We start from the raw sequence: 42,672 nt of genomic DNA on the forward strand, positions 1-42,672 counted from the left end.
GCTGCCAGGAGGGCAACCCGGTCCCTTCCAGGCGGAGTTCGACGACACCCTCGGCGGGAGCGGCGGGCCGGCCCGTCGGGGGCGACGGATCCGGTCACGAGGGCTGCGCCGACGCGGAGGGCTCGGAGGCCGGCTCCGGCTCGTTGACCCGCCGCCTGCGCCGCCGCTTCAGCAGCGCCCACGGTCCCCGGGGGCCCGTCGGCATCGCCGCCGTGACCTCCGTACCTCCCTCGGACGCCGCCTCCGCCGCCGCCCGCGCGACCGGCAGGAAGCCCTCGTGCCGCGACACGTCCGGACGTTCCTCGTCCGCCGGCCACAGGCCCAGGACCGCGCACACCGTCGGCAGCACCGCCATCGCCGCCGTCGCGTACCCCTCGGCCGAGGGGTGGTAGTTGTCGGGGCCGAACAGCTCGCGCGGGTTCGCCGCGAACTCGGGGCCCAGCAGGTCGCCGAGGGACACCGTGCGGCCCCCCTGCTCCACCGCCCCGATCGTCTGGGCCGCCGCCAGTTGCCGTGAGGCCCGGCGGGCCAGCCAGCGCAGCGGCTGCTGCACCGGCTCGATGGTGCCCAGGTCGGGACAGGTGCCCACGACGACCTCGGCGCCGGCCGTACGCAGCCGCCGGACCGCCGCCGACAGATGCCGCACCGAGCGGGTCGGCGGCATCCGGTGGGTCACGTCGTTCGCGCCGATCATGATGACGCAGACGTCCGGCACCGGGTCGCCCCCGGACGTCACCTGCGCCACCTGACGGTCCAGGTCGTCCGACTGCGCGCCCGGCAGGGCGACGTTCCGCAACTCCACCGGGCGCTCCGCCACCGCCGCCAGACCGGAGGCGAGCAGCGCGCCCGGCGTCTGACCCGCCCGGTGCACGCCCTGGCCCGCCGCCGTGGAGTCGCCGAGCATGATCAGCCGCAGTGGTGGTTCGCCGGGGACGGCGTAGGCCCGGCCGTACAGCCCCTCCGCCGACGGGACCCGGTCGGCCGTGCCGTTGCCGACATGGCGCTTGGCCAACTGCACCTCGGCCAGCAGCAGACCGACCGCGGCCGCCCCGACCAGCCCGGCCCCGCCGCCCCCGTACGCCGCGCCGGCCGCGATCCGCCGGGCCACCCTCGCTCTCGACATGCTCGTCATACGACGCCGTCACCTCCTCCTTGCCGTTCATCGAGACCTTGCCCCGTACCGCCCGTCGGTCAATCCCAACAGCGAGTGAACGCCCTTCTCGTACGGGCCTGCGGCCTTAGGCTGACGGCACCACGACGACCACTCTTTTTGCAAGCAACCGGAGATAACGGTGCAATTCCACGACTCGATGATCAGCCTCGTCGGCAACACCCCGCTGCTGAGGCTCAACAGCGTGACCAGGGGCCTGAGGGCGACCGTCCTGGCCAAGGTCGAGTACTTCAACCCGGGCGGCAGCGTGAAGGACCGCATCGCCCTGCGCATGATCGAGGCCGCCGAGCAGAGCGGGGAGCTCCAGCCCGGGGGCACGATCGTCGAGCCGACCAGCGGGAACACCGGTGTGGGCCTGGCCATCGTGGCCCAGCAGAAGGGCTACCACTGCATCTTCGTGTGCCCGGACAAGGTGAGCACCGACAAGATCAACGTGCTGCGGGCGTACGGCGCCGAAGTGGTCGTCTGCCCGACCGCCGTGGCACCCGAGCACCCGGACTCGTACTACAACGTCTCCGACCGGCTGGTGCGCGAGACGCCCAAGGCGTGGAAGCCGGACCAGTACTCCAACCCCAACAACCCCCTCTCGCACTATCACTCGACCGGGCCCGAGCTGTGGGAGCAGACCGAGGGCCGGATCACCCACTTCGTGGCGGGCGTCGGCACCGGCGGCACCATCTCCGGCACCGGCCGCTATCTCAAGGACATCAGCGACGGCCGGGTCAAGGTGATCGGCGCCGACCCGGAGGGGTCCGTCTACTCCGGCGGCTCCGGGCGGCCCTACCTGGTCGAGGGCGTCGGTGAGGACTTCTGGCCGACCGCCTACGACCGGACCGTCGCCGACGAGATCGTCGCCGTGTCCGACAAGGACTCCTTCCAGATGACCCGTCGGCTGGCCAAGGAGGAGGGCCTGCTGGTGGGCGGCTCCTGCGGCATGGCGGTGGTGGCCGCGCTGCGGGTCGCCGAGGGGCTCGGCCCCGACGACGTCGTGGTGGTCCTGCTGCCCGACAGCGGGCGCGGCTACCTCAGCAAGATCTTCAACGACGAGTGGATGGCCGACTACGGCTTCCTGGAGGACACCGGTCCCAGCGCCCGCGTCGGCGACGTGCTCAGGGACAAGGTCGGCGGCCACATCCCGTCCCTCGTCCACATGCACCCGGACGAGACCGTCGGGCAGGCCATCGAGGTGCTGCGCGAGTACGGGGTCTCCCAGATGCCGGTGGTGAAGCCGGGCGCCGGGCACCCCGACGTGATGGCCGCCGAGGTGGTGGGCTCGGTGGTGGAGCGGGAACTGCTCGACGCCCTCTTCAGCAACCGGGCCTCGCTGGAGGACCCGCTGGAGAAGCACATGTGCGCCCCGCTGCCCCAGGTCGGTTCGGGTGAGCCGGTCGCCGACCTGATGTCGGTGCTCGAAGCGGCGGACGCGGCGATCGTCCTGGTCGAGGGCAAGCCGACCGGCGTGGTCAGCCGGCAGGACCTGCTGGCCTTCCTCGCCAGGGGCGGAAAGCAGTAGCGAAACTCCGGTGAACGGACCGGGGCGGCGGCGAACTCGCGGTGTCCTGTGCCTTCGGAGCCGTCCCGGAAGGTGTACGAGCGTGTCACGTGCGCGCAGCACCCGCTTAACACGCGTCCGGCACATTGGTGGGTGTCGGCAGGGCGACGGGGGTACCACCTCCCAGGCATTGGGCACTGGGGGAGGCACTCCGCCCCGGCCGGCGCCCGAACGGCGCCCAGGACCTCCGGAGCGGCTCCCGGACCTCCATGGACGCCACGGACGCGCAAGCCCGGCCCTGACCCGGCCCGCGTCCTTCGCGGGGACCGCCGTCGTCCCGCCCCCCGGCAACGGGGGTGCGGCGGTCCCCGCGCGTTACTTTTCCGCCCTGTGTGCGAACGGCCGGGACCCGCCTGCCGCCGTCACTCCTCCCAGTCGCCGCCCCCGGAGCGCGCGCCGTGGCGCAGCCGGCCGAACAGACCCGGCGTGGTGCGGGCCGCCTGGACCACGTTGACGCCGACGATGCCCGCCCAGGCGACGATCAGACCGGGCAGATGGGCGACCCCACCGCCGATCGCCGACAGCGGGACCGCGAGCACCAGCGAGACGATGCCGAAGCCGAACCGCTCCCCCCAGGAGTCGGTCGCCCTCGGGGACCGGGAACCGCGCGCCACCTGCAACTGCTGCTCGGCGAGCTGCCTGCGCACCCGCCGCTCCACCGTGCCGTCGATGCGCTGCTCGACCTTTTCCAGGAAGGAATCGACCAGCGCGGACTCGTAGTCCTCGCCGAGTTCCCTGCGCGCGTGCAGGGTGGCGTCGAGTTCCTTCTTCAGGTCGGTGTCCTGCGCTTCCATTCCGGTCATACCGCCACGGTAGGGATCGGGCGGGCCGGTCGCACTGGGGCTAGCCCCCCTTTTGCCGCCGGGCCGCCCTTCGCCGGGCCGCCCTTCGCCGGGCCGCCCTTCGCCGGGCCGCCCTTCGCCGGGCGGCCCCTGCCGGGATGCCCTCCGGAGTGGCCCTCGCTGGGGTGGCCGGGATGGCCGCGCGGTCGGTGGGCGCGCGGCGGCGTGCGCGGGTGGCGCGTTCCGTGGGGCCGCGGCCCCAGCGCGCGGTCTCAAGGGGCGGTCTCAGGGGGCGGTCTCAAGGGACGGCCTCACGGCAGCAGTGAGACGACCCCGGTGTCGAGGTCGCAGCGGGCCGCCGCGACGTGCGCCGGGTCGAACGCCGGGTCCGCGCGGATGGCGTCCCGCACCCAGGCGGTGTGGGCGCGCATGGTCTGCTCGGCCCAGTCGCCGGGCGCCGACCGGGTCCGGCGGGCCGCGGGGGTGATCTCGTCGACCAGCAGCCGCAGGTGCCCCGGTACCGGTGCGCCCGTCCGCAGGTGCTCCAGGGTGGCGGCGATGGCACCGCAGCGCTCGTGCCCGAGCACCAGGACCAGGGGGATGTGCAGTTCCTCCACGCCGTACTGCACGGAGGCGAGCACCGCCTCGTCGAGCACCTGGCCGGCGGTCCGTGTGCACAGCAGGTCGCCGAGCCCCTGGTCGAAGACCAGCTCGGGCGGTACGCGGGAGTCGATGCAGCCGACGACCACCGCGATGGGGTGCTGCTCGGCCGCCAGCACCCGGCGTCGTCGCCGGCCCTCGCGCGGGTGGCGGGGACGGCCGGTGGCGTACCGCCGGTTGCCCGCGAGCAGTTCGTCCAGGGCGGTCGGCGCGGTCGGCGCGGTGGGCGGGGTGGGCGGGGGAGGAGACAGGGGGCCGGGCGTGGCCGCCGCCGCTGTCGCGGAGGCGGCGGCCAGCGCGCCGACGGCGGTGGCCGTCAGGAAGGCCCTGCGGTTCGGGACCATGACGCTTCCTCAGAGATCGTGCTTGCAGCGCTTGCTCACGGTATGCATGCGTGCAATGACTCTGAGTGGTCGTTTAAGGTTCCTTGGCCGACTCGTCGGTGCATCGTCGCCACCGCGATACCGCCTCTTGACCGGTCACCGGCGCGGACGCCTTCCGCTCCGGCGTACGGGCCGCGCGGCGCCGCGCGGCGGGCCGGGTCGGGGCGCCGGATCGCTTCCGGGCCTCCGCCGGACCGTGCCGCCGCGCCCCCTCCGACATCTTGGGCGAGGAGCCCCTTGCCCGGCTGTATAACATCATGCAGAGTTCTTGATGTCTGAATATGTTGTCGATGCCTCAGCGGCGGTCCGCGGCAACGGACGGCCGAAGGCCGAGATCGACTGTCCTGGTCTGAGGGGAGTCTGAGCGTGATGTCGTCTCGGATCGTCGATGTGCCGGGGGCCGTGCACAGCGGCCTGGTGATCCTCGACGGGGTCGGCCTCGGTGTCGAGGACGTCGTACGCCTCGCCGACGGGACCGCGCGGCCCGTCCCCGGGACCGACGCGATGCGGCGCGCGGAGGAGTCCTGGAACGCGGCCCGGAAGATCGCCGCCACCGGACGCGTCTACGGCCGCTCCACCGGCGTGGGCGCCAACCGCACCGAGGATGTGCCCACCGAGACCGCCGCCGGTCACGGCCTGCGCCTGCTGCGCAGCCACGCGGGCGCCATCGGCGACGAACTCCCGGCCCGGCAGGTACGGGCGATGCTCGCCGTCCGCGCCAACCAACTGCTGGCCGGCGGCGCCGGACTGCGGCCCGGTGTCGTCACCGCGCTGTGCGAGGCGCTGGAGAACGGTGCCCACCCGGTCGTCAACGAGTTCGGTTCGGTCGGCACCGGCGACATAGCCGCACTCGCCCAACTCGGTCTCGCCCTGGCCGGGGAACACCCCTGGCGGGGGCCGGGCGCCCCGGCGCCCCAGCCCCTCGACAACAACGACGCCCTCGCCCTGATCAGCAGCAACGCGCTCACCCTGGGGCAGTCCGCGCTCGCCCTGCACGAACTGCGCGGCCTCATCGCCGCCACCCAGGTCGTCGCCGCGCTCTCCCTGCTCGCGGTCGACGGCTCGCACGAGGCGTACGCCGCCCCCGTGCACGCCGCCCGCCCGCACCGCGGCAGCGTCGAGGTCGCCCGCCGGATGCGGGAGCTGATCGGGGCCGCCGACCGGCCGACACCGCCGCTCGGCCGCATCCAGGACCCGTACGGCTTCCGCTGCCTGCCCCAGATACACGGGCCCGCGCACGACGCGGCGGACTCGCTGGAAGCGGTCCTCGACGTCGAGTTCAACGCCGCCGCCGAGAACCCGCTCATCTCGCCCGCCGACCTGACCGCCTATCACCACGGCGGCTTCTACCAGGCCCAACTCGTCCTCGCCCTGGACCAGTTCAGGCTGGCCCTCACCCAGGTCGCCCGGCTCTCCACCTCCCGGCTGTCCACCCTCAACGAGCCCGCCTACACCCGGCTGCGCCCCTTCCTCGCCGACCCCGAGCCGGCCTCCTCCGGCGTGATGATCCTGGAGTACGCCGCCGGGGCCGCCCTCGGCGATCTGCGGGCCTTCTCCGCACCCGCGTCACTCGGCCACGCTGTACTCTCCCGGGGCGTCGAGGAACAGGCCAGTTTCGCCTCGCTCGCCGCGCGCCAGACACTGCGCGCCTGCCGTGCGTACCGTCTGGTGGTGGGCTGCGAACTCGTCGCCGCCGTACGGGCGTTGCGTCAGCGCGGCCTCAGGCCCGACCCGGACCTGCCGGTGGGCCGGGCGCTGGCGCTCGCCGAACCGGTGCTCGACGAGGACCCGGCCGACCGGCCGCTCACGGACGACGTGACGGCGGCGACCGGCCTGCTCGACCGGTTGACGGACATCTGGAGGGGGAAGGCGTGATGAGCGTGACCGACAGCCCTGCGACCCGTTTGCAGACGCTCTTCGAGGGACACCGGCTCACGCCGACCCAGCGGCGCATCGCGCACAGCATGGTGCGGCGGGCCGCCGACGTGCCGTTCCTGTCCAGCGTGGAACTGGCCGAACTGGCCGGGGTCAGCCAGCCGTCGGTGACCCGCTTCGCCGTCGCCCTCGGCTTCGACGGCTACCCGGCCCTGCGCAGGCACCTGCGGGACGTCGTGCCCGCCGAACCGGCCGTGGACGCGGCGTCGTCCAACGAGTACCAGCAGGCCGTGGAGGCCGAGATCGAGAACCTCCGGCATCTGGCGGAGGTGCTGGCCGACCCGCGGCCGGTGCAGCAGGCGGGCCGGACCCTGGCCGCCTCCCGGCCGCTGCCGGTGCTGGGGCTGCGGGCCGCGGCCTCGCAGGCGTACGGATTCGCGTACTTCGCCGCCAAGGTGCACCCGGACGTACGGCTCCTCAACGAGGGCGGCACCATGATCCACGACCGGATCGACGCGGCCGTCCGGGCGGGGGCGAGCGCGCTGCTGTGCTTCGCGCTGCCGCGGCACCCGCGGGAGGTCGTCGACACCCTGGCGCATGCCAAGGAGGCCGGGCTGACCGTGGTCACCGTCGCCGACTCGGCGTTCGCGCCCGTCGCCCGCCATTCCGACCTGCTGCTGCCCGCCGCCGTCGGCACCGGGCTCGCCTTCGACACCGTGTGCGCGCCGATGCTGCTGGGGCGGGTGCTGCTGGAAGCGATGTGCGACGACCTGCCGGACGCCCAGGCCCGGCTGGAGGAGTTCGACACCAGGGCCGCGGCGCGCGGGCTGTTCGTGGAGTGAGCCGGGGACGGCGGTCGGCGGCTGGGGGCGGTGACCAGGGGGGGACCGGGGATGGCGGCTGGGGACGGTGACCGGGGATGGCGGCTGGGGGCGGTGACCAGGGGCGGTGACGGGCGCCGGTGACCGGGGGCGGGGTGACCGGGCGCGGGGCCGTCGGAGTGGTGCGGCGCGGGGTGACCGGGCGCTCTCAGACTTGTCTCACGTTGCGGCGTTAACGTGCCTGCTCGCAGTCGAAGGAGCCGGGCGACGGGAGGTCGGACGTGGCACGCGGAGGACGCGGAGGACAGGGACTGGCCCGGGTGGCCGTCGTCATGCGGGCCGGAGCGGCGCCGCTGTGGTGGCTCGGGGTGTTCGCGGCGGGCATCGGAGTGTTCCTGCCCGGGATGACGGGACGCAGGATCGGCGTCATGGGCGGGGCCGCGCTGTTCATCGTCGGCGCCGCCGTCGTGGCCTGCACCCGGCGGAGGCGCTACACGGCCCTCGCCGGTGCCGCGGCCCGCGCGGGCAAGCACGATGTGCTCCAGGACCGGGCGGTGACGGTCCGCAACTGGCGTCGCGGCCACCGCTGGTGGCTGCTGCTCGCCTTCGTCGTCGCGCTCGGCAGCTCTCTCGCCGTGCCCGCCGCGGGCGGCATGCTGCTGGCCGGTACCGGCACCGGGCTGCGGCTCAAGGCCGCCTGGCTCGGACGGCGCGAGCGGTCCGGGGACGCGCTGCTGTGGGTGCGCGTCGACTGGCTCGACCGGCGCGCCGGCCGTCCGGCGGGCAAGGCGGTCCGGGCGTACCGCGGCACGGGCATCGCGGCGGGCGACGCGGCCCCGGGCGGATCCCGCCGCCACACCGCGGCACTCGTCTGACCCGGGCGAGGACGGTCGGGCGAGGACGGTCGGGCGGGGCACAGGCCGGGCGAGAGTAGGGCCTGGCGGGGGCGCGACCGAGGGCGTGAGCGGGGGCGCGGGCGAGGACGGTGGCTCGGATGACGGCCCGGCCCGGCGCCGTGCCCGTCCGGTGAGACGGCGGCCGACGCTGCCCGCCCCGGTGGCCGGTCCGGACCGGTTCCCTCGGTCCGGGATGCCGGGATGCCGGGATGCCGGGCGAGCGGCAGCGGTGTGGGCACGGCCTGCGGCTGGGCGGACCGGCCGCGTCACACCCCGGGTCGTGTCACGGGCGCTCGGGCGGCCGGAGGTCGGTGAGCGCGGCGGCGTGCGCCCCGCCGGAGTCGGCCACGACCTCCTCGACCGTCTGCGGCGAACGCACCGTCGCGAAGGCCACCACGTCCGAGCCGTCCGGGCCGTCCGCCACGAAGCCGTACACCCCCGGCCGGGTCAGGGAGTTGTACGAGTAGTGGTGGGCGAAGTAGTACGCCCCCGTGTCCAGCGCCGCCGCGTAGTCCCCCTGGTCGAGCAGGGGCAGCGTGCGGCCCTCGGCCAGCAGGTCGCCGGAGAAGCAGGCCGGTCCCGCCACGTCCTGCACCACCCCGGGCCCGGACTTGGGCCGCCCCTCGGCGTCGTAGGAGGCGATCCTGAGCGGCCACGCCGCCGGCGCGTAGACCGTGCGCGTCGCCACCTGCACGCCCGCGTGCGTCACCGCGACCCGCCGTCCGCCGGCGTTCTTGGCGTACTCCACCCGCGCCACCACGGTGCCGTGCTTGGCCAGCAGGGACCGCCCGAACTCGGTGACCAGCCCGTACCGTCCGTCGAACAGCCCCGGCACGGCCTCCCGCAGCACGCGCGCGTACTGCGCGTACGTCGGTGTCATCGCGTCCGAGTCGAAGTTCACCGGCAGACCGCCGCCGATGTCGACGGTGTCGATCTGCCGCCGCCCGACCCGCGCGTTGATCTCCTCGGCGAGCGCGTACGTCTCCGCCACGCCCCGTGCCAGCAGCGCCAGCGGAATGCCCTGCGAGCCGGTGTGCGCATGCAGCCGGGTCAGCCACGGGCGGTCCAGGAAGGCCCGTATGACCCACTCCCGCGCGCCCTCGTCGCGCAGCGCCACCCCGAACTTCGAGGTCGCCGTCGCCGTCGAGGTGGCCCCGATGGAACCGCCGCCGATCTGCGGATTGACCCGGATGCCCACCGGGGATCCGACCGGGGCCGCGGAGCCCGAGGCGCCGTTCGGGCCGTGCTGGTGCACGAGGGCGTCGATGCGGTCCAGCTCCTGCGGGTTGTCCGCGTTGACCGCGATGCCCAGCGCCAGCGCCTCACGCAACTCGTCCGGTGTCTTGGCGGGCGAGTCGAGCACGATGCGCCGGGGCGGCACCCCGGCCGTCCGCGCCAGCGCCAGCTCCCCCGGGCTGGCCACCTCCGCGCCGATGCCCTCGCCGTCCAGCAGTCGCACCACCGCGACCAGCGGGGTCGCCTTCACGGCGAAGGCGTGCAGCACCGGCGTCCCGGGGGCCACCACCGCGTCGAACGCCGCCCGCAGCGCGGCCGCCGAGTCCCGGATGCCGGTGACGTCCAGCAGCCCGACGACGGGGGCCGCGGGCCCGACCAGCCCTTGCGCCACGGCGGCCCGCACCGCCCGGTCCCGCCGGGCGGCCCGCTCGGCACCGCCCCGCCCGGCACCGTCCATCTGCGGATCCTCCCCGTACCGCCCGTCCCCGTACCGCCCGTCCCCGTGCTCCTCGCCGTACGTGCCCTCGCGGGACCCGCCGGACGCCCCGCCCGTGTGTCTGTCTTCGCCGGTGTCCACGGCGCCCACCGTCCAGTCGTTGCCTGAGCTCATGCATCCAGCCAAACATCCGTGACGCGCCCGTGGCGGCCCGCCCCTGTATTGACTAGCCCTATTCAGCAGGCAAGGATGTGAATAGAGGTGTTAACAGGCGGTAGGAACCCGCCGGGACCAACCCGCTAGGAGGCAGACCATGTCAGGACCTCGCGCCGTACGAGCGCCGCGCGGTACGGAACTGAGCGCCCTGGGATGGCAGCAGGAGGCCGCCCTGCGGATGCTGCAGAACAACCTGGACCCCGAGGTCGCCGAGCACCCCGACAAGCTCGTCGTCTACGGCGGCACCGGCAAGGCCGCCCGCGACTGGCGCTCCTTCGACGCCATGGTCCGCACGCTGAGGACCCTCAAGCAGGACGAGACCATGCTGGTCCAGTCCGGCCGGCCGGTCGGCGTCATGCAGACCCACGAGTGGGCCCCGCGCGTCCTGATCGCCAACTCCAACCTCGTCGGCGACTGGGCCAACTGGGAGGAGTTCCGCCGCCTGGAGGCCCTCGGCCTGACCATGTACGGGCAGATGACCGCCGGTTCCTGGATCTACATCGGCACCCAGGGCATCCTCCAGGGCACCTACGAGACCTTCGCCGCGGTCGCCGCGAAGAAGTTCGGCGGCAGCCTCGCCGGGACGATCACCCTGACCGCGGGGCTCGGCGGCATGGGCGGCGCCCAGCCGCTCGCCGTCACCATGAACGACGGCGTCGCGATCTGCGTCGACTGCGACCCGCGCGCCATCGAACGCCGCATCGAGCACCGCTACCTCGACGTCCGGGCCGACTCCCTCGACCACGCCCTGCGGCTGGCCGTCGAGGCGCGCGACGCCCGCCGCCCGCTGTCCATCGGCGTCCTCGGCAACGCGGCCGAACTGGTCCCGCAACTGCTCGCGATGAACGCCCCCATCGACATCGTCACCGACCAGACCTCGGCCCACGACCCGCTGTCGTACCTGCCGCTCGGCGTCGCCTTCGAGGACATGGCCTCCGCCGCCGCCAAGGACCCGGCCGGTTTCACCACCCTCGCCCGCGAGTCCATGGCCCGGCACGTGGAGGCCATGGTCGGCTTCCAGGACGCGGGCGCCGAGGTCTTCGACTACGGCAACTCGATCCGCGGCGAGGCCCAACTCGCGGGCTACGAGCGGGCGTTCGCCTTCCCCGGCTTCGTCCCCGCCTACATCCGCCCGCTGTTCTGCGAGGGCAGGGGACCCTTCCGCTGGGCGGCCCTGTCGGGCGAGGCGTCCGACATCGCCAAGACCGACAAGGCGATCCTGGAGCTGTTCCCCGAGAACGAGTCCCTGGCCCGCTGGATCAAACTGGCCGGTGAGCGCGTCCACTTCCAGGGCCTGCCCGCCCGGATCTGCTGGCTCGGCTACGGCGAGCGCGACAAGGCCGGCGAACGCTTCAACGACATGGTGGCGTCCGGAGAACTGGCGGCCCCCCTCGCCATCGGCCGCGACCACCTCGACTGCGGCTCCGTCGCCTCCCCGTACCGCGAGACGGAGGCCATGCTCGACGGCTCCGACGCGATCGCCGACTGGCCGCTGCTGAACGCCATGGTCAACGTGGCCTCCGGCGCCTCCTGGGTGTCCATCCACCACGGCGGCGGCGTCGGCATGGGCCGCTCCATCCACGCCGGCCAGGTGACGGTGGCCGACGGCACGAAGCTCGGCGGCGAGAAGATCCGCCGGGTGCTCACCAACGACCCGGGCATGGGCGTCATCCGGCACGTGGACGCGGGCTACGACAGCGCGGAGTCGGTGGCGGGCGAGCGCGGGGTACGGGTGCCGATGCGCGAGGGTGACGACGCGTGAGCGGGGATCCGGGCGGGCACGGCGGCTCTCCCGTGGGGGCCGACGCCTCGGCGTCGACCGCGGGTCCGGCGGCGTCACCGGCCATGGGTCCGGCGCCTTCGCCGTCGGCCAGGGGCTCGGCCGTGCCCACCCTCCCCCGAGAAACTGAGGGTGGCCCGGATTCAGGGGGGACATCCGCCCCGCGCGGGACGGCCCCGCCCTCCTTCCAGGAGATGTGGGCCGAACTGCTACCCATCGGGCGGCACCCCGGCACCGGTGGCTACCGCCGCCACGCCTGGACCGCGGCCGACGCCGAGTGCCGGGCCTGGTTCCGTGCGCAGGCCGAGACCCGCGGGCTCACCCACGAGGTCGACCGCAACGGCAACCAGTGGGCCTGGCTGGGGGACCCGGCCGCGTCGGACGCCGTGGTCACCGGCTCCCACCTCGACTCCGTGCCCGACGGCGGCGCCTTCGACGGACCCCTCGGCGTGGTGTCCGCGTTCGCCGCCCTCGACGAACTGCGCCGCAGGGGAACGCGGTTCACCAGACCGCTCGCCATCGTGAACTTCGGCGACGAGGAGGGCGCCCGGTTCGGGCTCGCCTGTGTCGGCTCGCGGCTGACCGCCGGACAGCTCACCGTCGAGCAGGCACACCGGCTGACCGACGGCGACGGCATCACCCTGCCCCGGGCCATGGCCGCCGCCGGACACGACCCCGACGCCATCGGCCCGGACCACGAACGGCTGGCCCGGATCGGCGCGTTCGTGGAACTCCACGTCGAGCAGGGCCGGGCGCTCGACCTGTCCGGTGACCCGGTCGGCCTCGCCAGTGCCATCTGGCCGCACGGGCGGTGGCGGTTCGACTTCCGCGGCGAGGCCAACCACGCCGGCACCACCCGGCTGGCGGACCGGCGGGACCCGATGCTGCCGTACGCCGAGACCGTGCTCGCCGCCCGCCGCGAGGCACGGCTGGCCGGCGCCGTCGCCACCTTCGGCAAGATCGCCGTCGAACCGAACGGGGTCAACGCCATCCCCTCCCTGGTGCGCGGCTGGCTCGACTCCCGTGCCGCCGACCAGACGGCCCTCGACACGGTCGTCACGGGCGTGGAGCAGGCCGCCCGCGACCACGCCGCCGCCCACGGCGTCGACTTCGACATCGTCCGCGAGTCCTTCACGCCCGTCGTCGAGTTCGACCACGCCCTGCGCGACGAACTCGCCCGCATCCTGGGTACGGAGACGGAGCTGAAGGTGCCCGTCCTCGGCACCGGCGCCGGACACGACGCGGGAATCCTGTCCGGAAGCGTCCCGACCGCCATGCTGTTCGTGCGCAACCCCACCGGTGTCTCGCACTCCCCGGCCGAGTCCGCCACCGAGGACGACTGCACGGCCGGGGTGACCGCGCTCGCCGACGTACTGGAAGGGCTGGTCCGCAGGTGACGCCGACGCAGCAACCGCAGTCCGGGCAGGCCCACCACCCCCGGACCTACTGGCTGGAGCACGCCTGGCTCGACACCCACGTCGAGCCGGGGGTGGCCGTGGACGTGCGGGACGGGCGGATCGCCGCCGTCCGCACCGGCGTCCCCGCCCCGCCGCCCGGCGCCGAGATCCTGCGCGGCCTCACCCTCCCCGGGCTGGCCAACGCCCACAGCCACGCCTTCCACCGCGCCCTGCGCGGCACCGTCCAGGTCGGCTCCGGCACCTTCTGGACCTGGCGCGAGGTCATGTACTCCGTCGCCGACAAGCTGACCCCGGACACCTACCACGCGCTGGCCCGCGCCGTGTACGCGGAGATGGCGCTGGCGGGCGTCACCGCGGTCGGCGAGTTCCACTACGTGCACCACGCGCCCGGCGGCACCCCCTACGCCGACCCGAACGCCATGGGCGAGGCGCTCATCGCCGCCGCCGCCGAAGCCGGGATCCGCATCACCCTCCTCGACACCTGTTATCTCTCCGCCGGCTTCGGCAGCCCGCCCGACACCCACCAGCGCCGCTTCTCCGACGGCACCGCCGAAGCCTGGGCCGCACGCTGTTCAGTTCTCAAGGAGCGGGATCACGCACGGATCGGAGCCGCCGTCCACTCCGTACGGGCCGTGCCCGCGGGGCAGTTGGCGACGGTGGCGCGCTGGGCTCAGGAACGGGGGGCCCCGCTCCATGTGCACCTGTCCGAGCAGACCGCCGAGAACGAGGCCAGCCTCCAGGCGCACGGCTGCACCCCCACCCGGCTCCTCGCCGACCACGGCGTCCTCGGCCCGCGCACCACCGGCGTGCACAACACCCATGTCACCGGCGAGGACATCGCCCTGCTCGGCGGCTTCGGCACCGGCACCTGCATGTGCCCGACGACCGAGCGGGACCTGGCGGACGGCATCGGCCCCGCGGCGGCCCTGCAACGCGCGGGCTCCCCGCTCAGCCTCGGCTCCGACAGCCATGCCGTCGTCGACCTGCTCGAAGAGGCGCGCGCCATGGAGTTGAACGAGCGCCTGCGCACCCGCACCCGGGGCCACTGGACGGCCGCCGCCCTGCTGCGGGCCGCCACCGCCGACGGGCACGCCGCGCTCGGCTGGGACGAGGCGGGCACCATCGAGGCCGGCGCGCTCGCCGACCTCACGACGATCGCGCTCGACTCGGTCAGGACCGCGGGGCCGCTGCCCAGGCTCGGTGCCGAGACCGCCGTATTCGCCGGGAGCGCGGCGGATGTGCGGCACACGGTCGTCGCGGGACGGCACGTCGTGCGCGACGGGGCGCACACGCTCGTCCCCGATGTCCCGCGGGCGCTGGCGGCGGCGGTGGAAGCGCTGCGCGCCTGACGCCCCCGCCCCGCCCGCCCCGTCCGCTCGCCGACCGGACAACTGCCAAGGACGCCGCCGAGGACCTTCTGAAGACCCCCGCCGAGGACCTGCCGCAGGCCGCCCCCGCCGAGGACCTTCTCCAGGACCCCGCCCAGGACCCCACCAAGGACGCCATGAGCAGCACCGTCATCACCGACATCGCCACGCTGGTCACCAACGACCCCTCCCTCGGACGCGGATCCCCCCTCGGTCTGGTCCAGGACGCGGCCGTCGTCATCGACGGCGACCGGATCGTCTGGACCGGTGAATCCAGCAAAGCACCCGCCACTGACAATCGGGTCTCCGCCGACGGCCGGGCGGTGCTGCCGGGCTTCGTCGACTCCCACTCGCACCTGGTCTTCGCGGGCGACCGCACCGCCGAGTTCAACGCCCGCATGTCCGGCCGCCCCTACCAGGCGGGCGGCATCCGCACCACGGTGGCGGCCACCCGCGCCGCCACGGACGGGGAACTGGAGGCGAACCTCACCCGTTACCTGTCCGAGGCGCTGCGGCAGGGCACGACGACGTTCGAGACCAAGTCCGGGTACGGCCTGACGGTCGCCGACGAGGCACGGGCGCTGCGCATCGCCGCCGCCCACACCGACGAGGTCACCTACCTCGGCGCGCACATCGTGCCGCCGGACCACGCCGCCGACCCGGCCGGATACGTCGCGCTGGTCACCGGCGAGATGCTGGACGCCTGCGCGCCGTACGCCCGTTGGATCGACGTCTTCTGCGAGCGGGGCGCCTTCGACGGCGACCAGGCCCGCGCGATCCTCACCGCGGGCCGGGCGAAGGGGCTGCACCCGCGCATCCACGCGAACCAGCTCTCGTACGGCCCCGGCGTCCGGCTGGCCGTCGAGCTGGACGCGGCGAGCGCGGACCACTGCACCCACCTCACGGACGCGGACGTCGACGCCCTCGCGAGCGGCCGTACGGTCGCCACGCTGCTGCCCGGCGCCGAGTTCTCCACGCGCGCCGAGTGGCCCGACGCCCGCCGGCTGCTGGACGCGGGCGTCACGGTGGCGCTGTCCACGGACTGCAACCCCGGTTCGTCCTTCACGTCCTCGGTGCCCTTCTGCGTCGCGCTGGCCGTGCGGGACATGGGCATGACACCGGACGAGGCGGTGTGGTCGGCGACGGCGGGCGGCGCCGCGGCGCTGCGCCGCACCGACATCGGCCGCCTCACCCCCGGCGCCTACGCCGACCTGGTCCTCCTGGACGCCCCGAGCCATGTGCACCTGGCCTACCGGCCGGGCGTACCCCTGGTCACCGGGGTGTGGCGGCGCGGCACCCGAGTCCGCTGAACCGGGACCCGGCCGCGGGCTCCCGGAGCCGTCCGGTGCCCCCACGCGCCAGAAGGCCGGCACGTCCTTGTCGACGTACCGGCCGGCGGGGCGCCCGCAGGGGGCGGGAGGACTGTCGGGAACGGGTGTTGCTTCGGGTGACCCAGGTGGTCCGAGAGGGGTCCGGGCCGTCCGGGCCGTCCGGGCTCCACCGGGAGCCCGTGGCCCGTGGCCCGTGGAGGCTGGGCTCATTCCTCCACTGTCAGGCCGTCGCGCAGCCGGCCGAGCGTCCGTGACAGCAGCCGCGACACGTGCATCTGCGAGATGCCGAGTTCCTCGCCGATCTCCGACTGGGTCAGTCCGGCGACGAAGCGGAGGGAGAGGATCCTGCGGTCCCGCGACGGGAGTTCGGCGATGAGCGGCTTCAGCGACTCGACGTACTCGATGCCTTCGAGACCGTGGTCCTCGTAGCCGATGCGGGCCGCGAGCGCGCCCTCGGCGTCGTCCTCCTCCGGCTGGGCGTCCAGGGAGGAAGCGGTGTACGCGTTCGAGGCCGCCATGCCCTCGACCACCTCGTCACCGGAGATGCCGAGCCGTTCGGCGAGTTCGCCCACCGTCGGTGAGCGGTCCAACTGCTGGGCCAGGTCGTCGCTCGCCCTGGCCAGGTCGAGGCGGAGTTCCTGGAGCCGGCGCGGCACGCGCACGGACCACGAGGTGTCGCGGAAGAAACGCTTGATCTCGCCGATGATGGTCGGCATCGCGAAGGTGGGGAACTCGACGCCGCGGGACAGCTCGAAGCGGTCGATCGCCTTGATCAGGCCGATCGTGCCGACCTGGACGATGTCCTCCATCGGCTCGCTGCGGGAGCGGAAGCGGGAGGCGGCGAACTTGACCAGCGCGAGGTTCAGCTCGACGAGCGTGTTGCGCACGTACGCGTGCTCGTGGGTGCCTTCCTCCAGCGACTCCAGCCGCTCGAAGAGGGTCTTGGACAGGGCCCGCGCGTCGACGGGGCCGATCTCGTCGTACGGGGGGATCTCGGGGAGCCCCGCGATGGGATCCAGCTCTTCCGGTGGGGGTGTCGACGTCGCGGTCGGGGTATGCGATGCGTCGAGCCGGGGTGACATGGTGTCCTCCATCGTTCTCGGCATTGGGCTGCCGAAGCCATGCGTGCACTGCGGTGTGCGGCGCCTCCAAAGCCGGCCGTGTCGTTTGTGTGTCCTCTTAGCCCTACCCGCTTCACCGAGCCCGTGGCAAGTGTCATTTGTTGCTATATGTCCGATTGTGTGGGGTTGTTCGGGTGTCGGAGCGCGTACGGAAGGCGTAGTGTTCGAGGTCACCGTGCGAGCCCCGCAAGCACCTGTGCAGAACGTGAGGGGGCATCGGCGGAGCGTTCAGTCAGCAGCCACGACCTCGGGAGACAGACGGCATGGACCGCGGGACGGTCGGCAGCGCACAGTCGGGCCGGCTTCTGGTGGAGGTGCGGGAAGAGGGCTCCAGCGCGGTGGTGGCCGCGGCAGGTGAGTTGGATCACCACACCGCCGATCTGCTGCGCGAACCGCTCGACGATCTGCATGACAAGGGGTTCTCGCGACTCGTCGTGGACTGCTCTCGGCTGGAGTTCTGCGACTCCACCGGACTCAACGTGCTGCTCGGCGCCCGCCTCAAGGCGGAGGCCGCCGGGGGCGGCGTGCATCTCGCGGCCATGCAGCCGGTGGTCGCCCGAGTGTTCGAGATCACCGGGGCGGAGGCGGTCTTCACCGTGCATGACTCCGTCGAGGCGGCCCTCGCCGACGAGACCGGCTGAGCCCTGCCGCGGGGGTTTCGGGCCGTCCCGGATCGGGGGGTGTTCCACCCGGTCAGCCGGGCAGGAGAGATGCTGGACCGGTCGGCCCCGGGGGTATACGGAACCGATGAACCGCCTGCGTACGACTTTGTATCGACGGGTGCCGACAGGTACCGACCGCTACTGACTGCTGACTGCTCAAACGTGAACTGGTGAATCGGTGAGGTGAAGCGCTGATGAGCACCACCCGGCCTTACCCGCCGGGCGACCGCGGCCCGGAGCCCAGCGGTGCTTCCGGGGCGTCCGAGGGGGGAGCGCCGGGTGACGGCGCGTCCACGGGGGCAGCGGCCGTACCGCCGGAGGGTCCACAGACCCGCCGAATCCGTCTGGACGGAGAGAGCGGTGTCGTGCCGCTCGCCCGTGATTTCACCCGGCAGGCGCTGTACGCGTGGGGTTGGCTGCCCGCCTCCTCCGCCGACCAGCGGGCCGCCGCCGAGGACGTCCTGCTCGTCGTCTCGGAACTGGTCACCAACGCCTGTCTGCACGCCGAGGGCCCCGAGGAACTGTTCCTCGCCCGCGACAACAAGGTGATCCGCATCGAGGTCTCCGACCGCGGCACCGGCCAACCGGCCCCCCGCACCCCGCACCGCGCGGGCCGCCCCGGTGGCCACGGCATGTTCATCGTGCAGCGGCTCTGCCTGGACTGGGGTGTCGTACGGACCCCGGGCCGGTCCGGCAAGAGGGTCTGGGCCGAGCTGGGCGCACCGGCTTGACGGAGGCGGGCGCCGGCGGATCAAGCCGTGCCTCGGTCGTGCCTCGGCCGTGTCGGCAGGGGCGTTCGGCCCCGCACGGGCCCGAGTCCTCGAATGAACCAGGGGCGTCACGGGGGCCGTTGTCGTTCCTGGCAGAGCCGGGCCCGACCTCCTCCGATCACCGGACGGCAAGGTGTCGACGGCAAGGTGTCGACGAGGGGTGCCCGGCACCGACCGGGGCTTCAAGGAGCCCGTGACAGAGGAGGCGACTTGGCCGAGGACGAGGGGTTCGAAACGGCGCGGGAAGCAGAAGCAACGGAGAGGGCGGTCGCAGGGAGGGAGCAGAACGCCCTGGTCACATGGGAATTCGCGCGTGCCCTCGATTACGGCGCGGGCTCGGAACTGGACGGGCCGGCCGAGGACGAGAACGAGACGTGGCGTGCGTACGCACTCCTGAAGAACACGACCGCGGCCCTCGGGAACGAGCTGAGGAACGTGTACGCGGCAGGGTCCCTGGGCGACCAGGCCGCGCAGAACACGGCCGCGGAGGCGTACCGCCAGTCCTTCGACGAGATGGAGGACTGGCGGTACGCCTACATCGCCGCCGCGAACCTTCATGAAGACGTGCGGGGCCAGCGGCTGGACGGCGAACAGACGCGGCAGGAGATCCTCCTGTCGCAGGCTCGGCACCTCGAAGAAGCCGGTCAGCGTGCGGCGGCCGTCTGGCGGCTGCTGCCCCCCGGGACCAGTGGCCGACCCGCAAGGCCGGACAGGAACGCAGCGGCTCGCGCCCCCTGGGGCGGTGGCCGCCGCAACAGCGCCCCCCGCAGGCTCGGCAAGGGCAGGTGAGAGTTCCTCCTCTCCTCCGGGCCACGGGTGCTGGTCAGGACCACGGGTTCGCATCAGGACCAGGAGTCCCCATCACGAACCCGGTCCCTGCCGGCCGCGGCCTTCTGCCTCCGAGGCCCCTGCCTGCCGGCCGCGGCCTCCTGCCTCCAAGGTCCCTGCCTGCCGCGGCCTCCTGCCGTCCGACCCGCCCGAAGCGGCCCCGCCGCCCGACTGACTGTCACTCGCGCCACTCCCTCCACCCGAGCCCTCCCCCGAGCCCTCCCCGAGCCGCCACCCGCGCGTGCCGGATCGTCACAACTCCGGGGCGCACCGTCTCTTCCCTCCTCATCCCCCCGGGCGTACCTTGACGGCCAATCTGATGTGCCGTCAGGAATGGGGTGGACCGTGTCGTACCCGAAGCGAACCGCCACGCTCGCGTCCGCCGCGGCGTTGGCCGGCTCGGTGCTGCTGCTGGCCGCGCCCGCGGCGCGAGCGGATGTCGTCGACGTCAACTACCAGTGCAAGACGCCCATCGGCGACAAGAGCGCGGTGTCGCCCATCGACATCAAGGGCGTCAAGAGCGGCGACGGCTACAAGATCACCATGTCGTGGCAGAAGGGCGTCTCCTCCAGCCCGGTAGAACTGGGCAAGGGCGCCATGAGCCCGAGCGCCACCATCAAGCTCGGCGGTGCCGACAGCGGCACGATGGCGGTGTCCGGCCCGGCCAACGCGGAGGCGATCCCGGCCAACACCCCGATCAAGATCAGCGATCTGAGCGGCACCTACACGCCGAAGAAGTCGGGCAAGGTCACCTTCACGGCGGCCATCCTCACCATCAAGGCGCTCGGTACGACGACGACCTGCACGCCGAGCAACACCCCGAAGCCCTCGCTGACCCTCGACGTCACGGCGGCCGGCGGGTCCTCCGGTGGTTCGTCCGGGGGCTCCTCCTCGGGTTCTTCGGGTTCTTCGGGCTCGTCGGGTTCTTCGGGGTCTTCCCAGGGTGGCGACGCCGGGCAACTCCCGCAGACCGGCCCCGAGGACTCCGCGATCGCCCTCGGCACGCTCGGCGGCACGGTCCTGCTCGCCGGTCTCGGCGGCGTCCTGTGGGTGACGCGGCGGAACCAGACCGTACGCCGCTGACCCCCCGGGCCCGACCCGCTGGAGCCGCCGATGCCGACCGCCGCCCGTGTCCCGCGCTCGTCCCTGCCCACGCGCGCCCGGAGTCTGTCCGTAGTAGTGCGTGTACGGAGCTGGTCCGTGTTCGCTCGTGTCCGTTGTCTGTCCATGTTTGCTCGCGTCCGCTGTGCGTCCGTGTTCGCTCGTGTCCGCTGTCCGTCCGTGCTCGCCCGCGTGCGGAGCCGGTCCGTGGCGGCTCCTGCCCACTGTCGGTCCGTGCGCGCTCCTGCCCGCCGCCTGTCCATGCCCACCCGTGCGCTGTGGCTGGGCCTGCTCGCCCCGTTGTCCCTGTTCGCCGCCACCCCGGGGGCAGCGGCAGCGTCCGGTACCCCGTCCCCGGCGGCCACCGGGTCCGCGGGCTGGGCCCTCGCGCCCGCGGGCAACGGACGGCCGTCGTTCTACGCCGAGGGCGCCCCGGGGACCATCCAGCAGGACACCGTGTCCGTGACCAACCGGAGCGCCGGACCGGTCACGGTACGGCTGCACGGCACCGGCGTCCGGATCACCTTCGCCGAGACCGGCCTCCGGGTTCCGGCCCGCACCCGCGCCGACGTCCCCTTCACGGTGGCCGTGCCGGCCGGGGCCGCGCCCGGTGACAGCTCCGGCACGATCGTCGCCGAGGACGGCGGCGGCCGGACCGCGACCGTGCCGATCCGGCTGCGCGTGGGCGGCCCCGCGCTGTCCGCCCTGACCGTGGAGAAGCCGGCCGTGCACGCGGACCGCATCACGTACGAGCTGGTCAACCGCGGTACGACCGTTCTCGTACCGCGTCTTGCGGTGCGCGCGGACGGCGTCTTCGGCCGGATCCTGGACCGCGCCCCGCGCACCCTGGCCGTCCACCTCGCACCGGGGCAGCGCCTGCGGCTGAGCGAGCCGTGGTCCGACCCGCCCGCGCTGGACGCGGTCGACGTGCGGCTGACCGTGACGGCGGCGGGCGGGGCGCACGCCACCGCGGACACGTCGGTGCGGTTCGTGCCCTGGGGCGCGCTGGGCGGCGCGGTCGCCCTGGTGGCCGGCGCGGCGGTCGCGCTCGCGGTACGCCGTCGCCGCCGTCGTCGCAGGCTTGCCGCACAGGCCGAAATCCGCGGTACGGAGGTCGAGTTGACGGGAGTCATGACGTGAGCGGCAGGCTGCGGATCCCGGTGCTGGCGGCGGTGTTCGCGCTGCTCCTGCTGCCGCTCGCGGGCCCGGCGTCGGCGGCGCCGCGACCCGCCGTCGAACTGTCCGAGGCCCAGGCGGGCACCGGAGGCTCGATCACCGTCAGCGGCAGCGGCTGGCGGCCGGACACCCTGCTGATGCTGCTGATCTGCGGGCAGGCCACGCCCGCGCGGGGCGTGATCGGCGGCACCAACTCCTGCGCCAACGGGGACGGCCGGGCGGTCACCACGGACGCCAAGGGCGGCTTCAGCAAGGAACTGCCGGTCGCCGAGCCGCCGGTGCCCTGCCCGTGCGTGGTGCACGTGGCCACCGTGACCGGCGCGAAGGCCGACGCGGACGCGGAGTTCCAGGTCGCCGGGCACGCCGTCGAACCGCTGCCCGCCGAGTCCGCCGCGGGGCGTCTCGCCGTTCTCACCGACACCCGGCTCGACGGGTCGAGCGGGGTGCTCACCTGGTTCGGCGCGCCCCCCTCCCGCACGCTGGTCTTCACCGTGGGCAACCTCGGGACGACGACCGTCGAGGACCCGGTGTTCCGAGTCGGCACCGCGCACGGCGTCTTCGCCCCGCAGTGGGACGAGCAGCAGTGGCGCGGCACCCTCGGACCCGGCAAGAAGGCGCAGGTCAAGCTGCCCGTCGAACTCACGGCCGGGGCACACGGCGACTACACCGTCTCCCTGGAGTACGGCGGCAAGGTGCTCGCCGAGCAGCCCTGGGGGGTGGGCAGGCCCTGGGGCGTGACGCTGTTCTGGATCCTGCTCTGCCTGGTCGTACCGGCCGGCGTGTTCCGTATCGGGCTGGCCGTGGTGGACCGGGTACGGCCGCGCGGGCCGGGCGGCGTACGCCGGCGCGGGCTGCCCCGGCCCGCGTTCCGCCTGCCGCGGCCCGTGCTGCGCCCGGCCGGGCCGCGCGCGCGTACCGAAGGCACCGCACCGACCCCGACTCCGACCCTGCCGTGGTTCAGCTCGGACTCCGGTCCGGACCCGGCCGGCCGGCTCTCCGCACCGCACGACGACAGCCCGACGAGTCCTACGACTCCCACTCCGAAGGGACCCACGTGAGCATGCGAAGGAGAGTCACACCGGTCACGCCGGTCGGCGGACGCAGAGCGGGCGCGGCGGTGGCCGCGCTGGTCCTCGGCGGGGCGGGAGTCCTGCTGGGGGTGGCCTCGACGCCAGCGCAGGCCGCCCAGGTGTCGTTCGCCACCCACTGCGTACCGCCCGCGGGCATCGACCCGGTGGACGGCACGACCCAGGTCGAGATCACCGCGCCGGCCACCGCGAAGGTCGGCGACACCATCGACGTCGGCTGGAAGTTCGTACAGGCCGCCTCGAAGAACCCCGACATCATCGACCTGCCCGCCGACTCGGTGCAGCCGTCCGGCACCCTCAAGGCGGCCGGTGCGCAGAGCGCGGACATCGCGATGCAGGGGCCACGCGAGAACCCGGCGATCCCCAAGGGCGGCGCCATGGTGCTGTCCGACATGAAGGGCTCGCTGAAGCTGACGGCACCCGGCGAGGTGACGCTGACGCCCGACGCGTACACGGTCAACGCGATGACGACGGACACCAAGTGCACCCCGTCCCAGACCGTGCAGAAGGCGGCGACCATCCAGGTCACGGCGGGGGGCAGCGGTACGCCGACGACGTCACCCACGCCGTCCGACCCGGACTCGCCGCCGCCCACCGGCACGGCCACTCCGACCACCTCGGCGAGCGACGGCACCGGTGGCGGCCGGACCGACTTCACCGGCAAGGAAATCCAGGTGCCCTACGCCTGCAAGACGCCGATCGGGGACAAGAACGCGACCTCGCCGGTGCAGATCGACGCCAAGAAGAACGGCGGGAGCTACGACCTGACCGTGCAGTTCAAGAAGTCGGTCATGGACAGCCCCGCCGACATCCCGAAGGGCTCGGTCAAGCCGTCGATGGAGGTGGTCCTCGGGGGTTCCGACAAGGGCACCGTGCACGTGGAGGGGCCGATGAACTCCGCCGCGATCAAGTCGGGCGACCCGATCGAGATCCCCGACCTGAAGGGCACCTACAAGCCGGGCGCGAGCGGCACCTCCACCCTGTCGCCGGGCGTCCTGACGGTCGAGGCCCTGGGTACGACGACGACCTGCACCCCCACCAGGACGGCGGTCTCGCTCACCCTCGACACCACCGCGCAGCCGGGCGGCGCCGCGGGCGGCTCGTCGTCCTCGGGGTCCGGGGGCGGCTCGGCGGCCGGCGGCAGCGGCACCAGCGGGGGCCTCGCGGCGACGGGCTCCGAGGACCACGGCGCCATCAAGGCGCTGGGCCTGGTGGCGGGCACGGCGATCCTGCTGGGCGCGGCGGTCTTCACCTTCATGCCGCGCCGCAGGACCCCGTGAGCGCCGGGAACGCCGTCTGAAAGGCGAGCCTGCCTGACGGCGGGCCACCGGACGGAGGGCCGCTCGAACGCCCGGAGGGCCGCCGCACCACAGCGTGCGACGGCCCTCCGGTGCGAGGGCGCGGGTGCGCGGGTGCGCGGGCGCGAGGCCGATGTGCCCCGTGCCCGCCGCCCGTCAGCTGTTCACGCCGCCCGCCCGCGAGCGCGCGCCGCCTGCCAGCGCCCGTCACCCGTCAGTGCAAGTCGCCCATCAGCCGTCGTACCTTGCCGCGGTACATCCACACCGCCGTACCGGCGGCCACCGCGAGGACCGCCTCCGCGACCACGATGTCCATCCGGTCCAGGTCGACGCCCGCCACGCCCAGCAGCCCGGTGGTGGCATCGCCGGCGGTGACGGCCAGGAACCAGACCCCCATCATCTGGGAGGCGTACTTCGCGGGCGCCATCTTCGTGGTGACCGACAGGCCGACCGGGGAGAGCAGCAGCTCACCGATGGTCTGCACGAAGTAGATCGCCACCAGCCACAGCGCGGCGGCCTTGTGGCCGCTCCCGGCGATGGCCAGCGGGGCCAGGAAGACGAAGAAGGACGCGCCGACCAGGATCAGGCCCAGGCCGAACTTGGCGGCCGTGCTCGGCTCCCTGCCCCGCCGGGCCAGCACGGTCCACATGACCGCGAAGACCGGCGCCAGCGCCATGATCATGACCGGGTTGACCGACTGGTACCAGGAGACGGGGAAGCTCCAGCCGAAGACGCTGTTCTCGGCCTTGTGGTAGGCGAAGATCGACAGCGTCGAACCGCCCTGGTCGTAGATCATCCAGAACAGGGCCGCGGCGACGAAGAACCAGAGGTAGGCGGACATCCGGGACTGCTCGGCGCGGTCCAGGTCCCGGTCCCGTTTGATCCGGGCGAGCACCACCACCGGGATGACCAGGCCGGCGGCGATGATCGGGACCATCACCCAGTTCAGGGTGAAGGCACCGGAGAGGCCGGCGACGCCGTAGAAGACCACCGCGACCGCCGCCCACGAGCCCGCCCTGCGCAGCGTGGCAGCCTTCTCCCGGGCCGACAGCGGCGTCGGCACCACGTTCGAGCGCGGGCTCAGCCGGTGGCCGCCGAGCAGGAACTGGGCCAGGCCCAGCGCCATGCCGACCGCGGCGAGCGCGAAGCCCAGGTGCCAGTTCACCTTCTGCCCGATGGTGCCGATGACCAGCGGAGCGGCGAAGGCGCCCAGGTTGATGCCGATGTAGAAGATCGTGAAGCCGCCGTCCCGGCGCGGGTCGTCCGGGCGGTCGTAGAGGTGCCCGACCATCGTCGAGATGTTGGCCTTCAGCAGACCGGAGCCGATCGCGACCAGCCCGAGCCCCGTGTAGAAGGTGCCGGCGCTCGGCAGCGCCAGGGTGAGATGGCCGAGCATGATGACCGCACCGGCCACGGCGACCGTTCTGCGCGGGCCGAGGACGCGGTCCGCGACCCAGCCGCCGGGCAGGGCGAGCAGATACACCAGGGACAGGTACACCGAGTAGATCGCGGTCGCGGTGGCCGCGTCGAGGTGCAGCCCCGCCGGGGCCACCAGGTAGAGCGGGAGCAGGGCCCGCATGCCGTAGTAGGAGAAGCGCTCCCACGTCTCGGTCATGAAGAGGGTGGCCAGTCCGCGGGGGTGGCCGAAGAAGGTCTTCCCGGTGCCGGGCGTGTCCGGCTGCACCGGGTCCTTCGTCAGGCTGGACGCCATGGTCGTTCCTCGCTGGTCGGGACGCGCCGTACGGCGTCGCGCGCCCGGTGGGGGGTGCGGCCGGCCCCGGCGGCGGGGCCGTGCGTCCCCATGCCCACGGGGTACCCGCCCCGGACCGCGGGGCGGCGACCGCGTCCACCGGGATCCACGTCCCGCAACAAAAGAGACCCCCAGCGTCGAATACGCGCCAAAGGTTGCCGTCACCGACAGGTATTCTCCGGTCACCATACGACAGGACAGTGTCGGATATGGGATGATTTACGAATTGGATCAGAGGTGTCGGCGGAATCCGGCGCCCCGTTTCGAAGGCCCCGCCCCCGACGGGGCCTTGCGCCCCCGGGTTCGTACCGCTGTGACCCAAGGTAAGAATCCCGGGAGGCGATCACACCCCGGCACGACGGCCGGGCGGACTACCATCACCCCATGACCCGTGTACTGCTCGCCGAGGACGACGCGTCCATCTCGGAGCCGCTGGCCCGCGCCCTGCGCCGGGAAGGTTACGAGGTCGAGGTGCGCGAGGACGGACCCACCGCGCTCGACGCCGGAATGCAGGGCGGCGTCGACCTGGTGGTGCTGGACCTGGGCCTGCCCGGCATGGACGGCCTGGAGGTCGCCCGCCGGTTGCGCGCCGAAGGCCACACCGTTCCCATCCTCATCCTGACCGCGCGCGCCGACGAGGTGGACACCGTCGTCGGCCTGGACGCGGGCGCCGACGACTACGTCACCAAGCCCTTCCGGCTCGCCGAACTCCTCGCCCGCGTCCGTGCCCTGCTGCGCCGCGGCGCCGCCGAACCGCAGCAGCCCCCGGCCACCCACGGTGTGCGGATCGACGTCGAGTCGCACCGCGCCTGGATGGGCGACGAAGAACTACAGCTCACCGCCAAGGAGTTCGACCTGCTGCGGGTCCTGGTCCGGGACGCCGGCCGGGTCGTCACCCGCGACCAGTTGATGCGCGAGGTCTGGGATACGACCTGGTGGTCGTCGACCAAGACGCTCGACATGCACATCTCCTGGCTGCGCAAGAAGCTCGGTGACGACGCGGCGAACCCCCGGTACATCGCGACCGTCCGCGGAGTCGGTTTCCGCTTCGAGAAGAGTTGAGCCCCGGCAGGGGTTCTCCGGGTAAGAGGACATGCGCCGCCGACTGATCCAGTCCACGCTCGCCGTGGTGCTCGTCGTGATCGCCGTGTTCGGCCTGTCCCTCGTCATCGTCGAGACCCGGACGATCAGCAACAGCGCGCAGGAGCGGGTGGACTCCGAGGCGCTTCGCCTGGCCAGCATCGTGGACAGCCGCATCCTCGGCGCGGAGGACGTCACCGCCGACATACTGCGCAACCAGGTCGGCAAGGACCAGTACGCGATCATCCGCATGCCCAACCGGCCGCCGATCACGGTGGGCACCAAGCCGCCGCAGGGCGACGTGATCCAGTCCAGCGCCGACGGCGAGGAGGGCGAGCGGGTCACCGTCCAGGAGCCGCGTTCGGCGGTGACCCGGGAAGTCGGCCGGACGCTGCTGATCATCGGCGCGGTGGCGCTGCTCGCGGTGGTCGCCGCGGTCCTGCTCGCGGTGCGCCAGGCGAACCGTCTCGCCTCCCCGCTGACCGACCTCGCGGAGACCGCGGAACGGCTCGGCTCCGGCGACCCGCGCCCCCGGCACAAGCGGTACGGGGTGCCCGAGCTGGACCGGGTCGCCGATGTGCTGGACTCCTCGGCCGAGCGCATCGCCCGGATGCTCACCGCCGAACGGCGGCTCGCCGCCGACGCCTCCCACCAACTGCGCACGCCCCTGACCGCGCTGTCGATGCGCCTGGAGGAGATCACCCTCACCGACGACCCGGACACGGTGAAGGAAGAGGCGAACGTGGCGCTGACGCAGGTCGAGCGGCTGACGGACGTGGTGGAGCGGCTGCTGACGAACGCCCGCGACCCGCGCACCGGCTCCGCGGTCAGCTTCGACCTCGACGAGGTCATCCAGCAGCAGCTCGCCGAATGGCGTCCCGCCTACCGCAACGTGGGCCGGGCGATCGTCAGCTCCGGCAAACGGCATCTGCGGGCCGTGGGCACACCCGGCGCGGTGGCCCAGGTGCTGGCGGCGCTGATCGAGAACTCGCTGATGCACGGCGGCGGCACGGTCGCGCTGCGTACCCGCGTCACCGGCAACCAGGCCGTGGTCGAGGTCACCGACGAGGGGCCCGGGGTCCCGGCCGACCTCGGCGCGCGGATCTTCGAGCGGGCGATCAGCGGGCGGAACTCGACGGGGATCGGCCTGGCCGTGGCCCGCGACCTCGCGGAGGCGGACGGCGGCCGGCTGGAACTGCTCCAGTCCCAGCCGCCGGTGTTCGGCCTGTTCCTGTCCCGTACGCCGCTGCTGAAGAAACCGGACGGGGAGGACCAGCCGACCGTCCGCTGACGGTTCGCTCCGCTGGGGTGGGCGCGGGGCGGGCGGGACCGTCGGTCCGGGATGTGCGGGTTGGCTGTGCCTGCCGTGCGCGGTTCCTCGCGCCCCTTGGTGGGGTGGGCCTGCGCTGAGGAGGTTCGCTGGGTCGGGATGGGGTGGGTGTGGGGGTGGGACCGTCGGTCCGGGATGTGCGGGTTGGCTGTGCCTGCTGTGCGCGGTTCCTCGCGCCCCTTGGTGGGGTGGGCCTGCATTGAGGAGGTTCGCTGCGCGGTTCCTCGCGCCCCTTGGTGGGGTGATCCCGGGCTCAGGGGATCCGTTGGCGTGGGGAGTCGGTCGCCGGCTCCGTCGCGAGGTAGGACTCCGTGTCGGCGACCGTCTCCCGGGCGGGCAGCGCCCGGAACACCCAGCTGCGGTACGACCAGAAGCGGAACAGGGTCGCGACGGCGATGCCGAGGAACTTGAAGACGTTGCTCTGTAGCGGGCTGTCCCAGCCGAACCCGTACGTCGCCGCGTACAGGACGCCGTTCTCGATCACCAGGCCCACCACGCTGAACAGCAGGAACAGGGTGAGTTCCCGGGTACGGCCGCTCTTGTCGCGGTCCCGGTACGCGAAGTAGCGGAAGCCGATGTAGTTGAAGACGATCGCGACGACGGTGGCGACGATGCTGGCCCGGACGACCGGAAGGTCGGTGACGTGCCGTACCAGATTGAACACGCCGAGATTGACGAGAAGTCCGGCACCGCCCACGGCGCCGAACTTGGCGACCTCGTGCACAAGCCTTCGCAGCCCCGAGGAACCGGGTTCCATGGTCGTGCAGGCTCCTGTCAGTAGGTCTCCGCCAACCCAGCCATGCTAACCAGCACCTCCCCTCCCCGCCTCCGTATCGGCCCATGGGTCGGCAAGAGACGGGGAAAAAGCGGGTGAGACGCGGGCGAAGAGGAGCGGAATCCGGCCGCCGTGGCGTGGCCTATACCCTAAGGGCGTGACGTTTCCGGTAGTCGGCATGGTCGGCGGGGGCCAGCTCGCTCGTATGACACACGAGGCAGGCATCCCGCTGGGCATCAGGTTCAAGCTTCTCAGTGACACCCCCCAGGACTCCGCGGCGCAGGTCGTGAGCGATGTCGTCATCGGCGACTACCGCGACCTGGACACGCTGCGTGCGTTCGCGCGGGGCTGTGACGTGATCACCTTCGATCACGAGCACGTGCCCACCGAGCATCTGCGGGTCCTGGAGGCGGAGGGCATCCCGGTCCGCCCCGGCCCGGACGCGCTGGTGCACGCCCAGGACAAGGGGGTGATGCGGGCCAGGCTCGACGCCATCGGCATCCCCTGCCCGCGGCACCGGATCGTGGCCGACCAGGAGGACGTGGTCCGCTTCGCCGCCGAGGGGAACGGCTTCCCGGTCGTCCTGAAGACCGTGCGCGGCGGCTACGACGGCAAGGGCGTGTGGGTCGTGGAGACCGCCGAGGAGGCCACCGACCCGTTCCGGGCCGGCGTGCCGGTCCTCGCGGAGGAGAAGGTCGACTACGTCCGTGAGCTGGCCGCCAACGTCGTGCGCTCCCCGCACGGCCAGGCCGTCGCCTACCCGGTGGTCGAGTCCCGGCAGGTCGACGGCGTCTGCGACACGGTGATCGCCCCGGCCCCCGGCCTGGACGAGGTGCTCGCGGTGCGGGCCGAGGAACTGGCGCTGCGCATCGCCAAGGAACTCGGCGTCGTGGGCCACCTCGCCGTCGAACTCTTCCAGACCCGCGACGGCCGCATCCTCGTCAACGAGCTGGCGATGCGCCCGCACAACTCCGGCCACTGGAGCCAGGACGGCGCGATCACCTCGCAGTTCGCCAACCACGTCCGCGCGGTCCTCGACCTCCCGCTCGGCGACCCCCGCCCGCGCGCGAAGTGGACCGTCATGGTCAACGTGCTCGGCGGCGACTACCCCGACATGTACTCCGCGTACCTGCACTGCATGGCCCGCGACCCGCAGCTCAAGATCCACATGTACGGCAAGGACGTGAAGCCCGGCCGCAAGGTGGGCCACGTCAACACCTACGGCGACGACCTGGACGACGTGCTGGAGCGCGCCCGTCACGCAGCCGGATACCTGAGGGGCACGATCACCGAATGAGTCCTCTTGTCGGCATCGTCATGGGGTCGGACTCCGACTGGCCCGTCATGGAGGCCGCGGCCAAGGCCCTCGACGAGTTCGAGATCGACCACGAGGTCGACGTCGTCTCCGCGCACCGGATGCCCCGCGAGATGATCGCGTACGGCGAGCAGGCGGCGGAGCGCGGGCTGAAGGTGATCATCGCGGGTGCGGGCGGCGCCGCCCATCTGCCCGGCATGCTCGCCTCGGTCACCCCGCTGCCGGTCATCGGCGTCCCGGTCCCGCTCAAGTACCTCGACGGCATGGACAGCCTGCTGTCGATCGTGCAGATGCCGGCCGGTGTCCCGGTGGCGACCGTCTCCGTCGGCGGCGCCCGCAACGCCGGTCTCCTCGCGGCCCGTATCCTCGCCGCGCACGACGAGGAACTGCTCGCCCGCATGCGGGACTTCCAGCGGGAGCTGAACGACCAGGCCACCGAGAAGGGCAAACGGCTGCGCGCCAAGGTGGACGGGTCGGGCGGCTTCGGCTTCGGCAAGTGAGGGAGGGGACGTGGCAGGCATGACCGCACTGGACGAGGCCAGGGCGCTGCTGCGTGACTTCCCGGTCGTCGACGGGCACAACGACCTGCCCTGGGCCCTGCGCGAGCAGGTCCGCTACGACCTCGGCGCCCGCGACATCGCCGGCCACCAGAACGCCCATCTGCACACCGACCTGCCGCGGCTGCGCGCGGGCGGGGTCGGCGCGCAGTACTGGTCGGTGTACGTCCGCTCGGACCTGCCCGACGCGGTCCCGGCCACCCTGGAACAGATCGACTGCGTACGGCAGTTGCTGGCCCGCTACCCGCAGGACCTGGCGCCCGCGCTGACCGCCGCCGACATGGAGGCGGCGCGCGCGGACGGCCGTATCGCCTCCCTCATGGGTGCCGAGGGCGGTCATTCCATCGCCTGCTCGCTGGGCACCCTGCGCGGCCTGTACGGGCTGGGCGTGCGCTACATGACGCTCACCCACAACGACAACGTGCCCTGGGCGGACTCGGCGACGGACGAGCCGAACGCGGGCGGCCTGTCCGCCTTCGGCCGCGAGGTCGTGCGGGAGATGAACCGCCTGGGCATGCTCGTCGACCTCTCCCATGTGGCGGCGACGACGATGCGGGACGCGCTGGCGGCGACGTCCGCGCCGGTGATCTTCTCGCACTCCTCGTCCCGCGCGGTCTGCGACCACCCGCGCAACATCCCGGACGACGTCCTCGGACTGCTGCCCGCGAACGGCGGCGTGGCGATGGTGACGTTCGTACCGAAGTTCGTCCTCCAGGCCGCGGTGGACTGGACGGCCGCGGCCGACGCGAACATGCGCGTCCACGGTTTCCACCACCTCGACACGACGGAGCAGGCGATGAAGGTCCACCGGGCCTTCGAGGAGGCGCATCCGCGTCCCGTCGCCACGGTGTCCACCGTCGCCGACCACCTGGACCACATGCGCGAGGTCGCCGGGATCGACCACCTCGGCATCGGCGGCGACTACGACGGCACGGCCTTCACCCCGGACGGCCTCGGCGACGTCTCCGGCTACCCGAACCTGATCGCCGAGCTGCTGGACCGCGGCTGGTCCAAGACCGACCTGGCCAAGCTGACCTGGCAGAACGCGGTACGGGTGCTGGGCGCGGCGGAGGACGTGGCCCGCGGGCTTCAGGCGACGCGCGCGCCGTCCAACGCCACGATCGCGTCGCTGGACGGCTGACCGCCCAGGGCAGGGTAGTCGTTGTAGCCGTCCGCCCCGCCCACGTACATGAAGTAGCGGTCCCGGACCGGATTGAGCGGCGCGCCGAGGCGCAGCCGCTCGACCAGGTCCGGGTTGGCGAGGAACGGCCGGCCGAGCGCCGGTCGGCAACCGTACCTAGGCATGCTGGGGATGCGTTTGGCCAGCCCGTCGGAGTTCCGTCACGCCCCATTTCCTGGAGTCGTCACTCCAAGGGGCTACGAGTGGTCGGCCACCAGCCGGGCGGTTCCTGTGACGCGGCCCGTCCGGGATCGCCACGCCCCGGTGGTCCCTCAGGGGTGGTCGATCCGGCACAGGCAGAAGGGGTGGCCGGCCGGGTCGGCGTACACCAGGAAGTCCTTCGTCTCGCGGTCCGCCAGGTCCAGTGGCCGGGCGCCCAGCTCCAGCACCTTCGCGTGGGCCGCGTCGACCTCCGCCCAGGTCCGTCCGGCGTCGAGATCGAGGTGGGCCTGCTGGGCGTTGCCGCCCTCGCGCGGCCAGGCCGGCGGCTGGTGGTCCGGCTCGCGGTTGAAGGCGATCCGTGGGGCGCCGGGTGCCTCCAGGACCACCCAGTCCTCGTCCTCGACGCGCGGGACGCCGCCCAGGATCGCCGCGTAGAACTCGGCGAGCCGCACCGGGTCGGCGCAGTCGAGCACGACGGAGCGGAACCGTGCGAAGGGTTCTCGTGGCTTCAGGGGCGTTACGTCTGTCATGGGGGTGCCCTCCTCCGGGACGGGACCAGGTCGGCCCCATGCTGGCCCCGCAGGGGGCATTCCAGGACCCCGCCGCGCCGGACGTTCAGGCACGGCGCGGCGGGGTCCTGGTGCCGGGTGGTCGGACGGTGCCGCCTGGTGGTCAGACGGTCCCGCCGGGCGGTCAGACGGTGCCGAAGTCTCCGGCCTTGACGCCTGCCACGAAGGTGGTGAAGGCGCGGGTGGGGAGGTCGAGGACCGGGCCGTCCGCGTTCTTGGAGTCGCGGACGGGGACCTGGTCGTGGGAGGTGGCGAGGTTTACGGCGACCTCTATGCAGTTGCCGCCGTTGGAGCTGTAGGAGGACTTGAACCAGCGGGGGGATTGGGTCGTCACGTGGTGCCCTTTCGCAACTGGTTGATCACCGCCACGGACTCGGTCTGTGACAGCGCTTCGGCCTGCAACTGATGGTAGGCCGACAACGCGGACAGGACGAACGTAGGTTCGCGTTCCAGGTGTCCCCGGGCCTGGGACTCCGCGTACGCCATCATGGACCGGTCCGGCAGCGTCAGCAGGTTGAGCGGCAGGTTGAACGGTCTACGCTCGCCCATGTCGTACGGAGCGACCTGGAGCATGGAGTTCGGCAACGCGGCGAACTCGACGAGGCGTTGGAACTGCTCGTTCATGACAGTGGCGCCGCCGACCGGGCGGCGGATGCAGCTTTCGTCCATCACCACCAGCATGGTGGGCGGCCGGGTCCGTACCAGTGTCGCCTGTCGCTCCGCCAGAACCGAGACCCGTTCTGCGACCTGGTCGGGTGTGATGGTGCCCCGTCCGGCATCGCCGTCTGCCAGGGCTCGCGCGTACGCCGGTGTCTGAAGCAAGCCGGGAATGATCCCGATCTCGAACAGCCGGATCTCCACGGCCCGTGCCTCGTGCTTGACGTACTCCGGGAACCCCTCCAGCAACGCGCTGTGCTTCATCTCGCGGTACCAGCGTTCGAAAGCGTCTGCTCTGCCCGCGAGGCCGAAGGCTTGGTCCGTACTGCGCGAGAAGCGGAGAGTCGGAGGCTTCCGACCGGTTTCAATAGCCGAGACGTGCACGCTGGAATAGTTCGTACGGGTGCCCAGTTCCTCTTGGGTCCACCCACGTTTCTCGCGCAAGCTGCGTAAACGCGCCCCGTAGGCCGCCTGAGGTGAGGCATCCGGGTTCAACTCCTTGCGATTCAAGGGCGGTGCACCAACCTTTCGTTCTGTTCCAGCAGCTTGAAGGGCACCCAGGCGCGGTTCACGCTTGAACCTCCCCGTAGTCATGACGCTACAGAGAGAAACTGTCGTGTGTGGTGAGATCAATCCCGCGGGGCGGCAAAACCCCCCGCTCTCCCGTCCCTTGGCACTCTTCTGGTGGACCCTGACGAACAAGTCGGCGAATTCCGTGGTGAGTTTGACGGACTCAGATATATCTGCGCAGTAACAGGTGGGCGGGAATGGGTCGTTGACCCGGCCGACGTACAACCCGCCGCCCCGCACAGCGGCTGCGTGCACAGACCGCCGTGCGAACGCGCGCAGTCGGGGGTGAGGTGCTGTGACCACGCCCGCTCGGCGCCGTAGGCCCGGCTGACGCGTACGGCGTGACCGCGAACCGGCCGGCGCTCCGGTTCGACGAGTGGTCATCCGGCCATGCCCCCTGGCCGAGGCGACGATCCGGTGACCGGCCCCGGTTTGCCGGTGCCCCTTGACGCTCTCCGCGTTCACCATGTCGGGGGTGGGGGTGTTCGTCAGGTGTCGAGCAGTTCCGCCCGCGACCTACCCTCGAAAACCAGCACCCCCCGCCCCACATGAACCATCGGCGTTCGGCGAGCCGTTGCAGGGGGAAGACCTTGCGGTTCCCGAAGGAGGCATGTCATGCCGCGGAGAGTGATTACAGATGACCACGTTGAGGCGCTGTTGGGGAAACCTGGAAACAAACTTCCCAAACCTGGCCAAAGTGACACTGTAGAGGTGAATGGAAAGTCTGAGACTTTCGTGTTCATTGACTGGTTTAGATTCCAGAAGAACACCGGAAGGAATAATTCCTATCAGGCGACCCTGGTGTCGAAGCTTGGCAAGTACGGCCTGAAGGCGGTTTGGAATGATGATCGCGAAGGATGGTTTCTGCATGATATTACGCAGAGGGATAAACCCATGGAGAGGGATGTTCGCGCGATTCCCAGCAAAGCCGTTACGGCCTTCCTGGCCAACCTGAAAGCAGGCGAAATTCCTGAATCCGGGGTGGCGAGCACTGTAATTATGGGTGGGGTGGAGTGCGCTTTTGATCTCCGTAGGTGGATAGAATTTCAGCAGAGTGCACTGAGGGGCGATAAATACCCGGAGGACTTGGCCGCTGCGCTTGCAAAGCATGGTCTTAAAGACGTCCTGAGTCCCGAATCAAAGAAATATCGCCTGGAGGGAAATCTTTTCAAGAAAGGTGAGGGCGGCGACCTGACCGTCAACTCCTCCCCGGCTCGAACCCTCCTGGCTCGCAAGGGTGGAACCCACCTTGCGGGCCAGGGTAACGGCAAACGGCGGAGGCGGGAGCAAGTGGCAGAAAGTTCTCGTGCTCCGCAGACTGAGGAGAAATCGTCTCCGAATTCATTGGTCGCGACCTATGCGCAGCTGTCTCCCGAATCCCGCCATCCCGCGGTGGCCGATACACGGAACGACATCGGTAGTCCTCTCGACCCGAGTCACGTTCCCGGAGAAAAGTTGCCGGTCCATGGAGAGCAAATTTCCGCCGAGACCGATCCGCTGCCTTGGATTCCCGCGGGGAGTCACTTCGGCGTCGGCGCCTTTTCCAGCCTGCACTCCCAGTTCGACTATTCGCCGGTGGTAGCTGACCCACAGCAGGATGCCTGGAGTTATTTCGGTCCGAGTGGCGCTCCCGGAGGATCGTCGGCGGACCTTGACCGGCAAGTGCTCGATGCAACCGCGACGCCGCTCCAGCTGCCCGAAATTCATGGGGGTCGCTTGGGTGTCGACCTTGGCCAGGCCGCTCAGTACGACGCCCAGGCGGTAATGATCAATGCCCAGTACGGCGTCGATTTCGATCCCTTCGTCGGCTACTCTCCCGAAGAATCGCAAGACCCGAGTTGGAGCGTCGGCAGTGTTGGCGACCAGGTCGATAGCGTTGGTGACCTGACACGGAGTGCTTACGGCCCGACTGGTAGCGCTTACGAACTGACCAGCGAGTACGGCCAAGCTGTTATGGATTACGCCCAGACCGGCGCGCCTCAGAGCCCCATTGTTTTCTCACCTGCCCTCGCCCATCAGCTCCCGCTCGACGGGGGCGGCCGATCCTGGGCCCAAGGGACGGGCGGGCACGGGACGGATCGGCCGCGGCAGGTCTCACCGCAGGGGAACTGGAACGGAAGCGGGAACGGGCAGCAGGAGAGGCCGCCGAGCCGTTGACCGATGAGGGTGTGGGTCTTGGAAGGCGCCGGTCACTGCTCGGCGTACGACAGTGCCCCGTTCCTTCTGTTCCCTCTGTCCGCGTTCACGGTGGCGGGGGGTGACGGTATGACACACGGAGCGTCCGCGGACGACGGACCTCCCGCCCCCGCCTCCACCCCCGCCACACACGGCCAGCACGAATACACCTCGAATGCCTGACTGCGACCTTCTCCCGGCAACCCGCTCTCATCCTGGTGAACCATCGGCAGGCGGGAGCCGTTACCAAGGGAAATGTCTGCCGGTTCCTGAAGGAGATCCTCCGTGGCAAGAGTTCCCGACGAAGCTTATGCTGCGATACTGAAGAGCAGGGAGAAAGGGCAATTGCCCGAACCGGGAATTCGGGTCCCGGTGGAGGTGAATGATATAAAAGTGAGGGGAGTTAAAAGGCGTCTAGATGTGGAGTTCGGTCATTGGTTTCGGACCCAGCGAGGGCAAGGGAGGCGTACCCAATACCCGGCGAACCTGGTCGAAGGTTTTAAGGAGCACGGCTTCGAACCCGAAAATTACAGCGGGGGTTATCGCATCGTACCCATCAAGCAAGGAGAACAAAGGGACCACGATCAATCCGGCAACTCCTACGGGCGAGGGAGGGAAAGTTCTCGCGCCCCGGGGGCTCAGGAGGCATCGGGCGGCTTCCCTGGCCGGTCGGGATCGGCCGATGCGAGCGTGACCCCCGGCAATCAGGCGGGAACCGGCGCACAGAGCCAGGCCATGTACCCCTCCGCGATCCCCTCCCTGGCGTCCTCTACGGCCCACGGCCAAGGAAATGAGTACCAGGATCCTGATTTCGTGAAGTGGATCCATGGGATGGATAATCCGATGGAACTCTTGTACCCCCCGAATTTCGGGATCCAGGGGGCCATGGGTGTGTCTGATCCGGCCTATGGTTTCGAGAGCCAGGAATTTCAGGGTGTGTCCTTCGACCATGCCTTCGGTTTCGGGAACCAGGCGGGATTCAGCACACTCGCCTTTCCGACCCAGCCTTACGGCTACTCCGGCCCAGCCCCCATCAGTATGGACTACGGTCAATATGCTGAGGGTGACGGCCAGAACACGTCGCTTTACAATTCTCTCGCTGGTCCCGTCTGGGGAACTCAGCCTGATCTCGGACAGGCCGGTCAGGTCGGGTCGGTCGGTCAATCCGGGAATTACGGAGCGGGCAGCAATGCGGCGAACCAGCCCATGACGGCTGAGGAGCGGGCGGAGAAGGAGCAGGAGCTGGCGCGACTGCAGGCGGAGCTTCGGCAGCTGAAGGGGACTCAGTGGAGGGGGGAAGTGGCGGATCACGGAAACTACAGCCAAGCTTCAACCGGTATGGAGTATGGCCGGTCTGCTGTGGGCGATGGCCCGCCTGCTGTGGGATACGGCCAACCCGCTGTGGGCTATGGCCAAAGCAGTCCGGATCAGAACCCCATTGGCAACTCTGCCTCTCAAACTCAGCCCCCGTCCAGTAAGGCGAACTCGTCCGGGACTCGCGGAGGGGGTGATCGCGAGACGCGCCGACCCCGGACGTACGAGGAGCAACTGGAGCGATTGGATGCGAAGCTGACGGAACTTGAGAACCTGGTGCAACGGCCTGATGTGCAACAGCGGCTGAGGCAGCAGCGGCTGGCGCGACTGGGGCAGCAGGCGAAGCCGCAGAGAAGGCGCTGAAGGGGCTGATGGATCGCCCGGACCGCCCAGGGCTCCGATGGAGTCCCGGTTCCGGGCGTGAGCGGTGCGTTGTTCGCCGCTCGTGCCGCGGACCGGCGGGGCAGAAGCGGCAGGGTGCCGGTTCGGCCGACTGGGTCAGGTTCAACGCTCCATGAGTGTCGGCTCGCGTCGAGGGGCGATCCACCTCAGGGCGCCCGCCCGGCCAGTCGGCGCACGGTCAGCCGGCGCACAGGCAGAACGGGTGTCCGGCCGGATCCGCGTACACCCGGAAGGAGCGCGACCGGTCATCCGTGTCGAGCGGCGTTGCGCCCAGGGCGAGTACTCCCTGCTCGGCCGCGTCGAGGTCCGTCACGACCAGGTCCAGGTGGAGCTGCTGGGACTGGTCGGGCGCCGGCCACCTCGGCGGGACGTACCCGGGAGCCGCCTGGAAGGCCAGCGCCTGCCCGCCGGGCACCTTCAGATCCACCCAGGTGGCGTCCGCGGGGCCCGGTTCGACGGTGCCGCCCAGCACCTCGGCGTAGAAGTCGGCGAGCGCGTGCGGGTCCGGGCAGTCCAGGACGACGACGCCCAGCTTGGCGTAGGCCATGGCTTTCTCCTCGTTCTCGTCGATCACGGGTTACCCATAGATCTCGGCAACAGGTAACGGTTACTGCATGCTGCCGCATGGGCGGTAACGTCGCAAGGGTGAGTGAGAGACTGCCCGCGCCCGGCGGGCTGGCCCTGGTCGAGAACCTGGTCAACACGCTGGACATCGAGTCGGGCGCCGACACGCTGGACACGGCGGACGGCCGGGCGGCCTTCGGCATCGGGTCCGGGGACCTGACGGCGGCCCGCGAACTGCGCGAGTCACTGCGCGCCGCCCTGCTCGCCCACGCGGGCCACCCGCCGCACCGGGCGGTTACCCCGCTCGGGGCGCTGCTCGCGCACACCCCGCTGTACCTGTCCGTCGACGACCGCGACGGCTCCGCCGCCCTCGCCCCCGCCGCCGACGGCGCCCCACTGCTCTCCCGGGTCGCCGCGGCCGTCGCCGAGGCGCTGGCGGCCGGCACCTGGATGCGGCTGAAGGCGTGCGAGGCGGTCAACTGCCACTGGGCGTACTACGACCGCAGCCCCGCGGGCCGCGGGCGCTGGTGCTCGATGCAGGTGTGCGGGGCGCGCGCGAAGATGCGCCGTTACCGGGCGAAGGAGGCGTGAGCCGCGGCCGGTTCGCCCGTGGGGCCGTCGACCGGTGGGGCAGAATGCGGCAGGGCGCCGGTTCGGCCGACTGAGCCTCGGCCGAACCGGCGTCTGCCTTTGTACGGTTCCCGTATTACGGCCACGGACGGTTCGCATGTCATGCGCGAACCGGGCCCGTGTTTCAGGGAGCACGGTCCGCTGTTTTGTCCGTTCCCTACCCGTTGGACCCGCTGCTGCGTCCGCATCCTTGCGTGTGCGGGTTTCATCAGATCTGTGTGCCTGCCCTGTCCTCGATTTCCGGCACGCACACGACCAGCAGGAGTACACCCCAACCGCCGGGCCGGGCTTTCTCTCGGCGGCCCGCTCTGATCCTGGTGAACCACCGGAAGGCGGGAGCCGTTACCAGGGACAAGTCTGCCGGTTCCTGTAGGAGGTCCTCCGTGGCAAAAGTTCCCGACGAAGCTTATGCATATATACTGAGGACCAGGAAAAAAGGGCAATTGCCTCTGCCGAAGGAGCGGGTCCCGGTGAAGATAAATGATGGAAAAGCGAAGGGGGGTAAAAGGGAAATAGATGTGGATTTCGGTGTATGGTTTGCGACCCAGAAGAATAACGGGAGGATTGTCAAATACCCGAAGGGCCTGATCGAAGGTTTTAAGAAGCATGGCTACAAACCTGAACCATGGAGCGAGGGGTATCACATCGTACCCGTCGGGTCGGGAGAACAAAGGGACCGCGATCAATCCCGTAACTCCCACGGGCGTGCGGGGGAAAGTTCTCCCGCTTCGGAGGCTCAGGTGACATCGGACGGTTTTCCCGGCCAGTCGGACTCGGCCGATGCGCGGATGAGCCCTGGCTATCAGATGGGAACCGTTGGACAGAACTACGTCACGGACCCCTCCACGGTCTCTGGCCTGACTCCGTCCGTGGCCCACGGCCAAGGCAATGATTCTTTGGAGTCTAATGTCGCAGCCTGGTTGGAGGCGGCCTCCGAAAATCCGTGGGAATTGCTGTATCCCCCGGACCCTGTGCTGCGGGACAGTTCGTCTGCGCACTTCGGCTCGATTTATGGTTCAGGGCCGGAAGTCCCGTCTGCACCTGTCGACCAGACCTATGGTTTCGGGAACCAAGTAGGAAACAGCGCACAGGGATCCCCGGCCCAGTCTGACGGTAACTACAGCCAAGCTTCAACCGGCACGGAGCATGGCCAACCTACTGTGGGCTATGGTCAAACCAGTCCGACTCACAACCCCATTAGCAACGCCGCCTCTCAAAATCTACCTCCGCTCAGCCCGGCCAACCGGCCCGGGGCTCAGGCGACGGGTCGGCGCACGCCTACCCGCGTGAGGGTGGAGCGTTTGGAGCAGGGCATAGTGGAACTGTACCGGCGGCGAGCGGAATGGCAGCGGCAGGGGACGCAACGGCAGGGGAGGGCGTCGGGTCGTTGATGGACCGTCGGCTTTCCGGTGGTGATCCGGTTACGGCCGTCACCTGATGGTTCGCCTCGGCTCTGGCCGGATGCGTCGGTATCGGGCCAAGGGGGCGTGAGCTGCCGGCGGTTCGCCGCTCGTGCCGCGGACCGGTGCGGCAGAATGCGGCAGGGCGCCGGTTCGGCCGACTGAGCCTCGGCCGAACCGGCGTCTGCCTTTGTACGGTTCCCGTATTACGGCCACGGACGGTCCGTATTTCATTGGCGGACCGGTCGCATATGCGAGGGGACACAGTCCTTTGTTTCGTCCCGGCTGTGCGGCGGGCGCTGCGCATCGCGGGCCTGCTGGATCCCGGCCCGGAGTGGTCGGTGTGCTCAGCCCCCGGACGGTGGCGGAGTATTGGACGGTGGATCTGGAGCAGCGTGTTTCCAAGCTGCGGGAGCGGCGGGTGCAATTGCAGCAGCGGCAGGCGTACCAGCAGGGGCGGCCGGTGCAATCGCAGGGGAGCAATCGGGCGCGTTGACGGACCGCAGGGTGCGGAGCCTGTCCGCATACGGCCCCCTGCCCCACGGTGTATGTGTACGGCGGTTCCGCCGGGCGGGTCGCCCGGCGGCGATGGGCTCCCGCGGCGGTCGCGCTACGCGGTCGGGCGCCCCATCGCGCGATACGTCCAGCCGGCCCGGCGCCACACCTGGGGGTCCAGCGCGTTGCGGCCGTCGAGGAGCACCCGCGTGGAGGCGACCTCGCCCAGCGCGGCCGGGTCCAGCTCGCGGAACTCCCGCCACTCGGTGAGGTGCAGGACGACGTCCGCGCCCCGCACCGCCCCCAGCGCCGAGTCCGCGTAGCCGAGTGTCGGGAAGAGACGGCGGGCGTTGTCCATGCCCTTCGGGTCGTACACCGTCACCTGGCCGCCCTGGAGGTGGATCTGGCCCGCCACGTTGAGCGCCGGGGAGTCCCGGACGTCGTCCGAGTCGGGCTTGAAGGCGGCGCCGAGCACCGCGACCCGCCGGCCCAGGAACGAGCCGCCCAGCGTCTCCCGGGCCATCTCGACCATCTGGCCGCGGCGGCGCATGTTGATGGAGTCGATCTCGCGCAGGAAGGTCAGCGCCTGGTCCGCGCCCAGCTCACCCGCCCGCGCCATGAACGCCCGGATGTCCTTGGGCAGGCAGCCGCCGCCGAAACCGATCCCGGCGCGCAGGTACTTCCTGCCGATCCGGTCGTCGTGGCCGATGGCCTCGGCCAGCCTGGCCACGTCGCCGCCCGCGGCCTCGCACACCTCCGCCATCGCGTTGATGAACGAGATCTTGGTGGCCAGGAAGGAGTTGGCCGCGGTCTTCACCAGCTCGGCGGTCGGGAAGTCGGTCACCACGAACGGGCTGCCCTCGCCGACCGGCGTCGCGTACACCTCCCGCAGCACCTTCTCCGCCCGCTCGCTGCGCACGCCCACCACGATCCGGTCCGGGTGCAGGGTGTCCTCGACGGCGAAGCCCTCCCGCAGGAACTCCGGGTTCCAGGCCAGTTCGGCATCGGCCCCGGCGGGCGCGTGCTCGGCCAGATAGGCGGCCAGGCGCTCCGCGGAGCCGACGGGCACGGTGGACTTGCCGACGACGAGGACGGGGCGGGTGAGATGGGGTGCCAGGGAGGCGACCGCCGCGTCGACGTACGACATGTCCGCCGCGTACTCGCCGTACTTCTGCGGGGTGTTCACGCAGACGAAGTGCACATCGCCGAACTCCGCGACCTCGGCCCAGTCCATGGTGAAGCGAAGTCGCCCGGTGGCGCCCTCGATGCCGGCCACGTGCCGGCGCAGCAACTCCCGGAGTCCGGGCTCGTACATCGGGACCTCGCCGCGCCGCAGCAGGTCGATCTTCTCCGGCACGATGTCGAGCGCCAGCACCTCGAAGCCCAGCTCGGCCATGGCCGCGGCGTGCGTGGCGCCGAGATAGCCGGTGCCGATCACGGTGATCTTCAGGCTCATGGGGGACTCCAGAAGGGTACGGATGCGGTGCGAGGGCCGAGCATAGCCGGGGGCCGTTCGCGCGCTTACGCGGGCAACTTTCCCGCTGTCGTCAAGCTCACATGGGCGTGCCGTGGGCGTGCCCCTGAAATCTGTGTTACTTAACGGTAACTAGCGTCATCGCCCCGTCGTGACCCCTGGGTCATGACCCCTGCGTCCTTGGAGCGTGAGCCCGTGGCCGGATCGGCTGACTTCGACCTGTACCGCCCGTCCGAGGAGCATGGGATGCTCCGTGATTCCGTGCGTTCGCTGGTGGAGGCGAAGATCGCGCCGTTCGCGGCGGT

At 71.3% G+C, this 42,672-nt stretch carries 35 protein-coding genes and 1 pseudogene; 23 read left to right on the forward strand and 13 right to left on the reverse strand.

The features are described 5' to 3' along the window. Positions 1-94: 94 nt before the first annotated feature. Positions 95-1,132, reverse strand: coding sequence for an SGNH/GDSL hydrolase family protein (locus ACFC09_RS40920; protein WP_376537338.1), 1,038 nt, complete (start codon positions 1,130-1,132; stop codon positions 95-97). 160 nt (positions 1,133-1,292) lie between these two features. On the opposite strand from ACFC09_RS40920, the gene ACFC09_RS40925 reads away from it, so the two are divergent. After that, the gene (locus ACFC09_RS40925; RefSeq protein WP_376537340.1) at positions 1,293-2,684 is read left to right on the forward strand and encodes a cystathionine beta-synthase; all 1,392 of its coding nucleotides are present in this window, start codon (positions 1,293-1,295) and stop codon (positions 2,682-2,684) included. Between the two features lie 401 nt (positions 2,685-3,085). Here ACFC09_RS40925 and ACFC09_RS40930 read toward each other — a convergent pair whose 3' ends face one another. Together ACFC09_RS40930 and ACFC09_RS40935 are read right to left on the reverse strand one after the other, a co-directional pair. Further along, positions 3,086-3,517, reverse strand: coding sequence for a hypothetical protein (locus ACFC09_RS40930; RefSeq protein WP_376537396.1), 432 nt, complete (start codon positions 3,515-3,517; stop codon positions 3,086-3,088). 299 nt (positions 3,518-3,816) lie between these two features. Then, the gene (locus ACFC09_RS40935; protein WP_376537342.1) at positions 3,817-4,509 is read right to left on the reverse strand and encodes a carbonic anhydrase; all 693 of its coding nucleotides are present in this window, start codon (positions 4,507-4,509) and stop codon (positions 3,817-3,819) included. 408 nt (positions 4,510-4,917) lie between these two features. On the opposite strand from ACFC09_RS40935, the gene ACFC09_RS40940 reads away from it, so the two are divergent. The 3 genes from ACFC09_RS40940 to ACFC09_RS40950 all read left to right on the forward strand — a co-directional run bounded on the left by ACFC09_RS40940 (position 4,918) and on the right by ACFC09_RS40950 (position 8,119). Beyond that, a complete protein-coding gene (locus ACFC09_RS40940) occupies positions 4,918-6,423 on the forward strand; it encodes an aromatic amino acid ammonia-lyase (protein ID WP_376537344.1) in 1,506 nt (501 codons plus the stop codon). Then, a complete protein-coding gene (locus tag ACFC09_RS40945) occupies positions 6,423-7,265 on the forward strand; it encodes a MurR/RpiR family transcriptional regulator (RefSeq protein ID WP_376537346.1) in 843 nt (280 codons plus the stop codon). The genes ACFC09_RS40940 and ACFC09_RS40945 overlap by 1 nt, the downstream gene beginning before the upstream one ends. Positions 7,266-7,525: 260 nt before the next feature. Then, the gene (locus tag ACFC09_RS40950; RefSeq protein WP_376537348.1) at positions 7,526-8,119 is read left to right on the forward strand and encodes a hypothetical protein; all 594 of its coding nucleotides are present in this window, start codon (positions 7,526-7,528) and stop codon (positions 8,117-8,119) included. Positions 8,120-8,423: 304 nt separating this feature from the next. Here ACFC09_RS40950 and ACFC09_RS40955 read toward each other — a convergent pair whose 3' ends face one another. Further along, positions 8,424-9,833, reverse strand: coding sequence for a diaminopimelate decarboxylase (locus tag ACFC09_RS40955; protein WP_376537398.1), 1,410 nt, complete (start codon positions 9,831-9,833; stop codon positions 8,424-8,426). A 292-nt stretch (positions 9,834-10,125) separates the two neighbouring features. Between ACFC09_RS40955 and hutU the strand changes: the two genes are divergently transcribed. The 4 genes from hutU (at position 10,126) to hutI (ending at position 15,903) form a co-directional block, all read left to right on the forward strand. Beyond that, the gene (hutU, locus tag ACFC09_RS40960) at positions 10,126-11,790 is read left to right on the forward strand and encodes a urocanate hydratase (protein ID WP_376537350.1); all 1,665 of its coding nucleotides are present in this window, start codon (positions 10,126-10,128) and stop codon (positions 11,788-11,790) included. A gap of 212 nt (positions 11,791-12,002) precedes the next feature. After that, the gene (locus tag ACFC09_RS40965) at positions 12,003-13,205 is read left to right on the forward strand and encodes an allantoate amidohydrolase (RefSeq protein ID WP_376537352.1); all 1,203 of its coding nucleotides are present in this window, start codon (positions 12,003-12,005) and stop codon (positions 13,203-13,205) included. Then, positions 13,202-14,575 carry a formimidoylglutamate deiminase gene (locus ACFC09_RS40970; protein ID WP_376537354.1) on the forward strand — a complete coding sequence of 458 codons (1,374 nt, stop codon included), beginning with the start codon at positions 13,202-13,204 and terminating at the stop codon, positions 14,573-14,575. Before ACFC09_RS40965 ends, ACFC09_RS40970 begins: the two co-directional genes overlap by 4 nt. Positions 14,576-14,730: 155 nt before the next feature. Then, on the forward strand, positions 14,731-15,903 hold the full coding sequence (gene hutI, locus ACFC09_RS40975; protein WP_376537356.1) for an imidazolonepropionase: 1,173 nt from the start codon (positions 14,731-14,733) through the stop codon (positions 15,901-15,903). A 227-nt stretch (positions 15,904-16,130) separates the two neighbouring features. Here the strand turns inward: hutI and ACFC09_RS40980 are convergent, their stop codons facing one another. Further along, on the reverse strand, positions 16,131-17,006 hold the full coding sequence (locus ACFC09_RS40980; RefSeq protein ID WP_376537358.1) for an RNA polymerase sigma factor SigF: 876 nt from the start codon (positions 17,004-17,006) through the stop codon (positions 16,131-16,133). 302 nt (positions 17,007-17,308) lie between these two features. Between ACFC09_RS40980 and ACFC09_RS40985 the strand changes: the two genes are divergently transcribed. The 7 genes from ACFC09_RS40985 (at position 17,309) to ACFC09_RS41015 (ending at position 23,950) form a co-directional block, all read left to right on the forward strand. Beyond that, positions 17,309-17,686, forward strand: a complete 378-nt coding sequence (locus tag ACFC09_RS40985) for an STAS domain-containing protein (protein ID WP_376537360.1) — start codon at positions 17,309-17,311, stop codon at positions 17,684-17,686. A 215-nt stretch (positions 17,687-17,901) separates the two neighbouring features. Further along, positions 17,902-18,438, forward strand: coding sequence for an ATP-binding protein (locus tag ACFC09_RS40990; protein WP_376537362.1), 537 nt, complete (start codon positions 17,902-17,904; stop codon positions 18,436-18,438). Between the two features lie 249 nt (positions 18,439-18,687). Continuing rightward, positions 18,688-19,266 (forward strand): hypothetical protein, encoded by a 579-nt coding sequence (locus tag ACFC09_RS40995; RefSeq protein ID WP_376537364.1) that lies wholly within the window; start codon positions 18,688-18,690, stop codon positions 19,264-19,266. A 384-nt stretch (positions 19,267-19,650) separates the two neighbouring features. Continuing rightward, entirely contained in the window at positions 19,651-20,388 is a 738-nt protein-coding gene (locus ACFC09_RS41000; RefSeq protein ID WP_376537366.1) for an LPXTG cell wall anchor domain-containing protein, read from the forward strand. Positions 20,389-20,640: 252 nt separating this feature from the next. After that, positions 20,641-21,546: a hypothetical protein gene (locus ACFC09_RS41005; RefSeq protein WP_376537368.1), complete on the forward strand. Its 906-nt coding sequence runs from the start codon at positions 20,641-20,643 to the stop codon at positions 21,544-21,546. Continuing rightward, entirely contained in the window at positions 21,543-22,640 is a 1,098-nt protein-coding gene (locus ACFC09_RS41010; RefSeq protein WP_376537370.1) for a hypothetical protein, read from the forward strand. Before ACFC09_RS41005 ends, ACFC09_RS41010 begins: the two co-directional genes overlap by 4 nt. A 2-nt stretch (positions 22,641-22,642) precedes the next feature. After that, positions 22,643-23,950, forward strand: coding sequence for a hypothetical protein (locus tag ACFC09_RS41015; RefSeq protein WP_376537372.1), 1,308 nt, complete (start codon positions 22,643-22,645; stop codon positions 23,948-23,950). A gap of 232 nt (positions 23,951-24,182) precedes the next feature. On the opposite strand, the gene ACFC09_RS41020 is transcribed toward ACFC09_RS41015, so the two are convergent. Then, a complete protein-coding gene (locus ACFC09_RS41020; RefSeq protein WP_376537374.1) occupies positions 24,183-25,679 on the reverse strand; it encodes an oligopeptide:H+ symporter in 1,497 nt (498 codons plus the stop codon). Positions 25,680-26,102: 423 nt separating this feature from the next. Between ACFC09_RS41020 and ACFC09_RS41025 the strand changes: the two genes are divergently transcribed. Both ACFC09_RS41025 and ACFC09_RS41030 read left to right on the forward strand, forming a co-directional pair. Beyond that, the gene (locus tag ACFC09_RS41025) at positions 26,103-26,780 is read left to right on the forward strand and encodes a response regulator transcription factor (protein ID WP_018566970.1); all 678 of its coding nucleotides are present in this window, start codon (positions 26,103-26,105) and stop codon (positions 26,778-26,780) included. Between the two features lie 31 nt (positions 26,781-26,811). Beyond that, positions 26,812-28,089: an ATP-binding protein gene (locus ACFC09_RS41030; RefSeq protein ID WP_376537376.1), complete on the forward strand. Its 1,278-nt coding sequence runs from the start codon at positions 26,812-26,814 to the stop codon at positions 28,087-28,089. Positions 28,090-28,381: 292 nt separating this feature from the next. Here the strand turns inward: ACFC09_RS41030 and ACFC09_RS41035 are convergent, their stop codons facing one another. Next, positions 28,382-28,885: a GtrA family protein gene (locus ACFC09_RS41035; protein ID WP_376537378.1), complete on the reverse strand. Its 504-nt coding sequence runs from the start codon at positions 28,883-28,885 to the stop codon at positions 28,382-28,384. Between the two features lie 175 nt (positions 28,886-29,060). On the opposite strand from ACFC09_RS41035, the gene ACFC09_RS41040 reads away from it, so the two are divergent. From ACFC09_RS41040 to ACFC09_RS41050, 3 genes are read left to right on the forward strand one after another with little or no spacing between them, the layout of a single operon-like run. Then, positions 29,061-30,200 carry a 5-(carboxyamino)imidazole ribonucleotide synthase gene (locus ACFC09_RS41040; RefSeq protein WP_376537380.1) on the forward strand — a complete coding sequence of 380 codons (1,140 nt, stop codon included), beginning with the start codon at positions 29,061-29,063 and terminating at the stop codon, positions 30,198-30,200. A gap of 20 nt (positions 30,201-30,220) precedes the next feature. Beyond that, a complete protein-coding gene (gene purE / locus ACFC09_RS41045; RefSeq protein WP_376537400.1) occupies positions 30,221-30,718 on the forward strand; it encodes a 5-(carboxyamino)imidazole ribonucleotide mutase in 498 nt (165 codons plus the stop codon). A gap of 19 nt (positions 30,719-30,737) precedes the next feature. After that, positions 30,738-31,916: a dipeptidase gene (locus ACFC09_RS41050; RefSeq protein ID WP_376537402.1), complete on the forward strand. Its 1,179-nt coding sequence runs from the start codon at positions 30,738-30,740 to the stop codon at positions 31,914-31,916. On the opposite strand, the pseudogene ACFC09_RS41055 reads toward ACFC09_RS41050, so the two are convergent. From ACFC09_RS41055 to ACFC09_RS41070, 4 genes and pseudogenes are all read right to left on the reverse strand, one after another. Next, a pseudogene (locus tag ACFC09_RS41055) lies at positions 31,865-32,056 on the reverse strand (alkene reductase); the annotation flags it as partial. The gene ACFC09_RS41050 and the pseudogene ACFC09_RS41055 sit on opposite strands and share 52 nt — an antisense overlap. A gap of 171 nt (positions 32,057-32,227) precedes the next feature. Continuing rightward, positions 32,228-32,647, reverse strand: coding sequence for a VOC family protein (locus tag ACFC09_RS41060; protein WP_376537382.1), 420 nt, complete (start codon positions 32,645-32,647; stop codon positions 32,228-32,230). Between the two features lie 163 nt (positions 32,648-32,810). After that, entirely contained in the window at positions 32,811-33,020 is a 210-nt protein-coding gene (locus tag ACFC09_RS41065; RefSeq protein ID WP_376537384.1) for a DUF397 domain-containing protein, read from the reverse strand. Further along, a complete protein-coding gene (locus ACFC09_RS41070) occupies positions 33,017-33,853 on the reverse strand; it encodes a helix-turn-helix domain-containing protein (RefSeq protein ID WP_376537386.1) in 837 nt (278 codons plus the stop codon). The genes ACFC09_RS41065 and ACFC09_RS41070 overlap by 4 nt, the downstream gene beginning before the upstream one ends. 675 nt (positions 33,854-34,528) lie before the next feature. Between ACFC09_RS41070 and ACFC09_RS41075 the strand changes: the two genes are divergently transcribed. Continuing rightward, positions 34,529-36,070 carry a hypothetical protein gene (locus ACFC09_RS41075; protein ID WP_376537388.1) on the forward strand — a complete coding sequence of 514 codons (1,542 nt, stop codon included), beginning with the start codon at positions 34,529-34,531 and terminating at the stop codon, positions 36,068-36,070. Between the two features lie 303 nt (positions 36,071-36,373). Next, on the forward strand, positions 36,374-37,765 hold the full coding sequence (locus ACFC09_RS41080) for a hypothetical protein (protein WP_376537390.1): 1,392 nt from the start codon (positions 36,374-36,376) through the stop codon (positions 37,763-37,765). Between the two features lie 217 nt (positions 37,766-37,982). Here ACFC09_RS41080 and ACFC09_RS41085 read toward each other — a convergent pair whose 3' ends face one another. Next, the gene (locus tag ACFC09_RS41085) at positions 37,983-38,351 is read right to left on the reverse strand and encodes a VOC family protein (protein ID WP_376537404.1); all 369 of its coding nucleotides are present in this window, start codon (positions 38,349-38,351) and stop codon (positions 37,983-37,985) included. A gap of 98 nt (positions 38,352-38,449) precedes the next feature. Between ACFC09_RS41085 and ACFC09_RS41090 the strand changes: the two genes are divergently transcribed. Beyond that, entirely contained in the window at positions 38,450-38,959 is a 510-nt protein-coding gene (locus ACFC09_RS41090; RefSeq protein ID WP_376537392.1) for a CGNR zinc finger domain-containing protein, read from the forward strand. Between the two features lie 2,049 nt (positions 38,960-41,008). Here the strand turns inward: ACFC09_RS41090 and ACFC09_RS41095 are convergent. Continuing rightward, the gene (locus ACFC09_RS41095) at positions 41,009-42,349 is read right to left on the reverse strand and encodes a UDP-glucose dehydrogenase family protein (RefSeq protein ID WP_376537394.1); all 1,341 of its coding nucleotides are present in this window, start codon (positions 42,347-42,349) and stop codon (positions 41,009-41,011) included. Positions 42,350-42,672: the final 323 nt, after the last annotated feature.

Source organism: Streptomyces sp. NPDC056161 (assembly GCF_042268025.1).
Classification (GTDB): Bacteria; Actinomycetota; Actinomycetes; order Streptomycetales; family Streptomycetaceae; genus Streptomyces.

Excerpts from the sequence above, each read along its gene's own strand:
- ACFC09_RS40920 (WP_376537338.1), bottom strand. The coding sequence starts at position 1,132 with ATGACGAGCATGTCGAGAGCGAGGGTGGCCCGGCGGATCGCGGCCGGC.
- ACFC09_RS40930 (WP_376537396.1), bottom strand. The coding sequence starts at position 3,517 with ATGGAAGCGCAGGACACCGACCTGAAGAAGGAACTCGACGCCACCCTG.
- ACFC09_RS40935 (WP_376537342.1), bottom strand. The coding sequence starts at position 4,509 with ATGGTCCCGAACCGCAGGGCCTTCCTGACGGCCACCGCCGTCGGCGCG.
- ACFC09_RS40940 (WP_376537344.1), top strand. The coding sequence starts at position 4,918 with ATGTCGTCTCGGATCGTCGATGTGCCGGGGGCCGTGCACAGCGGCCTG.
- ACFC09_RS40945 (WP_376537346.1), top strand. The coding sequence starts at position 6,423 with ATGAGCGTGACCGACAGCCCTGCGACCCGTTTGCAGACGCTCTTCGAG.
- ACFC09_RS40955 (WP_376537398.1), bottom strand. The coding sequence starts at position 9,833 with ATGGACGGTGCCGGGCGGGGCGGTGCCGAGCGGGCCGCCCGGCGGGAC.
- hutU (WP_376537350.1), top strand. The coding sequence starts at position 10,126 with ATGTCAGGACCTCGCGCCGTACGAGCGCCGCGCGGTACGGAACTGAGC.
- ACFC09_RS40965 (WP_376537352.1), top strand. The coding sequence starts at position 12,003 with ATGTGGGCCGAACTGCTACCCATCGGGCGGCACCCCGGCACCGGTGGC.
- hutI (WP_376537356.1), top strand. The coding sequence starts at position 14,731 with ATGAGCAGCACCGTCATCACCGACATCGCCACGCTGGTCACCAACGAC.
- ACFC09_RS40980 (WP_376537358.1), bottom strand. The coding sequence starts at position 17,006 with ATGTCACCCCGGCTCGACGCATCGCATACCCCGACCGCGACGTCGACA.
- ACFC09_RS40985 (WP_376537360.1), top strand. The coding sequence starts at position 17,309 with ATGGACCGCGGGACGGTCGGCAGCGCACAGTCGGGCCGGCTTCTGGTG.
- ACFC09_RS40990 (WP_376537362.1), top strand. The coding sequence starts at position 17,902 with ATGAGCACCACCCGGCCTTACCCGCCGGGCGACCGCGGCCCGGAGCCC.
- ACFC09_RS41015 (WP_376537372.1), top strand. The coding sequence starts at position 22,643 with ATGCGAAGGAGAGTCACACCGGTCACGCCGGTCGGCGGACGCAGAGCG.
- ACFC09_RS41020 (WP_376537374.1), bottom strand. The coding sequence starts at position 25,679 with ATGGCGTCCAGCCTGACGAAGGACCCGGTGCAGCCGGACACGCCCGGC.
- ACFC09_RS41025 (WP_018566970.1), top strand. The coding sequence starts at position 26,103 with ATGACCCGTGTACTGCTCGCCGAGGACGACGCGTCCATCTCGGAGCCG.
- ACFC09_RS41030 (WP_376537376.1), top strand. The coding sequence starts at position 26,812 with ATGCGCCGCCGACTGATCCAGTCCACGCTCGCCGTGGTGCTCGTCGTG.
- ACFC09_RS41035 (WP_376537378.1), bottom strand. The coding sequence starts at position 28,885 with ATGGAACCCGGTTCCTCGGGGCTGCGAAGGCTTGTGCACGAGGTCGCC.
- purE (WP_376537400.1), top strand. The coding sequence starts at position 30,221 with ATGGGGTCGGACTCCGACTGGCCCGTCATGGAGGCCGCGGCCAAGGCC.
- ACFC09_RS41050 (WP_376537402.1), top strand. The coding sequence starts at position 30,738 with ATGACCGCACTGGACGAGGCCAGGGCGCTGCTGCGTGACTTCCCGGTC.
- ACFC09_RS41060 (WP_376537382.1), bottom strand. The coding sequence starts at position 32,647 with ATGACAGACGTAACGCCCCTGAAGCCACGAGAACCCTTCGCACGGTTC.
- ACFC09_RS41075 (WP_376537388.1), top strand. The coding sequence starts at position 34,529 with ATGCCGCGGAGAGTGATTACAGATGACCACGTTGAGGCGCTGTTGGGG.
- ACFC09_RS41085 (WP_376537404.1), bottom strand. The coding sequence starts at position 38,351 with ATGGCCTACGCCAAGCTGGGCGTCGTCGTCCTGGACTGCCCGGACCCG.
- ACFC09_RS41095 (WP_376537394.1), bottom strand. The coding sequence starts at position 42,349 with ATGAGCCTGAAGATCACCGTGATCGGCACCGGCTATCTCGGCGCCACG.